Raw genomic sequence first — 56,761 nt, 5'->3', positions numbered from 1 at the left:
ATCAAGATCTCGACGCCGCGTCCGACCGCCATCGTGGTCGAAGGCGTGGACAAGCAGCGGGTTGGTCAGGTTGCGCTGGATATCCGCAGCTTCCGCAAGCCCGAGCCTTACAAGGGCAAGGGCGTCCGCTACGACACCGAGACCATCCGTCGCAAGGAAGGCAAGAAGAAGTAATGAGCACGCAGCAGGATCTGCGGGAGCGTCGGCGTCAGCGTCTGCGCTTCCAGCTTCGCCGCAAGGGCGGCGGGCGTCCGCGCCTGTCGGTGTTCCGGTCAGGCAAGAACATCTACGCCCAGGTCATCGACGATGCCGCCGGACGTACGCTTGCCGCCGCTTCGAGCCTGGACAAGGCGCTGCGCGAGCAGCTGAAGACCGGTGCCGATTCCGACGCGGCGACGGCGGTTGGCAAGCTGGTTGCCGAGCGCGCGGTCGCGGCCGGCGTGACGCAGGTGGTCTTCGACCGCGGTTCGTATCTGTATCATGGGCGTATCAAAGCCCTGGCGGAGGCTGCCCGCGAGGGTGGTCTCGCCTTCTAAGGAAAGGGGCACGCAATGGCACGTGAACCGAGAGAAGGCGGCCGGGGTGGCCGCGAGCGTGAGCGCGAAGGCGACGATCTGGTCGACAAGCTCGTCACGATCAACCGCGTTGCGAAGGTCGTAAAAGGCGGCCGTCGTTTTGCTTTTGCCGCGCTGGTCGTGGTGGGTGACCAGAAGGGTCGTGTCGGCTACGGCGCCGGCAAGGCCCGCGAGGTGCCCGAAGCGATCCGCAAGGCGACCGAGCGCGCCAAGCGCACGATGATCCGCGTTCCGATGAAGGAGGGTCGTACTCTCCATCATGACGTCGCCGGTCATTTCGGCGCTGGTAAGGTGGTGCTTCGTTCGGCTGACGCCGGCACGGGTATCATCGCCGGTGGCCCGATGCGCGCTGTGTTCGAGAGCCTGGGCATCAATGACGTGGTGGCCAAGTCGCTCGGCACCCGGAACCCGCATAACATGGTCAAGGCGACCTTCGATGCGCTGGAGCGTTGCGCCAGCCCGCGTTCGGTAGCTAACCGCCGCGGCAAGAAGGTGTCCGACATCCTGGGGCGCCGCGAGGTGGCTGGTGCGGCGGAGGTGAACGCCGATGTCTGAGGGCAAAACCGTTCGCGTCACGCAGGTGGCGTCGGGTAACGGCCGCAAGCCGGGCCAGCAGGCAACGCTGGTCGGACTCGGCCTCAACAAGATCGGCCGCACGCGGGAACTGGAGGATACACCTTCGGTTCGCGGCATGATCACCAAGGTGGCCCACCTCGTGAAGGTGGAGGATTGAGATGAACCTCAACGAACTGCGCGATAACGAGGGCTCTCGTTATCGCAAGAAGCGTCTGGGTCGCGGCATTGGGTCCGGCAAGGGCAAGACGTCGGGTAAGGGCGTGAAGGGCCAGAAGGCGCGTGAGGGCGTGTCTCTCAACGGCTTCGAGGGCGGTCAGCTTCCGCTGTATCGCCGTCTGCCGAAGCGCGGCTTCAAGAACATCTTCCGCAAGGTCTACGCTCCGGTGAACCTGGGTGCGCTGGACCAGGCAATCGAAGCTGGCAAGATTGATGCCGGTGCGACGGTGACCGAGGATGTGCTGCGCGCGGCCGGCCTGGTCGGCTCGGGCAAGTTTGCCGGCGTCCGCCTGCTGGCGAAGGGCGAGCTGGCCCGTGCCGTGACCATCGAGGTCGCTGGTGCGTCGGCTACCGCGATCGCGGCAGTCGAGAAGGCCGGTGGAACCGTTCGGGTTGCCAAAGCGGCGCAGGACGAGGCCACGGCTTCGGCTTGAGCCGGATTCCGGGACGGCATGCCCGTCAAGCCGTCCCGGATCGGCCCCGGCGTTGTCTCTTGCGTTGGTGCAAGACGACGCCTTACACTCTTTGCTGAAGTGTCATGACAGCGTCCCGTTTCGTGCGGTGACGCTGTTGTTGTTGAAAGGGACGGGCGCATGGCCTCCGCGGCCGAGCAGCTGGCTGCCAATCTGAATTTCAGCTCCTTCGCCAATGCGACGGAGTTGAAGAAACGAATCTGGTTCACCCTCGGGGCGTTGATCGTCTACCGTCTGGGTACCTATATTCCGGTTCCCGGCGTCGACGCGACGGTCATGGGCCAGCTTCTGGCGCAGCACCAGGGCGGTATCCTGGGAATGTTCGACATGTTCACCGGCGGTGCGCTCGGTCGTATGACCGTCTTCGCCCTGAATATCATGCCGTATATCAGCGCCTCGATCATTGTGCAGCTGATGTCCTCGGCGATTCCCGCGCTTGAAAACCTGAAGAAGGAAGGCGAGCAGGGGCGGCGCAAGCTGAACGAATATACCCGCTACCTGACTGTGCTGATCGCGCTGTTCCAGGCCTATGGCATCGCCGTAGGACTCGAGAACATGCACAGCGCAGCAGGGTCGGCGGTGATCGCGCCCGGCATGTTTTTCATCGTGTCGTGCGTGGTGACGCTACTGGGCGGCACGATGTTCCTGATGTGGCTTGGTGAGCAGATCACATCCCGCGGTGTGGGCAATGGCATTTCGCTGATCATCTTCGCCGGTATCGTGGCTAACTTGCCGCATGCGTTGGCCAGCCTGTTCCAGCTTGGCTATACGGGCGCCCTGTCGCCCTTCTTCGTGCTGGTCTTCCTGGTGCTGGCGGCGATAACCATCGCCTTCATCGTCTTCATGGAGCAGGCGCAGCGCCGGGTGGTGATCCAGTATCCCAAGCGGCAGGTCGGTCAGCGCATCTACGGCGGCGACTCCACCCATATGCCGCTGAAGGTGAATACTGCCGGTGTGATTCCGCCGATTTTCGCCTCATCGGTGCTGCTGATTCCGGTGACGATCGCTGGTTTTATGAACAGTGCGTCGATGCCCGGATGGCTTTCGTTCCTCGGGCAGGAACTGGGGCAAGGGCAACCGCTTTATATGCTGTTCTATGCGGCCATGATCGTCTTCTTCTCGTATTTTTATGCGGCGGTGACGTTCAATCCGCAGGAAACGGCCGATAATCTGCGTAAGCAGGGTGGCTTCATTCCGGGCATCAGGCCGGGTGCGAACACGGCGGCTTATTTTGATCGGATTCTGACGCGATTGACGACGATCGGTGCCGCCTACCTGGTGGCGGTGTGTCTGCTGCCGCAGATTCTGATCAGTCATTATAACGTGCCGTTCTATTTCGGCGGGACCAGCTTGATCATCATCGTATCAGTGACCATCGACACCGTGACGCAGATCCAGTCCCACCTGGTGGCTCACCAGTACCAGGGGCTGATGCGGCGGGCGCGTGGGAAAGGCAGGGGTCGGTGAACGTCATATTTCTTGGGCCTCCTGGGGCCGGCAAGGGAACCCAGTCCAAGCGACTGGAAGCGCGCTACGGTATCGCGCAGATCTCGACGGGGGACATGCTGCGCGCCGAGGTGGCAGCAGGAACTCCGATCGGCCAGGAAGCAAAGGCACTGATGGATTCGGGGCAACTCGTCCCCGATGACGTGATCATCGCGATGCTCGAATCGCGCATCGCGCAGCCTGATTGCGCCAAGGGATTCATTCTCGATGGATTCCCCCGGACAGCGGGCCAGGCTGAGGCATTGGATTCGATGCTGAAGCGGCGCGGGGCGCGAATCGACGTCGTGCTGTTTCTTGAGGTCGATGAAAATGCGCTGGCGGACCGGATCGCCGGCCGCTTCACCTGCGGTACCTGCGGGACAGGGTATAACGACCTGTTCAAGAAGCCGAAGGTCGAGGGCACATGTGATGTCTGTGGCGGGCATTATTTTGTCCGCCGCGAGGACGACCGGCGTGAGACCGTTGCCGCCCGTCTGGCCGCCTACCGCGAGCAGACGGCGCCTATCCTGCCGTATTACGAGGCCGAAGGGCGCCTGTACCCGGTGGACGGCATGGCCGATATCGACACGGTGACTGAGCAGGTCTTCAAAATCATGGATGGCATCACGAAAAAGTGATCGTTATTCATTGACTCAAAAGGGCGCGCGGGTATATTGCGCGCCCTCAAGGTATCGGCTCCCGTGCCCGACTGGCGCGGAGAGCAGAGATCACGAATCCGATTGATGATGGGGTTGACCGGCGGTGCCGGCACGTTCACGACGCTCCGGCTTGCCGGTGGTGTGGAAAAGCCCCGGCGACGATCTTAAGGGCCCGAGTAACGCGGGCGGACGAGGAGTAAGTGGCGTGGCGCGTATTGCCGGCGTGAACATCCCAACCAACAAGCGGGTGACGATTGGCCTGCGTTATATTTATGGCATTGGTCCGACCAAGGCCGAGCAGATCTGCCAGCAGCTCGAGATTCCGGCCGAGCGCCGGGTGAACGAGCTGTCGGACGACGAGATCCTGAAGATCCGTGAGCTGATTGACAGCGAATACCGGGTCGAAGGCGATCTTCGTCGCGAAGTGGCGATGAACATCAAGCGCCTGATGGACCTGGGTTGCTACCGTGGCCTGCGTCACCGTCGCGGTCTTCCGGTCCGTGGCCAGCGGACGCACACCAATGCCCGTACCCGCAAGGGTAAGGCGGTGGCGATCGCCGGTAAGAAGAAGGCTACCCGCTAAGCGGCTCCAGCCGCATTCGCGGCCAGCACCGGGTGTCCCTGGTTACAATCTCCAGGGGTATCCGACGCGGCTCGCGTTGATGAACAGACAGGACCAGGAAGACTATGGCGAAGGCTGCAGCTCCGCGTATTCGGAAGAAAGAGCGGAAGAACATTATCTCGGGGGTGGCGCATGTGCTCTCCACCTTCAACAACACGATGATCACGATCTCCGATGCCCAGGGCAACGCGATCGCGTGGTCTTCCGCTGGTGCTCAGGGCTTCAAGGGCTCGCGCAAATCCACCCCGTACGCGGCGCAGGTCGCCGCCGAGGATGCTGGCCGCAAGGCGCGTGAGCACGGCATGGAGACGCTGGAGATCGAAGTGTCGGGTCCGGGTTCGGGGCGTGAGAGCGCATTGCGCGCGTTGCAGGCGGTCGGGTTCTCGATCACCTCGATCCGCGACATGACGCCGGTGCCGCATAACGGTTGCCGTCCGCGCAAGCGTCGTCGCGTCTGATCGTCAGGCTCGGATTCGTTTTCTGCCGGCCTCGTGCTGGCGGGGTTGAGTGTCATCAGGCACCCGGTCGCACGGGTGCCGTCTGCCTTGGTGCAGATCAGTTTTGAAAGGCCATCAACTTGGTCCTCCAGAAAAACTGGCAATCTCTGATCAAGCCGGAGAAGCTGGAAGTCGAGCCGGGCGGCCAGCCGTTGCGCACAGCGACTGTGGTGGCGGAACCGCTCGAGCGTGGCTTCGGCATGACGCTCGGCAATGCTATCCGGCGCGTGCTGCTGTCCTCCCTTCAGGGGGCTGCGGTAACGGCGATCCAGATCGACGGCGTGTTGCATGAGTTCTCGTCGGTGGCCGGCGTCCGCGAGGACGTGACGGACATCGTCCTGAACATCAAGCAGCTTGCCTTGCGGATGCATGGCGAAGGCCCGAAGCGCATGGTGCTGACGGCCACCGGACCGGGAGAAGTGCGCGCGGGCCAGATCCAGACCGGCCACGATATCGAGGTGATGAACCCTGATCTCGTGATCTGCACCCTCGATGAGGGCGTGAAGTTCGGGATGGAGTTCACGGTGAATCTGGGCAAGGGCTACGTTCCCGCGGCGGCCAACCGCCCCGAGGATGCGCCGATTGGCCTGATTCCGGTGGACGCGATCTATTCGCCGGTGCAGCGCGTGTCCTACAAGGTCGAGCCGACCCGCGTGGGGCAGGTGACCGACTATGACCGGCTTCTGCTGACGGTCGAGACGAACGGTGCGGTGACGCCCGAGGATGCGGTGGCTCTGGCCGCCCGGATCCTGCAGGACCAGCTCCAGCTGTTCATCAATTTCGACGAACCGCGCCCGGTCCGGACCGAAGAGCCGCAGGACGACCTGCCGTTCAATCGGAACCTGCTGCGCAAGGTCGACGAACTGGAACTGTCGGTTCGCAGTGCCAACTGCCTGAAGAACGACAATATCGTCTATATCGGCGATCTGGTGCAGAAGACCGAGCAGGAGATGCTGCGGACGCCGAATTTCGGCCGCAAGTCTCTGAACGAGATCAAGGAAGTCCTGACGTCGATGGGGCTCTCCCTTGGTATGAACGTCCCGGCCTGGCCGCCGGAAAATATCGAAGACCTGGCCAAGAGGCTCGACGAGCCCTTCTGACCGGAAAGACAGGAAGACTTTATCATGCGTCACGGTGTTGCCGGCCGGAAGCTCGGCGTTACCTCCACCCATCGCGCCGCCATGTTCCGCAACATGGCTGTCGCGCTGATCAAGCACGAGCAGATCACCACGACTCTGCCCAAGGCGAAGGAGCTTCGTCCTGTGGTCGAGAAGCTGATCACGCTCGGCAAGCGCGGCGACCTGCACGCCCGCCGTCAGGCCTATGCGCAGCTCCGTGACGACGTGATCGTCTCCAAGCTGTTCGCGGCCGTGGCTGATCGCTACAAGGCCCGTAACGGTGGTTATATCCGCGTCCTGCGCGCGGGTATCCGTCACGGCGACGCTGCCGACATGGCGGTGATCGAACTGGTGGATCGCGATGTGTCCGCCAAGGGCCAAGATAGCGGCCCGCGTCCGGAAGTCGTTTCCGACGAGGGGCTGGCAGCGTAAGTTTTACGCTCTGGCTTTATGAAAAGACCCGGCCTTTTGGCCGGGTTTTTTTATCTCTGAACGGCGGGGAGGGGTAGGCGGTTCCACCTCCGGCATGGGGAAAATCTGCTTCGGAGACGATAGAAGCTTCAGTTCATAGCTCCCTGTCGTCTCCGGCACGAAAATAAATTGTTTCAGATAAGATAAAAAGTCGCGCCGTGGCGTTGCCCTCGCATGGCAGGAAAGCACGCAGCATGATGGCCCTGATACGCCAAAGGCTGGCGGAGAGAGGGGGATGGCTTCGACTGGCAGCGACGTGCGCGGTGCCCGGTCTGCTCGCGTTGGCCTTCGTCCTGGCGGCAGGGTGGCTGACGCCGGGCCGGCTTACTTCCGGCACGTTCATGCGGACCTTCCAAATGGTGGATGGGCCGCATCCAGGCTTTCGGCGTAACCATGCCAAGGGCATCTGCGTGACGGGATGGTTCGATGGAAGCGGGGAGGCGGCACAGCTTTCCCGTGCCGCGCTGTTTACCCGGGAACGGTCTCCGGTCGTCGGCCGATTCGCGCTGGCTGGGGGGATGCCATTTCAGGACGACACACCTGAGAAGGTCCGCAGCCTCGCGCTCAGGATCATGCCGACGCATAGCGGCGAATGGCGTATGGGACTCAACAATATTCCCGTCTTTCCCGTGCGGAATGCTGCCGATTTCAACGACTTTCTGCTGGCATCGCGCCCCGATCCACAGACGCACCGGCCTGATGTGGCCCGCATCACGGCCTTTGTGGCACGGCATCCGGAAACGCAGCGCGCACTGGCATTGCTGAAGGCGCGCAAGCTGACTTCGGGTTTCGCGAACGATACTTATAACAGCCTGGACAGTTTCACTTTCGTGAATGCGCGGGGAACATCCATCCCTGTGCGTTGGGCAATGATTCCCGAGCAGCAGGCGTTTCCCGCAGCCGCGCAAGGGGCAGGGCGCGATTATCTGTTTGATGACCTGATCGACGTATTGGCGCGCATGCCGTTGCGTTGGCATCTGGTCGTGACCGTCGGCGGCGCCGGAGATGTCACGGCCGACCCGACGGTGCCGTGGCCGGCCGGTCGGCGACAGGTCGATGCGGGAACGCTGACGCTGGTTCGGGCAGAGAGTGAGGATGGCGGCCCCTGCAAAGGCATCACATACGATCCGTTGATTCTGCCCGGGGGCATCGCCCCGTCAGACGATCCGATCCCTGCGGCACGATCAGTCGTCTATGCCCGTTCCTTCGTCCTGCGTTCAGGTGAGCCGGAAACCACGAGCGCCATCAGCAGGGCCGCTATCCGATCGGGAGACCAGTGATGCGTCCGATCGAGCATTTCCCGCTTTTCGCCCGAATTCTGCATTGGCTGATGGCCGCGATGATCCTGGTAATGCTCTTCATCGGCATCATCATGGTGTCGACGGTGGAGCCAGCCTATCATCGGCTGATTGATCTGCATCGCCCGCTCGGGATATGCATCCTGCTACTGGCTGTGGTCCGGCTGGTCAATCGACTGCTGATGCGCATTCCGCCCCTGCCGGAGACATTGCCGCCGGCCCTGCGCTTGGCTGCGCGAACGTCGCATATCGTACTCTATGCCCTGATGATCGCCATGCCGCTTGTGGGATGGGGCATGCTGTCGGCCGAGGCATATCCGGTGGTGATGTGGTCGGACTTCGCGCTGCCGCCCATCCTGCCGCATGACCCGACCCTGTTTGCGATTTTGCGCGGCCTGCACACATGGCTGGCGCTTACCCTGTTCGGTGCCGTCCTGGTCCATCTCGCGGCGGCGCTGATGCACGGGTTGCTGCTGCGCGACGATGTTCTGCCCAGTATGACGGGCGGTCGGCGCCACAGGGCGGTGGACGACCCAGCCTCCTAGCCCGGCTTGACGGGTGTATAATGTGCGCCGGGCGCGATCGCGGTGACGTAGGGGCCGGTCCAGTCCCGTGTGAAGATCCGGTTCAGGGTCGCGGCCGGGTTGTGACCATGGACGAAGATCGAGGCATCGACTGTGGTGTTGAAATAGCTCCATTCCCAGTTGCCGGTGCCGATGAAGATGGCATCGTCGTCGGCAACGGCATATTTGCAATGCTCGACACGGGCGAAGGGAATGAATCCGCTACTGGCTTGGGGAACAGTGCTGAATTTCACTTCGATATTCGGCATGGCGGCCAGGCTCTTCAGATAGGACTGCATCGGCTCGTTCAGCGCCCAGTTCGACACGATGATCTGCACCGATACGCCACGGGCCGCTGCATCGCGCAGTGCCGTATCCAGTGCAGGCCAATATCCTTTTGGGCCGTAATGTTTCAGAGCATTCAGCGTCAGGACCTGAAGCCGGAAGACATGCCGGGCCGCATGGATCATCGTCACCAGCGACGGTTCTTCCGCCGTCAGCGTGGTCGGCATCATCATCGGCGGGCTGAAGGCGGGGAAGGCGATCACACTTTCCCCGCCTGGCTCGCGCAGCATGGCCGGGGCGAAACCGGTCGCGATCGGCCGCTCGGCCGGCGGCTGCATGCGCATCTGGGGCAGGGTTCGGCCGCCGCCCAATGCCCACAGTGTGTCGAACGCGCTTTCGAAACTGCCGGCGATGGCAGTGTCCTCGATCGCAGCACCGATCTCGTGGATTTCCTCCAGTGCCCGCCAGTCCCAGTTCTGGCTGCCGACGAATACCTGCCGCCCATCGATGATCATGAATTTGGCGTGCAGTACACCGCCCGTCAGGCGCTGGGTCGGCAGGGTTTCGATCTGGATGTTATGGATGGGCTTCAGCCGTTCCAGAACTGGCGCCGTCTCTTTCAGGAAACTGTCATCCACCACCAGGCGAACCTGGATACCGGCGTCGGCGCGTTCGATCAGCGCCTCGATAACGGCGGACATCGCGCGGCCGGGTTTATCGGCAATATAGAACTGCGCCACGTCGATCGTGTGGCGGGCATGACGGATCATGTCCAGCCAGACTGGCTGGGTGCGCGGAACGCCGGGTTCTCCATAGATGCTTTCTTCCGGCACGCTTTCGACGATTCGGAAGGTCGGGGCCGCACTCTCGGCCCATGCTGCGTGGACCGAAAGAGAGAAGGACGCGAGAAGGGCGAGAAGGCCGACCCCATTCCGAAACCGGAAGGTAGAAGATGTCTCGGCCATATCCTGCTCCAATCATGTTCCGGGCAGGGGCGTCACGTCGCGCCGTCTCGCCAGTGGCTGGCATTCTGATCATGGGCGGCCAACCCGGCAAGTCGGGTCGTTACCCGCTCGTATGGAAAATCTGCGGAAAGTCTGGTGATATTGGCTGCTTGCTGATAAAATGCCTAACCCACGCCCGTTCAGTACCGAAACTTGATGACGATCCGGACCTCGCACCTCCGGGACAGGGCTTCATCGCGACAGGGTGTTCGTCACCCTGACATTCGGTACCGAGGGAGCCGTCATGACGGTCGATCTGCTGATCAGGGATGCTTTTCTTTATATTGATCGCGACTGGGAAGTGGCGAATGGCTGGCTGGCGATCAAGGACGGTCGCGTCCATGGTATCGGCGACCGGGTTGAGGACGCGCCGGCTGCACGATCGGTCATTTCGGCGCACGGGCGGTTGGTCACGCCCGGACTCGTCAATGCGCATCACCATATGTATCAGAACCTGACCCGGGCCTACGCCCCGGTGACGAACGGCACGCTGTTCGAATGGCTCAAAGGCCTCTATCCGCTTTGGGCCGATCTGGATGAAGAGTCGGTCTATCTCTCGACCTGCGTGGCTATGGTCGAACTGCTGATGGGCGGCTGTACGACCTCCATGGACCATATGTATGTCCATCCCCGGCCGTTCCTGATCGATGCGCAGTTTCGCGCGGCGCGCGACATCGGGTTTCGCTTCCACGCCACGCGCGGGTCGATGACGCGATCGGTCGAGGATGGCGGGCTACCGCCGGCCTCGGTGGTGCAGGATGAAGATACGATCCTGGCCGACAGCGAACGGCTGGTGGGGGCCTTCCACGATCCGGCACCGGGTGCGATGGGCCGGGTGGCGCTGGCCCCCTGTTCGCTGTTCAGCGTATCGGAACGGATCATGACGGAATCAGCGCGTCTGGCCGAAAAGCACGATCTGCGCCTGCATACCCACTTGGCGGAAGATCCCGATGAAGACGCCTATTGTGCCGAAATCTACGGCTGCACGCCGACCGAATATTTCGAGCGTGTCGGCTGGGCCAGCCCACGTTCGTGGGTAGCGCATTATATCTACCCCACGGGTGACGAGATCGACCGTCTGGCCCATGCCGGCGTCTGTACGGCGCAATGTCCCTGTTCAAACATGATGATCGGCGGCGGCACGGCCGATGCGATGGACATGCGGCGACGTGGCATGCGCGTCGGTCTGGGGTGTGACGGGTCGGCGTCGACCGATCATGCGTCGATGTGGCTGGAAACCCGCATGGCGATGCTGCTGGGTCGGTTCCGGCATGGTCCGCACGCCATGTCTGCGCGCGATGCGCTGGACATGGCGACGCGCGGCGGCGCCGCCTGTCTGGGCTGGGAGGACGAGATCGGGCATCTGCGGCCCGGTGCCTGCGCCGATCTGGTTATCTGGTCGATATCCGAGGTCGCGGCTGCCGGTGCGTTAAGCGATCCGGTCGAGGCGTGGCTGCGCTGTGCGCCGGCCGTGGCGGGCACCACCATCGTCAATGGAAAGGTACTGGTGTCCGATGGCGTACCTGTGCTGGCCAATCTGGGCGACATCCTGCGCGATCATGCGCGGGAGGCGAGGCGGATACAGCGGCTCGGGACGTGAGCAGGGTATCTTCTTTTTTCTGAAGAAAAAGAAGCAAAAAAGCTTCGCCATTCGGGGCCATCGTCTGTTCCCCGGCCGAAGGCTCCAGGGCAGATCAGAACAAACGCCCATGCGTCTGTTAACATCTTACGGTCTCTTGTTCGTTTCGCCCCCGATGGTACCGTGCCCCCAGATAGTGAGGTGACAGATGAACGGAAAAGGACACGGTCCAAAGGTTCTTGCCGCAGTCGGGATGCTGGCGGCGGCCTTGTGGTCCGGTAGCGGGGCGCGCGCCGATACGGTGCCGGTAATGGTCATTCACGGTGGTGCGGGAGTGATCAAGGCCGACATGTCGATCGAGCGTCAGCAGATCGTGAAGGCAGCGCTGGGACGCGCCTTGCAGGCAGGGTATGCGGTCCTGAAGGCCGGTCAACCGGCGAAAGACGCCGTGGTCGCCGCGATCCAGGTGCTGGAGGACGACCCGAACTTCAATGCCGGCAAGGGTGCCGTCTTTACGCATGATGGGCATAACGAGATGGATGCCGCGATCATGGACGGGGCAACGCTGCAGGCCGGCGCGGTTGCCGGCGTGTCGCACGTGCGCAACCCGATCACGCTGGCCCGCGCCGTCATGGAGCAATCGAAGCATGTGCTGCTGATCGGTGCGGGGGCGGAGGCATTCGCCCAAGCCCGGAAGATCCCGCTGGTGGATCCTTCTTATTTCTGGACCCAGTATCGGTGGAACCAGTTGCAGAAGGCGCTGAAGGAAGACGCGGCGCACACCCAGCATGCCGACGAGACGACCGACCGCCATTTCGGTACGGTCGGCGCGGTGGCGCTGGATCACGCGGGACATCTGGCGGCTGGAACGTCGACTGGCGGCATGACCGACAAATTGTGGGGCCGGGTGGGCGATTCGCCGCTGATCGGGGCCGGGACCTATGCCAATGCCGGCTGCGCGATGTCCGGTACCGGATGGGGCGAGTTCTATATCCGCACCGTCGCGGCGCACGAGATCTGCATGCGCGTGACCGCGATGCATGAAACTCTGAATCATGCGGCACAGGATGTCATCAACCGCGAAATTCCGGCGCTGGGCGGCGATGGCGGCGCAATCCTGGTCGATGCGCAGGGAAATATCGCGATGCCGTTCAATACCAGCGGCATGTATCGGGCCTGGGTGGGGCGCGACGGCGTGTCGCATGTCGAGATTTTCGGCAACGGCAAGACGTAGGGGGCGTGCCGGTCATTAAGGCCGGCACGCCCATGGCCGACGCTGCTTACGGTGCCGCGTTGGCCGCGAACAGGGCGGATATGGCGGTCGTCGCCTCGCCCTGAACGCGATGCAGATGGTCCTCGCTGACGAAGCTTTCGGCGTAGATCTTGTAGACTTCCTCGGTGCCCGAGGGACGGGCGGCGAACCAGCCATTCTCCGCCACCACCTTCAGCCCGCCGATTTCGGCGTTGTTGCCGGGCGCGCGGGTCAGGGTGGCGCGGATTGGCTCGCCACCCAGTTCGTGCAGCCCGACCTGCTCGGGCGTCAGCGATTTCAGCAGCGCCTTCTGTGGTGCCGTGGCCGGGGCGTCGATCCGCGCGTAATAGGGCGTGCCGAGTTCGGCGGTCAGCTTGCGATAGGCGACACCGGGATGGTGGCCGGTGCGGGCGGTGATTTCGGCGGCAAGCAGGCCGAGGATGATGCCGTCCTTGTCGGTGGTCCACGCGGTGCCGTCCTTGCGCAGAAACGACGCGCCGGCGCTTTCCTCACCTGCGAAGCCGAAGCCGCCGTCGATCAGTCCCGCGACGAACCATTTGAAGCCCACGGGAACTTCGACCAGCCGACGGCCCAGCCGGGCGGTGACGCGATCGATCAGGCTGCTGCTGACCACCGTCTTGCCCACCGCCGCCTGGGTGCTCCAGCCGGGGCGGTTGGCGAACAGATAGTCGATGGCGGTGGCCAGATAGTGGTTCGGGTTCATCAGCCCGTCGGTGCCAGCGACGATGCCGTGCCGGTCGGCATCGGTATCGTTGGCGAAAGCCACGTCAAAGCGGCTGCCCAGTTCGATCAGGCGCGCCATGGCGTAGGGCGAAGAGCAGTCCATGCGGATCTGCCCGTCCCAGTCGGCCGTCATGAAAGAGAATGTGGGGTCGACCACGGTGCTCACCACCGTGGCGTTGAGGCGATAGCGCTCGATGATCGGCTGCCAATAGGCCACGGCGGCCCCGCCCAGCGGGTCGATTCCGATCGCGACATCGGCGGCGCGGATGGCTTCCATGTCCAGCACCGCCCCCAGATCCTCGATATAGGGGGTCATATAGTCGTGCCGATGCACGCAGGCAGCCCGCAATGCCTGTTCATGCGGAATGCGGCGCACGCCCGCGAGGCCGGCCGCAAGGTAATCGTTGGCCGCGCGTTCGACGATTTTGGTGATATCGGTATCGGCCGGGCCGCCATGGGGCGGGTTGTATTTATAGCCGCCATCTTCCGGCGGATTGTGGGACGGCGTCACGACCACGCCATCGGCCAGACCACTGGTGCGTCCCCGGTTGTAGGTCAGGATGGCGTGAGAGATCACCGGAGTCGGGGTATAGCCACCCTGGGCGTCGATGAAGGTTTCCACCCCGTTGGCGGCGAAGACTTCCAGCGCCGATTCCAGCGCAGGCTTCGAGACCGCATGGGTGTCGATGCCGATGAAAAGCGGCCCGTTGATACCGGCGGAGGCGCGATAGTCGCACACGGCCTGGCTGACGGCGAGGATATGGGCTTCGTTGAAGCTGGTATGGAATGGCGAGCCCCGATGCCCAGAGGTGCCGAACGCGACGCGCTGGGCAGGGATGGCCGGGTCGGGTTTCAGATCGTAGTAGGCCGCAGTCAGTTTCGCGACGTCGATCAGGCGCGCGGGCGGAACCGGTTTGCCGGCCAATGGGCTGATCGTCACCATTCCTGTGTGTCCTTCCTGTATACGAAACCGTTCCGAACGCACCGCTTCCGGGCCAGACGGCCCGAAGGGTTTCCGTTGGGCGCATTCCTGCACGCCGACGAACAGGCTCCAGGGCCTGAACATAGGCGAGCGGACGATGCGCACAGGGCCGGGATGGAAGCGCTGTTTCTGAAACCGTCTCTAAGTGTCGTGCCTCCGTCGCATACTGGCGTGGCATCATTATGGAGCACGATCAAAACGCCTGCCGAAGCGTCGGGATGCGGTGCGTTACGGCAGGCGCTGGAAAAAAACGTGCGATCAGTGGCCGGCGGGGGCGCCGGGCGCGCTGGACGTGCCCGTGCCTTCATGCACGGTAGTCGACGGCGTGATCACGCGGTTCAGCACTTCGAACGACACGGCATCCATCGTCGTCACGTCGACGGTGTCGCCGACCTTCAAGGTGGGCAGCAGGGCCTGCATCGCCTTGGTGTGGACCGTGATCGTCTGGGTTGCGTTGTCGGGGCCGACGGTGGTGACGACGTGATGCGCCGCGTCGACCGCCGCGATCCGCACCCGCTTGCGGCGGAAGGAGACCATCATGCCGTGGGGATGGCGATTGGTCACACCATGCGCCGAGGTCACGGTCGATTCCGGCTGCGGGCTGTCGGCGGGCACGACATCGGCGCCGATGGTCTGGAAGAAGCGGATCTTGATCCGGTCGCCCGGCTGAATATGGGGCAGGTTATGGACGGTGCGGGGGATATCGACCGTGATCAGGCTGCCATCGCCGTCGCGCAGCAGTACTTCGCCCGAAGTGGGATCGATCGTCTCCACCGTCGCCTGGGTCACCTGGTTTCCGGTGATCACCGAAGCCTGGGCGTGGGCGCGCAGCGGCATGGCCAGTGCCAGGGCGACGACGGGCAGCAGCCGTGCCGACCGCGACAGGCGGTTGAGGAGGTGACGTGTGTTTGCGGGTGCCATCATGTCTGTTCCTGCTCTGTCATCCGATTTGGCGCGGCTTTGAAACTGATATTAAGAGACTGTTTTCAAAGTGTCGATGCCGGGCAGCAACCCGGCTCGGTTGCAGCGGGATGAAGAGGGAGGCGACATGGCGCGCTCGGTCACGATTTACGGCATCAAGGCCTGCGATACGATGAAGAAGGCGCGTGCGTGGCTGGACGCGCACGGCGTGGCCTACACGTTTCATGACTATAAGGCTGGCGGCATCGCGCGCCCGGTGCTGGAGGGCTGGGTCCGGCAGGCAGGATGGGAAATCCTGCTGAACCGTTCAGGCACCACGTTTCGCAAGCTGCCCGATTCCGACAAGGCCGACCTGAACGAGGCGCGGGCCGTCGATCTCATGCTGGCCCAGCCTTCGATGATCAAGCGCCCGGTACTGGATGTGGACGGCGCATTGACTGTAGGGTTCAAGCCCGAAATCTACGCCGCCATATTCGCGTGACTGGAACGGCGCGCCGGAGAAAGTCGGACGTGCCATTCCAGTCAGAGGAGCAGGTTAAAGTGTCGCGGCAACCGTCAGGCCGCGATTTCGAACCCGGCATCCTCGATAGCCATGCGCAGGGCGGCGGGCGAGGTGAAGGCGGGGTCGTAGCTGACCGTGGCCCGGCCAGGCTCCAGCGTGACCTCGGCGGCGGAAACGCCGTCGGTCTGCTCCAGCGCTTTCTTGACCGAGTTGACGCAGCCATTGCAGGTCATGCCCGTGACGTTCAGCGAGAGCGTTTCCATCGTTCTGTCTCCTTGAAGGGGTGATGTCGCCACCCTCTTTCAGCTATGCGCTGACTCGGGCTCGCGCAAGGATGGTTTTCTGTGATCGAGCCCAGCGTTCAAGAGGACCGCGACCGAATGGGCGCGACTCGCAACAGAACGTCCTTGGCATGTCGTCGGTCGCCTGTTCGCAAACCTCTCATTCGGCCGGGGCCGTGCGAGACTCGTCCACGAAGGTCTCGGTCGCGTCGTCGATGGCCCGGCTGCGGCGTCCGGCGGGTGTGTGGACATATAGCGCCTTGCGGTCGATCCGGTCCTCGGCTTCGGGCTGCATGGGCATTTCGTAGCGCGGCTTGCGGCGATGATCGGCCAGTTGCAGCTTGGGGTTGAAGACCGAATTGAACTTCCAGATCATGGTCAGGAAGTTGGTCTGCCCGCGCAGCGCCAGACGCAGGGCGAGGCCCAGCGTATCCTTGATCGCGTTCCAGCCCAGATGTTTCTGGTTGAGCACCTGCTGGGTTTTGACCAGTTCTTCGTAGAATTCCTCCAGCGGCAGGGTGGTGGGCAGCACCGCGTGCTGGATGTCGAACAGGCGATAATCCCGCGTCGTCAGGCGCCGGGCCTCGCGGTGCCAGATTTCCGTGCCCGGATAAGGCGTGGTGACCGAGATATTCACGATATCCGGAATCTCCAGGCACCATTGCCGGATGACTTCGAACCGCTGCCGGTCCCATGACGGATCGGCGATGAGGTTGATCGCGACGATCAGACCCAGAGAGCGGGCGAATTCAAGGGCTTCGAAATTCCGGTCCAGCGACACTCGCTTGCGGAAATGCTTCAGCCCTTCTTCGTCGACTGCCTCCATGCCGATGAAGATGTAGCTCAGGCCCAGTTCCTTCCAGAACTGGAAGACCTCCTTGTTCCGCAGCAGCACGTCGGCGCGGGTTTCCAGGTAATATTCCTTGCGGATACCGCGCCGCTTGATCTCCTCGCCGATTGCCATGCCATGTTCGGCGTGGACGAAAGCCACGTCGTCGACGATGAAGATGCCCGGTTCGCGGATCGCCTCCAGTTCGTCGGCGATCACGGCCGGGCTGGCGGTGCGGTAGGAGCGCCCGTAGAAGGTCCACGCGCTACAGAATGTGCAGTCCCACGGGCAGCCGCGCGCGAATTCAATCGACGCCGCCGGGTCGAGCGTGCCGATGAAGTATTTGCGGCGATGGCGCAGCAGGTCGCGTGCCGGGCGGATCGTGTCCAGCGACGGCACAAAGATCGGCGGCGGCCCTTCGCCCGTCAACGTCACCACGCCCGGTACGGTGGTGATGTCACCGCCCTCCTGGCGGGTGTCGAGCAACCGCCCCACAGTGGCGTCGCCTTCACCCTTCAGGACGCAGTCGATCGCCCCCTCGGCCAGTTCCAGGATGTCACGGGCGATGAACGAAACCGAGTGGCCGCCGACGAACAGGAACACGGTGGGCATCCGCGCGCGGGTCTCACGGCACAGATCGACGATCTCCGGCACGTTGGCCAGGTAGTTTCCGGAAAAACAGACGGCGTGGGGGCGGAAATTCTCGATCATGCGCCAGTAGTCGCGGTGAGTTTCCACCTGCAGGTCGATGATCTTCACGTCATGTCCGGCCTGGCGGGCCGCACCCGCAACCAGTTCCAGCCCCAGCGGCTCCAGCCGCAGGAAGACCTTGGTGTACATCAGGGCGCTGGGATGGACGGCGGGTATTCTCATTCTGACACCTCGTTTTTCGCCACCGAAGCGTGACGGAATGAAGTGATGGCCATATCGAAAGGATATGGCGGTGCGCAGGATCGGTTGTTTGTCGTGAACCGGAATATTTTTTTCCGATGGATCGCGTTTCGTCACCCTGATTGTGGGTGATGACACCTATGCATGAGAGGAATGAAGCCCTAATCAGAGCCGGTCCGTCTTTGATTATTGTCGTATTCGCTCAGGAGAACGGTTGTATATTATTGCGTTATCAATGGATCATCGGCGAATTCATGAGGGCGTGAACGAAGCATGCCGTTCTGTCATGCGCCCGGCGCCCTATCGCGGGCGGACGATCCATGGCAAGCTTATTTGGAACGAGGTGTCCCGATATGCGGTCCAGTCAGGCCGTGACGGACGCGACTCACGGTTATGGACGGTTCCGAAAGGAACAGCGGCGGTCGGAATGAAGCATAAGAACGGAACAGGTCTTGGTTGGGTTGCCGGTGCCGCGATCCTGCTGGCAGGATGTTCGTCGGAAATCGGGCGCCGCCCGATGGATTCCGATATCTCCTGCCTGCGGGCCCAGATGGGTGCCGAACTGAAGCTGAGTTTCCCGCTGGCGGCGAATACCTGCCAACGCATGACGGACCATAATTTCGTCATCGGCACGAAGAATCCCAAGCCGATCCCGCTGAACTTGCACGGTGCCCCGGACCTTCAGACCCTGGCAGACCAGTACGGCTATAGCTACACCCGCTGACGGCCGGCAACTCCGGCGCTCCTGCGCAGATTGAGAGAGCGGCAGGACATTCAGCTACCCGGTGAGGTTGCCGGTTGGAGTGCGACATCTGCCGGCAGAAGCGCCGGCGTGGCGTGGCGCAGCCGGTCGATCATCCCGCGGGCAATTTCACGCTCTCCCATAATGACGGTGTCGGCACCCAGCCGCGCAAGATGTTCGACTTCCGCGTCGGAGTGGGCACGTCCGACGATCAGGATCGACGGATTCAGCGCCCGGGCCTGTTCCACGACCTGCCCGGCTTCGAACGCTCCCGGAATGGCGACGACAATGCTCCGGGCTTGCGGGAGATTCGCAAGGCCAAGCACGTCGGGCGACGCGGCATTGCCGACGATAACCTCAATTCCCTGGGCCTCCAGTTGCGCAATACTCTGGTCTGCGTCCTCGATGACCAAAAAGGGCGTGCGCGATGCCAGCAGCGCGGAGACGACGATCCCGCCCACCCGCCCGTATCCTACTACCACCACATGACCCGTCAGGGCGGTCGGCAAGACGTCGCCTTCCCTAAGCGATCCCGTCTTCTCTGGTTCGAAGAGCGCTGTTTCGACAGGGAGAACTGATGCGGGCGAGAGCGGCCCGGTCGCGGCCCGAATGAGTCGGGCTTCAAACGCAGGTTTGAGGATACGCTCGCAGAAAGCAAAGCTCAGCGGGTTCAGGATGATGGAAATGATGGCGGCCGCCAGCACCAGGCTACGCCCCTCTTCCGGCAGTAGCTTCAGCGTGACACCCATGTCGGTGAGGATAAAGGAAAACTCCCCGATCTGTGCCAGGCTGGCCGATATGGTAAGCGCGATCAGCACTCCGCGTCGAAAGGCGATGACGATCAGAAACGCGGTGATCGATTTTGCGACCAGAATGATCGTAAGCGTCCCCAGCAGGGGCAGCGGGCTTTCGATGAGTGCCCTTGGGTCGAACAGCATGCCGACCGATACGAAGAACAGGACAGAGAACGCATCGCGCAGCGGCAGGCTCTCCTCCGCCGCACGCTGGCTGAGTTCGCTCTCCGACAGGATCGTGCCGGCGAAAAAGGCACCGAGCGCCAGCGAGACCCCGAACACTTTCGCCGCGCCGTAAGCCGTGCCGAGCGCGATGGCCAACACGCCGAGACGAAACAACTCGCGGGATCCGGTATACGCAATCCGATGCAGCAACCATGGAATAAACCGGCGGCCGATCAGCAGCATCACTGCCACGAAAGCCCCCAGTTTCAGCACCGTCAATGCGAGCACGCCGCCCAGTCCGGGATCGAAGCCCAGAAGACGCTCCATGAGCAGCACCAGCGGATCACGGACGACGCCCCCATGCCCGGCGGTGCTTGCAAGGGCAGGGATCAGCACCAGAGCAAGGACCGTCACCAAGTCCTCGACGATCAACCAGCCGACGGCAATCTGACCCCGTTCCGTGTCGATCAGGCGCCGCTCCTGTAGCGCCTTCAACAGTACGACGGTGGAAGCGACCGAGATGGCCAGCCCGAAGACGATGCCGCCAGCGGTCGACCACCCCATGGCAATGCCCAGCACCCAGCCGAGCACCGTGGCAACACCGATCTGCGCCAGCGCGCCCGGAATGGCGATAAAACGCACCGCCAGCAATTCTCTCATGGAGAAATGCAGGCCGACACCGAACATCAGCAGGATCACGCCGAGTTCAGCCAGTTCCGGCGCCAGGGATTGATTGGCCACGAAACCGGGCGTATGCGGCCCGACCAGAACCCCCGCGACCAGATAGCCGACAAGCGGCGGCATGCGCAGGCGGTTGGCGATAGCACCGAAAATGAATGCAAGAACGAGCCCCGCCACGATCGTGGAAATCAGGGGGGTGTCGTGCGGCATGGCTGATTTCTCCTGACGGGTGTCGGAACAACGGCCCGCCCCCTACCGGGGGTCGGGAAGAGAGAGTTTTTATTTTGAATGATTACTGCCGCGGTCAGAGCCGGCAGGCGGCCACGGTCATGACGCGCTGGAAGGCGCAATCGGTACGGCGCAGGAAGGTGGCTCTGCCGGGCAGAGGAGGCGCCGCGCCGTGAAACCGTCGCGCACTGGCAGGTTTGTCTCGGCCGGAACTGGCCCGTGGGCGAAGAAGACCCGGAACCTGTGATGTCAGGCCGGTGACCAGAATCGTGATCAGGGGGCTGACATGCGGCATGGGCCGGGAACTCCTCTTTCAAGGCGTGACAATGGCTTGTCCGCGCGTCGGGAGCACTCAATTTTTTAAGATGTTTTCGAGATGTTCGGTCTCCTGCTCGGGCGGTATCTGTCGGACGAACTGCCAAAAATATCAAATTGTTACAATGCGTTGCCTTACGGATGATATGCGAAAGACACAAAAACGGGCGTGCCGCACACGATGCGACACGCCGGTAGCGGCGAATGGGACGAAGAAAAGAAAAACGACGTTACAATAATAATCTTCAAAAACCGATTTTGGAATCGCGCTCATCGACACAATGATGCCCTTACGGGAAAGAGCGCGACCCACAGCCCGGCCGCGCATGGTCGCGGCAGCCGTCGTTTCAAAACATGTCAACGGCCACGGGATTTTCAGGTTTATCCGGCCATGTCAAAAAGTACTTTCGAGGCGTGTCGCCGGTCGATGGATGTCGTGAACGCCTCGTCGAATGCCGACAGCCCGAACCGATGGGTCACCAGCCCCTCCGCGATCCAGGGGGCGGTCGCCAGCAGGGTGAGCGCGGTGCCGAATTCCGCGTCGAAGCGAAATGACCCGCGATAATCCAGTTCCCGCGCGATGATCTGGCCGAGCGGGATGCCGACATCGCCGGGCGGAAACATACCGACCTGTACCAGAATGCCGCCCTTGGCGGTGCAGGCGATCGCCGTCGGCAACGCGCTGGCGGCTCCGGAGGCTTCGAACACAATGTCATGATCCGCCCGATAGGGCGTCGCAGCGGTATTGATGACGGATGTGGCGCCCATCCGGCGGGCGATCGACAGCGGAAAATCCTGAAGATCGGTGGCGACGATCGTCTCCGCGCCGGCGATCTTCAGCCCGGCCACGATCAGGGCTCCGATGGGGCCGGCGCCCTGAACCAGTATGGTCCTGCCACGGACCTCTCCCGCACGGGCAATGGCATGCAGCGCAACCGACAGTGGCTCGGCGAGGCAGGCGCTGCGAACGTCCAGGCCCGGCGGCAGCGGGTAGACCTGACTGGCCGCCACGGTCATCAGGCGCCGGAAGCCGCCATCCGTGTGGGGCAACATGGCGGCGCTGCCCAGAAAGCGCGTATCGCCGCACAGATGCCGCAGGCCACGCCGGCATTCGGGGCAGTCTCCACAGGGGCGGGCCGGATGAATTGCAACCGGCGCGCCCTGCACCAAGCCGCTTACGCCCGGACCCGTCCGTTCGACGAAGCCCGAGATTTCGTGGCCGAGAATCATGGGCTCGCGCAAAACGGAGGCACCTACTCCGCCATGTTTGAGATAATGCATGTCGGAGCCGCAGATCCCACCCCATGCGACCCGCACCGTCACCTCGCCGGTTCCAGGCGCGGTGACGGCTACCCTGTCCAGCCGCAGATCCTCCTTGGCATGGATCACCAGTGCTTCAGTTGTATATGCAGTGTCGGACATCGCGGCTGTACCCTGTTGTAAGAAAGGATTGCATCCCTGTGCAGGAATGAGAAGGGTCGGGAAGTTCGAGGCAGGTCGGCCGGATCGGGTGAATGATTTGCGGCCGATCCGCCTGATTGCTAACGCCCGAACGGCTTGCCGGATGCCATGCATCGGACCCCGCCTGGTCGTCCATGCGGAGGCGCGGGTGAAGCAGACCGTTCTGCCGGACAGCCCCGCGATCTGCCGCGTCTGCATCGTCGGTGGCGCGGCGGCATCGAAGGTCGTGAGAGAGTGCCTGTGCGAAATACGCAGGGGGTTGATCCGAAAGGTGTTTCCGGACGGACACAGAGCGGCAGATTCGCCTCCGGGTCGCGACGTGGTGACGCGCGGGGCGTTCATTTCGTCATAAATAGGCGCTTCGTGCGAATCTGCCGGGAAGCAGGGAAGGGGATAGGATTGTCGTCGAGGTTCGTTGTCTTTCTGTTCATGGCCGCTACGGCGCTTTCTACCGGTGAGGCCTCGCGCGCCTGGGCCCAGGCGGCGATAGGGCAGGCCCAGCCTGCGACCCACCCGGTGGCGGCAGCTTCACGTCCAAAGACGGAGAGCATTACCGTCACCGGCAGCAACCCGGTGGAAAGCGCCGATGGCGTGACAGGCCGGGCACCGGGCGGCGGGATGATGAGCGAGCAGACCGAAGCCAAGGCGATCACAACCGTGGGCCGTGACTTCATCGCCAAGCTGGCACCGATCACCTCGGCTGCGCAGATGATCCAGTTCGCGCCGGGCACCAATATCGCTTCGTCGGACCCGTTCGGCCTGTCGGACCAGACGTCGATCAATGTTCGCGGCATGAACCAGTCGGAACTCGGCTATCTGTATGACGGTGCGCCGATCGCCGACATCTCGGCTTACGACCCCTATACGTCGCAATGGGGCGATACCGAGAATTACCAGGAAGTGCAGCTCTCGCAGGGAACGTCGGACATCAACGCGCCACTGGTCAGCGCCACCGGCGGCCAGATGAATATCAGGACGGTCGATCCGTCGCATTCATTCGGCGGTCTGGTCGATTATTCCTACGGATCGCACAAGACCAATCGTGGCTTCATCCGTGTGAACACGGGCGATATCCTCAATACCGGCGTGCGCGGCTATATCTCGTATTCCAATGCGACCTTTGGCACCTGGCGCGGCCCCGGACGGGGGCAGCGGCGGCATATTGATTCCAAATTCATGAAGGAATGGGGGCAGGGAAACTCGATTTCTTTTGTCGAGGCTTATAACGAGAACAACCAGCCGACCTACGCCCCCGTCACCGCCCAGCAATGGCGGCAATCGGGCAACAGTTTCAATTACGCGGCAAATCCGTTCGAAACGAACGAGGCCGGCAGCTATTGGCCGACCGAACTGGGTGCTTGGCGCAGCCTGATCCTGGTCGCGCCGATGCATTTCACGCTGACGCGCGACCTGTCGCTGCACATCACGCCTTATCTGTATTGGGGCAGTGGCGGCAGCGGCATGGGCCAATGGGACATGCCGGTCAATCAATATAATCCTTCGACCGGCCAGAATGAGACTCTGGTCCTGCCCTATCCCGGTCTCGCCTATGACAATTCGGGCACACAATCTTTCCATGGCGATGGTTATTACCTGATGCGGGAATATCATCCCGGCATCACCGGCCATCTGGACTACAAGGCAGGTCGGCATGAGACGATCAGCCTCGGGGCATTCTACGATTATTATGACGATGCCGAAGTCACCAATATCAGCCAGTTGGGGCCGAATGGCGATCCGCCCAACATATGGGGTTCCTACGGGCTGAAATTTCCCAACGGGTATGAATATAACCTGCTCCTGAACTACCACATGATCACGCAATCCATCGGATTATATGTCAGCGATTCCACGTCGTGGCTGAACGACCGGCTGAAGCTGAACGCGGGCTTCAAATATGTCATGATGAATCGCGCGGGTACCAATAATTACGACAACGCGGTGCCTTATGCCGTGGGTACGAACTACGCCACGCCGCTGCCGCGCCTTTCGGGCAGTTATCGGATCGACGATCATAATCAGGTCTTTTTCGACGTCGCGACGAATTTTCGCATGCCGACGACCAATTCCTATTTTTCGGGCGTTCCGGGGAACAGTATGGGCATCGGCGGGTCGGTCAAGCCGGAATTCGCGATTTCCGAGGAACTCGGCTACCGGCATTTGGGTCTGTACAATCTGACGATCAATCTGTTCAACTACAATTTCACCAATCGCAACATCACCACCAATACGATCGTCAACGGCAGTTCTTTCAGCGGGGTTTCGATGAATGCCGGCGGCCAGACGGTGCGGGGCGCCGATCTCGAGTTCGGCCTGCGCCCGTGGCATCATTTCAGCCCTTATGTGTCGGGCGAATATCTCTATGCCCGCACCGACAACAACCTGCCGGCGATGGCGGATAACGGTGCGCTCGATTATCTGCCCTCCGCCGGCAAGCGGGCGCCGATGGCCCCTGAATGGACGACCAGCGCCGCCCTGAGCTATGATGACAGCCATATCTTCGGCAATTTCATGTATCGGTGGATCGGCCGTCAATATTCCGACTTCATGGATCAGGAAACGCTCCCTGCCCATGGCCAGATCGACATGACGCTGGGCTATCGCCTGCCGGACATGTGGCATCTGAAGCACCCGCAGATCCAGCTTAACATGTATAACCTGGCGAGCTGGCATTACCGTTCTGGTATTCAGAGCCTGTCGAACAATACCAACCCGACCGTGGGCGTGCGTGGCAACATGATCGATTCCTCCGGCGCCCCAGCCTATCTGATCGCCAGCACGTTCGCGATGATGGTAACGGCCACGACCGGATTTTAGGAAAGCGGGACATACGCGCCGGATTGCCACCGCGCGCATGTCCTCGTCGCTTCTCAGAATCCTGCGATGGGATGCGGGATATAGGGTTCCTCCAACGCTGCGATCTCACCATGATCCAGTATCAGGTCCAGCGCCGCGAGCGCGTCGTCCAGATGGCCGGGCTTCGAGGCTCCGACGATAGGGGCGGTGATGCCGGGCTTTTGCAACAGCCATGCCAGCGCCACCTGGGCACGCGGCACGCCGCGCGCCTGCGCGATGCGGCCGACCGCATCAATTACCGAGCGGTCGGCGGACTGTGTCTGGTCATACAGATTATGCAGTACGTTGTCGGTTTCCTGCCTGGTGGTGTGCTCGCGCCAGTCGCGGGCCAGCAGGCCGCGCGCCAGCGGGCTCCAGGGCAGGATGCCGATCCCCTGGTCGTGGCAGAAAGGCAGCATTTCGCGCTCTTCCTCGCGGTTGAGCAGATTCAGGTGGTCCTGCATGCTCACGAATTCGGTCCAGCCATGCTGGCGGGCGGTGTAGATCGCCTTGGCGAACTGCCAGGCGAACATCGACGATGCGCCGATATAGCGTGCTTTTCCGGCCTTCACGATGTCATGCAGGGCTTCCAGCGTTTCCTCGATGGGCGTGTGCGGGTCCCAGCGATGGATCTGGTACAGATCGACGTAATCGGTGCCCAGGCGGCGTAGGCTGTTGTCGATCTCGGCCAGGATGGCGCGGCGCGAGAGGCCCGAGCCGTTCGGCCCCGGACGGGTGCGGAAAAACACCTTGGTCGCCAGAACCACATCTTCGCGGCGTGAAAAATCGCGGATCGCGCGGCCGACGATTTCCTCGGACGAGCCGTCGGAATAGATGTTGGCGGTGTCGAGGAAATTGATCCCGGCTTCCAGCGCCTGCCGGATCAGGGGGCGGCTGTGCTCCTCGTCCAGGGTCCAGGAATGGTTGCCGCGATCGGGCTGGCCGTAGGTCATGCAGCCCAGACAGAGGCGCGAGACCTGGAGGCCGGTGCGGCCCAGTCGGATATAGTCCATGGAATGATCTCTTTCTGTCAGGCGGCCGAAAGGTCCTGTGCAGCGTCCAGCAGGGTGCGGGTAAAGGGATGGCGGGGGGCAGTCAGAATCTCCGCCGCTGGACCGGCCTCGACGATCCGGCCGGACTGCATCACCAGAACATCGTCACACATCCGCCGGATGACGCCCAGATCGTGCGAGATGAACAGATAGGCCATGTTCAGTTCGCGCTGCAATTCCTCCAGCAGGTCCAGCACCTGGGCCTGCACGGAAACATCCAGCGCCGAAACCGGTTCGTCGCACACGATCAGCGCCGGCCGGACCGCGACCGCGCGCGCGATCGCCACCCGCTGCCGCTGGCCGCCTGAGAGACTGGCCGGTCGTCGCGCGGCGATCGACGCAGGCAGGCGCACGCGGTCCAGCAGGGTGGCGATGGCGTGGTCGCGATTACCGGCGGCCGACAGTGCGTCCGCCAGAATGTCCCGCACCGTCCAGCGCGGATCGAATGAGCCCAGGGGGTCCTGGTAGATCATCGCCATTGCCCTGCGCCGCGGGCGGCGATCCCCTTCCGGCACTCCCTGCCGCCCGCCTCGCACCCATCGTTCGCCCAGGAAGGTTACCTCGCCTGTATCGGGCTGCGTCAGGCCCATGACGATGCGCGCGGTGGTGGTCTTTCCCGAGCCCGATTCCCCGATCAGGCCGAGCGTGCGGCCGGGATGGAGGCTGAATCCGACATCGGACAGGATGGGCCGGGCGACCCCGTCGGGGCCGCGCCGGTCGAGCGACAGGCCGTCGGCGGTCAGCAGCGGAGCCGTTTCGGTGCCATGGTGCGCGGTGGCGCGTGGCGGGTGGCGCACCGGGTCGGCGTCGCGCAGCGTCCGTGTATAGGCATGGACGGGCCGGCCGAGAACCTGCGCGGTCGCGCCCTGTTCCACCACCGCGCCGTGATGCAGGACGATCACATGGTCTGCCAGGCGGGCAACGAAGCCGAGATCGTGGCTGATCAGCAGCAGGCCGGTGCCATTGTCGCGCAGCCGCCCCAGCAGGCGCAGGATCTGGGCCTGCACAGAGGGGTCCAGCGCCGTGGTCGGCTCGTCCGCGATCAACAGCGGGGGAGACAGCGCGATGGCGCTGGCGATCAGCGCGCGCTGGCGCAGGCCGCCGGAGAGTTCGTCGGGACGCTGGCGGGCGCGGAGGGCCGGGTCGGGAATACCGACCTGTTCCAGCAGGTTATGCACGCGCTCGTTTCGCTCGGCCCGCGTGCCCCATTTGTGGGCGGACAGGGATTCGGCGATTTCCCGCCCTACGGGGCGCAGCGGGTCCAATGCCACGAGGGCATCCTGCAGGACCATGCCGATGTCGCGCCCGCGCAGCGCGCGCCAGTCGCGCGGCGACAGGGTGCGGAGATCCTGCCCGCCCAGTGAGAGGCGGCGGGCGGAGACGCGGGCCTGTGCCCCTGCGAGGCCGATCAGGCTGCGGGCGGTAACGCTCTTGCCCGATCCGGATTCCCCGACCAGCGCCACCACCCGGCCCGGTTGCAGGGTGAAGGACAGGTCATGGACAGCCACATGCTCGCCCGTCGGCGTGGGGAAGGAAACCGAGAGATTTTCAACCTCCAGAATCATGATCCACGTCCCTCGATCGCACGTTGCAGGGCGCGGCCGGCGATCGTGGTGGACAGCATGGTCACGACGATGGCGAGGCCGGGGAAGAAGGTCATCCACCATGCCTCGGCGATGAAATCGCGGCCCATCGACAGCATCGTGCCCCATTCCGCCGCCGGTGGCGGGGCGCCCAGGCCGAGGAAAGAGAGCGCGGCCGACCATACGACGGTCTGCCCCACGCCCATGGTGGCGGTGACGACCAGCGGCCGGAAGGCATTGGGCAGGATGTGCCGGACGACGATGCGCGCCGGGCTGTGACCGAGAGCCCGCGCGGCCTCGACATAGCCCGCGCCACGCACCGACAGCACCTGGCCGAACACCATGCGGGTATAGCCGGCGGCGCTGCTGACCCCGATCGCGACGATCAGCGGGCCGATGCCGCTTCCGAGTGTCGCGGTGCATAGCAGCGCCAGCACCAGCACGGGAAAGGCGAACAGGATGTCGATCAGCCACCGCACGCCCTGTTCGGCGATGCGGCCGCCCAGACCGCCGATCAGCGCCAGAATGGTGGCGATGCTCAGCGACAGCGTGATGGCGCCGCAGCCCAGCGCCAGTGATTGCCGGGCGCCGTAGATGACCCGTGCCAGGATGTCGCGGCCGGATTGGTCGGTGCCGAACGGATGGGCCATCGACGGGGCGTGGAAGGCCTCACGCGGGGCGATGGCCAGCGGGTCGGTGTGGATGAGCAGGTGCGGGGCCAGTGCGGCGATGCTCAGCAGGGCCAGGAACAGGACTGCCGCCGCTGGGCCGAGATGGCCTGGGCGCGGCAGGCGGCGCCGGGAGGGCAGGCGGCCCACGGAGGGGGCGAGGGACAGGCTGGTCATGGGCGCGTTCCCTTCAGTCTGGGATCGACGAGGACGATGAGTGTGTCGGCGGCGAGGCCGGCCAGGATGTAGGTCAGCGCGATGAACAGGACGATGCCGGAGACCAGCGGCATGTCATGCGTGGCGACGGACAGGAACAGTTCGCGCCCCAGCCCCTGTCGCGAGAAGATGATTTCGATGGCCACCGCATTGCCGACCAGCGCGCCGACCGCCCATGTCGAGAGGCCGATGCAGGGCAGGAGCGCGTGTCGCAGGGCATGGCGCAGCCGGACCGCGCCATCGCTCAGGCCGCGTGCGCGGGCGGTGAGGATAAAGGGCTGGTCCAGCGCCAGATCGAAGGATTCGCGCATCACCTGGGCGATGAAGCCGGCCAGTGGAATGGCCAGCGACAGGGTGGGCAGCACCAGGGCCTGCAGGCCGTGATTGCCGGCCGGTGGCAGCAGGCGCCATTCAAACGCCAGGCCCCACAGCAGCAGGATGCCGAGCCAGAATTGCGGCAGCCCGGCACTGATCGTCTCCAGCGTTGAGGCAATGGCTCCGGCCATGCCGCGCCGGGCGGTCGGGACGACTGAGAGCAATGCCAGCAGCCATGCCACCGCCAGAGATGCGGCCATCAACGCCAGCGTCGGCGGGGCCTGCGCGCGCAGCACCGCGATGACCGGCATGTGCTGCGAGAAGGACTGGCCGAGATCGCCGCGTGCGATGCGGGCGATATAGAGGCCGTATTGCACCGCAAGCGGGCGATCGAGCCCGTATTCGTGGCGGGCGGCGGCGATGGCCTCTGGCGTGGGGTTGGCCGCGGCACCGCCGAGAATGGCGGTGACCGGATCGCCCGGTGTGAGGTGCAGGGCGGCGAAGGTGAGGCTGGCGGCTGCCAGCAGCACCAGCAGGCCACCCAGCAGGCGCCATGCGGCGCGGTGGAGAAGGTGGGTCATCGCGTTACCCATGCATCGTAGAGGCTGGTGACGTTCAGCGAGGGTTCGAGCCGCACGTCATGCACCGCGCGCGACAGGGCGAGGCGGGTGCTCTGCGGATAGGTCGTGATTTGCAGGAAGTTCCGCGCCGCAATCGTCTGGGCTTGCAGATACAGCGCGCGCCGTTTGTCCGGGTCGGTGGTCAGCAGGGCGTCGTTTACGATCTGGTCGAAGGTGGGATCGCTGAAACCCGCCTCGTTCTGGTGGTGGCCGCCGACGCCGGCGGCGCCGAGAAAGGCGGAGGAAAAGACGATGCGCAGCACGTCGGCGGTGTTGGTGTTCCAGTAGCCGATGCGGACATCGTAATCCCAATGGCCCTCACGTTCGAGGATCGACGTGTCGTCACCATTTTCCAGCCGAACGTCGAAACCGGTGGCGCGCGCGGTGGCCTGAACCTGTTCCCACAGCGTGCGTTCGGCGGCGGAAAGGGAGGCCTTGAGCGGGATGTGGACAATCAGTGCGTGCCCGTTGCGGGTGCGGATGCCGTCCTCCGTGCGGCCGGTCCAGCCGGCCTGGTCCAGCAGGGCGCGTGCCCGGTCGGGGTCGTAATCGGCGTGGTGTTCGAAGGTTGGGCTATAGAATGGGGTGGTTGGGCTGAGCGGGCCGCCGGCGCGGCGGTAGTGGTGGAAAAAGACGCTGGCCAGCGCGCCGTCGATGTCGGCGGAGCGGATGAAAGCCTCGCGCACCCGGATATCGTCGAAGGGCGCGCGCTTGATGTTCAGCGTGCCGTTCGTGGGGTTGCCGGGACGGTCGGCCATCAGCAGCCATAGGTCGGGATTGCGCCGGGCCGGGGTTTCGGCCTCGGGCGGCAGGGAGTCGATGGCATCGACCTCGCCGGCTTGCAGGGCCGCGAAGCGTACCGATGCCTCGGGGATGATGCGCCATTCTATGCGGTCCAGGTAGGCCGGGCCGGTGTGGTGCGCCGTGGGCGAGCCCCAGCGATAGGCCGGATTGCGCTCCAGGACGATCTGGCTCTGGTGGTCCCAGCGCACGATGCGGAACGGGCCTGATCCGACCGGATTCTGGCAGTTTTCGTCGCGCGGGCGGGCCAGGGCGCGGGGGGATTCGATGCCGAGGAAGCCCTGGGCCAGCACTTCGAGGAAGGCGGCATAGGGCGTTTTGAGATGAACGGCGGCCGTGTAGGCGTCGATGATGTCGGTGCCGGCATATTGCTTGATGTAGCCGCCGGCGGTGCTGGATTGGGTGTGGGGATCGACCATGTGATCCAGGTTCGCCCGCACGGCCTCGGCGGTGAATGGCGTGCCGTCGGTGAAGGTGACGTCGTGGCGCAGGTGGAAGATGTAGGTCCGTCCGTCTTCCGAGACCGTCCAGTCGGTGGCCAGCCAGGGCAGGATGCGGCCCGAACTGTCCATCGCCACCAGCGAATCGAGATATTGCTCGGCCAGGAAGACCTGCGGCATGTCGCCCTGCACATGCGGGTCCAGGCAGATCGGTTCGCGGTCGGTCGCGTAGATCAGGGTGCCGCCCTGGACCGGTTCGTGCGCCGTGGCGTGGGAATCGTGGCGGCGGCACCCCGTCGTGGCCAGTAGCAGCGCGGCCGCGCCCAGCCATAACGCCTGGCTGGAGGTGCGGTGGAGGGGAGGAGGCATCGACATGCTTTCGGGAATGAACCGCTAAAAAAAATCGTTAATTTCGGCCGGGATGTGACGATCGTTAGCGTGTTATTTTTCAATATCAAGGAAAAATATATCATTTGGTGTTGTGCAATGTTCGGGTGCGGTCCTCCTGCGGGTTGGGAGTCGTATCCGGCGATGGGGGCGTGTGTGGCGCCGCCGCGCATGCGTCGGGCGGATGCGGCGTGGTGCTGGGGTTGGTCAGAAAGGAGGCTAAAAATTTTTTATATATAATTCAATATGTTGAAAGGATTTTCACGCCTGAATTTTGTAGATTTAGTGATATCTGCATTGACTCAATTCGAATCGTTTATAATGCTCTGGATAACGGAGATTAAGTACGTTTATTTTTGTTGTTTATGGCGGAGGCATCGGAAGACGATGGACGCATTGACGCAGGATGCGCCGGCCCCAGCCCCTCTGACGGAGGGAGGTCTGCGAGGGGTGTTCGAGCGGATCGCCGAGGGTGCGGTGGCGCGCGAACAGGGGCGGACCCTGCCCTATGAGGCGGTATCGTGGTTGCGTGAGGTGGGGTTCGGGAGGTTGCGCGTGCCGCGCGAGGCCGGGGGCGCGGGCGTGGGGCTGGTGGAGACGTTCCGCCTGCTGACCGAACTGGCCGCCGCGGATTCCAACCTGCCGCAGATCGTGCGCGCGCATTTTGCCTTCATCGAAGGACGGCGGCGGGACACCGACCGGGCGCGGTCGGCTGTCTGGTATGCCCGCATCGTGGATGGCGCGCTGTTTGGCGCGGCGATGGCCGAACTGACCGACAGCACCGGTACCAGCACCACGCTGACGCGGCAGGGCGACGGCTGGCGGCTGGACGGGACCAAATATTATTCGACCGGCACGCTCTATGCCGACTGGATCATCGTCGTGGCCGACGCGAACGGCGAGCGTGTGCATCTGGCGGTGCCGGCGGCCGCGCCCGGCGTGACCCGGCAGGACGATTGGGACGGGTTCGGCCAACGGCTGACCGGCAGCGGGACGACGCGCTTTGACGGCGTGGCGGTTGCGGAAGAGCAGATTCTGGCGCGGTCGTCCTTCGACCATGTGCCGAGCAGCAGTTTTCTGACCGCCTATTATCAATTGTTCCATCTGGCGACGCTGGCGGGGATTACGCGTGCCGCCCTGCGCGATGCGGTGGCGTTCGTGCGGCCGCGTACCCGGACCTTCGGCGTGCCGGGCAAGGTGAGCCAGCGCCATGATCCGCTGGTGCAGCAGGTGGTGGGGCGGCTGTCGGCGCTGGCTTATTCGACATCCGCGCTGGTCGACGATGTGGCGCGGGCGCTGGAGCGTGCATCCGAGGCATGGGATGCGGGCGTGCTGGAACATCCGCTTTATGACGAGGCCGAGCGTATTGCCTTCCAGGCCCAGCAGATTGTGCTGGAGCAGGCGCTGGAGGCGACGACGCGGCTGTTCGAGGTCGGCGGGGCTTCGGCCACGTCGTCCGCGCTGGGGCTGGACCGGCACTGGCGCAATGCGCGTGTGCTGGCCTCGCACAATCCGGCGGTGCAGCGGGCGCGGGCGCTGGGGGACCAGGAGTTGAACGGTACGGCGCTGGATGCGATCTGGCGGTCTGCCGCCGCCGCCGCCACGCCGGGTAAGGAGCCTTCGGCATGAGCAGCTACGAGACCGCGCCGCGACAGTTGCACGTCAATCTGTTCGAGATGGCGTGCGTGGGCCACATCGTGCATGGCATGTGGCGGGCACCCGGCAATAACCGTCATCGGTTTTCCGAACTGTCCTACTGGACGGAGGTGGCGCAGCTTGCCGAGCGCGGGCTGTTCGATGCCGTGTTCCTGGCCGATGTCGTGGGGACCTATGACCGGTTTGGCGACGGCACGGCGGCGGCGTTGCGGCAGGCGGTGCAGATTCCGAATCTGGACCCGCTGATGCTGGTGCCAGCGATGGCGGCAGTGACGAAACATGTCGGTTTCGGCGTGACCTTTTCGACCACCTACGAGCCGCCCTTTGCCTTCGCGCGGCGCATGGCGACGCTGGATGTGCTGACGAACGGTCGGGTGGGATGGAATGTCGTGACCTCGTACCTGCAATCCGCCGCGCGGAATTTCGGGCTGGAAGACGAGATTCCGCATGACGAACGCTATGTGATCGCCGATGAATATATCGATGTTCTCTACAAGCTCTGGGAAGGAAGCTGGGACGACGACGCGATTGTCGCCGATCGGGCGGCGGGTATCTTTACCGATCCGGCGCGGGTGCGGGCCATCGACCATCACGGCGCGCATTTCAAGGTTGCCGGGCCGCATCTGGTGCAGCCGACGCGGCAGCGCACGCCGGTGCTCTTTCAGGCGACCGGGTCGGCGGCGGGGCTGGAATATGCGGCCCGCCATGCCGAAGTGGTGTTTATCGGCGGGCAGACGACCGAGGACGTGCGCCGCAATATCGCCGCGACCCGCCGCCGGGCACAGGCTTTCGGCCGTCGGCCTGACGATATCCGCTTTATTGTCCAGGCGGGCATCATCACCGGGCCGACCGAGCAGGCGGCGCAGGAAAAGCTGAAGGCTTACCGCGCATTTTATAGTCTGGAAGGCGCGCTGATCCATGCGCAGTCGGAAGTGGATCTGCGCCGCTACGACCCGAACGATACGATCGCCAGCGTGCTGAAGCGTGAAGGTGCGCGCTTTGGCAATATGGGGCGGCGGTTCCGGCCCGAGCAGACGGTGGGCAGCGCGTTGGAGCAGATCGGCCGTTTCGACGAAGGACGCTATTTCATCGCCGGTGCGCCGGGGCGGGTGGCCGATGCGATCGAAGCGTGGCTGGATGTGGATGGCATCGACGGCATCAATCTGCGCCAATACCATTCCTTTGATACCGCGCGGGACTTCATCGACCTGATCGTGCCGGAGTTGCAGGCGCGGGGGCGGTATCGCACCGCCTATGCGCCGGATGAAACCCTGCGCGAGCGGCTGTTCGGCGCCGGCCATGCCCGGCTGCCCGACCGGCATGCCGCCGCGCGCTATCGCGACCCGGCGGCGCTGGCCACGCCGACGCCGCCGCTTTTTCCTGACCTGATCCAGAACAAGGCGTCCTGACATGCGTGTCGCGATCCCCGAGAAAATCAATGTGCTGTGGTTTCTGCCGACCCATGGCGATTCCCGTTACCTGGGCACGCAGAAAGGCGGTCGGCCGGTCGATCTGCCGTATTTGCAGCAGGTGGCGCGGGCGGCGGATGCTCTGGGCTATTACGGGGTACTGATCCCGACCGGGCGGAGCTGCGAGGATAGCTGGGTGGTGGCGTCGGCGCTGGCGCCGAGCACGGAGCGGCTGAAATTCCTGATCGCGGTGCGGCCGGGCCTGCAATCGCCCACGCTCTCCGCACGGATGACGGCGACGCTGGACCGGATTTCGCACGGGCGGCTGCTGATCAATATCGTGACCGGCGGCGACCCGAAGGAGAATGCCGGCGACGGGTTCTTTGCCGACCATGCCGAGCGTTATGCGATAACCGATGAATTCCTGGAGATCTATCGCGCCCTGCTGCGTGGCGAGACCGTGAACCATGAGGGGCCGCATTTCCGCATTGAGGACGGACGCCTGCTGTTCCCGACTTTTCAGGAAAACGGGCCGCCGCTCTATTTTGGCGGGTCGTCGCCGGCTGCGGTGGATGTCGCGGCTACGCATATCGATAAATATCTGACCTGGGGCGAGCCGCCGGCCCAGGTGGCCGAGAAGATCGCCAATGTGCGGCGCAAGGCCGAGGCACAGGGGCGCGAGGTGTCGTTCGGTATCCGTCTGCATGTGATCGTGCGCGAGACCAACGAGGCGGCGTGGGCGGAGGCGGACCGGCTGATCTCGTATCTGGACGATTCGACCATTGCCGAGGCGCAGAAGGTGTTTGCGCGGATGGATTCCGTGGGGCAGGCGCGGATGAGCGCGCTGCATGGCGGGCGGCGCGACAAGCTGGAAATCAGCCCCAATCTGTGGGCCGGTGTCGGGCTGGTGCGTGGCGGCGCGGGCACCGCGCTGGTGGGCGACCCGGCGACCGTGGCCGAGCGGATCGACGAATATCGCAGGTTGGGGATCGATAGTTTCATTTTCTCCGGCTATCCGCATCTGGAGGAAGCCTATCAGTTCGGTGAACTGGTGCTGCCGCTGCTGCCGACGGCGCATCCGGTGCGTGGGGCGGCCTCGATCAGCAATATGGGGCCGTTCGGCGAGACGATTGCGGGCGACCATCGGCCCGGTGCGTCCGGCCATCGTGCCGCCTGATAAACGACCGGAAGGATCGGCCGACATGAATGTTTCCGTAAAAGCCCCTGTGCCCGACGCGCTTGCAGCCGAAGCCGGGCAGCGTTTTCGCGATGGCATGGCCCTGCTGGCGGGTGCCGTGACCATCGTGACCACCGATGGCGAGAAGGGCCGGCACGGCTTTACCGCGACCGCCGTGTGCAGCGTGTCCGATACGCCGCCGACCCTGCTGGTCTGCATCAATCGGACCACCAGCGCGCATCCGCATGTTCTCGATCATGGGGTGTTGGCGGTGAATGTGCTTGGGGGGGCGCAGCAGGGGTTGTCCTCGGCTTTCGGTAGCCGGTCGAAGACGATGGAGGAGCGTTTCGCGGGGGCGCGCTGGCGGCGGGGCGTGACCGGGGCGCCGCTGCTGGATGGGGCGCTGGCGACCTTCGAATGCCGGGTCGAGCGCGTTGTGGAGGCCGGCACCCATACGGTGGTGTTCGCGCAGGTGCTGGATGTGCATCTGGCCGGGGCGCAGACGGACGGGCTGGTGTGGTTCGCGCGGCGCTACGCTGTGGTGCCGACATCCTGTTGACGGGAGCGAAGGCACGTCTTTGGTGTGCCGGTAATTCACGATAAAAATTGCAAATATAAAATGAAACAAAGCGGGATTGTGCTTTCTGCTGCGCGGGGAATAACGACGACCTGAATTGCTGAAATTGGATCGTCGCTGCTTGTTTCATCAGAATCTGGAAATCGTGTGTCATGCCCCGTTCTTTTTCGCGTCGTCTTGCCCTGCCCAGGCGGGTGGGGTCGTTTTCGCAATCCGCCCGGCTGCTTCTTGGTCCGTCGGCGCTGGCCCTGATGCAGGCGGGGCCGTTGGCGGCCAATGCCTGGGCCGATGATGCGGCCGTGCGCCGGCCTGCCGAACATGTGGCCCATGCGGCATCCGCGCCGAAGAAGCCTTCCGCCGTGGCGGCGCCGCGTGTGAAGGGCGAGGATATCGTGGTGGCGACCCATCGGCTGTCGCCGGCCGATCTGGCCCGCGCGCAACTGGACAGCCTGCCGGGGGCGGCGACGGTGATCGACGCCAGGCAGGTATTGCGCGGGCGTAACCTGACCAATGCCGATGCGCTGGCGTTTCAGCCTGGTGTGTTTGCGCAATCCTCTGGTGGGGGGGACGGGTTGCGGCTGTCGATCCGTGGGTCGGGGATTCAGGTCGGGACCAATTATTTCCGCTCCGGCATCCTGATGATGTTCGACGGGTTGCCGGTGACGACGCCGGCCGGGACGCCCTATGAATTGTTCGAGCCGCTGGGGCTGCGCTACACGGAAGTTCTGCGGGGCGCGAATGCCTTCGATTATGGCGGGCTGCAACTGGGCGGCGGCATCAATTACGTGACCCAGACCGGCTATGATGCCCAGACCTATCAGGCGCGCGTGGAAGCCGGCAGCTTCGGCTACACCAAGGAGCAGCTCAGTTCGGGCAAGGTGATCGGCAAGGCGGATTACTATCTCAGCGTGACCAACTCCTATCGCGGCGGCTACCAGACCGAGACGCAGGCGAACAGTTTCGGCGTGAATGGAAATTTCGGCTATCGCTTCAATGACCGGGTTTCGACGCGCTTCTTCTTCCGCTATCGCCAGACGCGCAACGGGTATCCGGGGTATCTGACCCGGGACCAGATTCTGACGAACCCGAAGCAGGCGCAGTCGCCCTATCGGGCGTGGCATTCCGTGCGCATCCAGCCGGGTACGAAGTTTTACGGGAACACGACGTCGATCCGGATCGACGACCAGTCGAAGCTGGATCTGGGGTTCGATTACCAGGATGCGCCGATCGATATCCAGAACACCAGTTTCAGCCAGATCTGGGGCTACAAGACGGTTGCCGCGACGCTGAACTATACGCGCCATGACGTGTTGGCCGGGCACAAGAGTGACACCCAGTTCGGCTTCATGGATACGTCGGACCTTGAAGCGTGGCAGACCAACCGGGTGCGGGTGCGGACCGGGCATCTGGCCGGGTTGCCGATGGGGCAGATCCTGCGCCATGTGACCTATGGCGGGACGGAAAATTATTTCCATCTTCGGAATAATACCGAACTGTTCCATGATTTCTGGCTGACGACGGCGGCGGCGGTGGCGTTTATCCAGAAATCGTCCGGCGTGCCGTATCCGTACACGGCGGCCGGGGCGAACTTCAAACAGTCTTCGGTCAATTTCGTGCCGCGCGGCGGATTTCGCTATGTCGTCAGCCCGCATGTGGAACTGTATGGCAATGTGAGCCGCAGCATCCAGCCGCCCAACGACTGGAACCTGAATTATGCCGGACCTTATTTTACCGGCAATATTCCGCAATCGGGCATGAATTCTGGCGCGGGGAGGCTGCGCAACCAGACGGCGACCACATATGAAATCGGCACCACCGGGCAGGCGTGGCGGAACAAGTGGAGCCTGACCTATTATTATTCCAACGTACGGAACGAATTGCTGTCGGTGATGACGCCGCAATCGCAGGCGGTCGGGGCCTCGATCTATGGCAATGCGTCGCCGACCACGCATCAGGGCGTGGAAGCGTCGCTGGAGACCACGCTGTATGAATGGGCGGGGAACCGGCTGTCGCTACGGCAGGCCTATACCTGGCAGAATTTCCGCTTTCGCCATGATGCGGTGTTCGGCGGCAACCGGCTGCCGGGGATTCCGGAGCATTTCTATCAGGGCGAGATTCATCTGGACACCAAGGCCGGGTTCTATGCCGGGTTCAATGCCCAGGTGTCGTCGAAGGTCGGGGCCGCGTATGACGAAACCTATTTCGCGCCGTCCTATCACATCTATAATCTGAATGTCGGTTATGAATGGCCGGGCAAGCATCGGCAGGTGTTCCTGAGCGTCAATAATCTGGCCAACACGCATTATGCCGCCATCGTGGTGCCGGGTTATATCGCGGCGGGCAAGCAACTGGCGGTGATGCAGCCGGGCGATGGGCTGGGCGTGTTCGCCGGCGTGTCGCTGGGCTTCAACTGAGGGGCCGGGCGATGTCCGAGATCCGGCTGAATGCCTTTGACATGAATTGCGTGTCGCATCAGGCCAGCGGCCTGTGGCGGCATCCGCGCGACCGGTCGGGGACTTACAACACCATCCGCTACTGGACCGATCTGGCGCGGTTGCTGGAGCGTGGCCTGTTCGACGGGCTGTTCCTGGCCGATGTGCTGGGCGTGTATGACGTGTATGGCGGCAATGCGGATGCCGCCCTGCGCAATGCGTCGCAGGTGCCTGTCAACGATCCGGCGATGCTGATTTCGGCCATGGCGGCGGTGACGGAGAATCTGGGATTTGGCCTGACCTCCACTTTGTCTTTCGAGCCGCCCTATCCGTTCGCGCGGCGGATGTCGACGCTGGATCATCTGACGGGCGGGCGGATCGGCTGGAATATCGTGACCGGTTATCTGGACAGCGCGGCGCGGGGTACCGGGCACGCGCGACAGGTGGCGCATGACACGCGCTACGACATTGCCGACGAGTATCTGCATCTGGTCTATCGGCTGTGGGAAGAAAGCTGGCAGGACGATGCGGTTCTGCGCGATGCGGCGCGGGGGATCTTTACCGACCCTGGGAAGGTGCGGCGGATCGTGCATGAGGGTGCATATTTCAAGCTGGATGCGATCCATCTCTGCGAGCCTTCGGCGCAGCGGACGCCGGTTCTCTATCAGGCCGGGGCGTCTTCCCGTGGGCGGGCGTTCGCCGCGCGGCATGCGGAGTGTGTGTTCGTGGCCGGGCCATCGGCGGCGGTGGTGGCGAACGCGGTCGCGGACCTGCGGGCGCGGGCGCGGCAGGAAGGGCGGCACGCGGGAGATCCGCTGATCTTCTCGCTGCTGACCATCATGACCGGAGCGGATGACGAGGCCGCGCAGGCGAAATGGCAGGAATATCGGCGGTATGTGAGCCTGGAGGGGGCGCTGACGCTGCTGTCGGGGTGGACGGGGATTGATTTTTCGCGGTACGCGCCGGACGATCCGGTGCGGCATATCCGCAATGACGCGATCCATTCCGCTGTCGATGCGCTGACGGTGGAGGACCCTGGCCGGGTGTGGACGGTGCGGGAACTGGCGGAACATGCCGCGATCGGCGGCATGGGCACCACTCTTGTCGGCGGGCCGGAGCGGGTTGCCGACCTGTTGGAGGAATGGGTGGTGCGGACCGGTGTGGACGGGTTCAATCTGGCATATGCCGTGACGCCGGAAAGCTTTGCCGATGTAGTGGCGTATGTGGTGCCGGAGCTACAACGGCGTGGCATCTACAAGCGGGAGTATCGGCCCGGTACCCTGCGTGAGAAATTGTTCGGGCGCGGAGACCGGCTGGGTGCGGACCATCCGGCCAGCCGCGTGCGCCATACGGAGACGGCATGACGGATTCAGTGCCCAGGATTGCCATTATCGGCGGCGGTTTCAGCGGGGCCGCGATTGCGTGGCATCTGACGAACGGGGACGCTTTGCTGCCGCCCGTGACGGTGTTCGAGCCGCGTGAGGCTTTGGGGCAGGGGGTGGCGTATGGGGCGCGCGATCCGCGCCACCGGATCAATGTGCCGGCGGCGCGGATGAGCCTGACCACGGCGGCGCTGGACGATTTCGACCGTTGGTTGCGGGCGGATGGTGCGCTGGAGGCTGACCCCGAGGCCGTGTTGCCCAACGGGGCGGCCTATCCCGCGCGGTCGGTGTTCGGGCGGTATGTGGCGGCGCGGCTGGCGCCGCGTCTGGCCAGCGGGCAGGTGGTGCATCGGCGCGCGCGCGTGACGGAGGTGACGCCCCGGCCGGGAGGTGGGTGGTGGATCGCGACCGATGACGGCGAACGGACTGAGGCCGGGATCGTGGTGATTGCGACCTCGCACCCCGCCCCGGCACCGCCGGCGGCGCTGGCCGGGCTGGCTGGGGACGGGGGGCGGCTGGTTGTCGACCCGTGGGCTGTCGGGGCGCTGGAGGCGATCGGGCCGGAGGATCGGGTGCTGGTCGTGGGCACCGGGTTGAGCATGGCGGATGTGGTGGCGTCGCTGGACGCTGGCGGGCATCGGGGGGAGATCGTGGCGCTGTCGCGGCGGGGGCAGGTGTCGCAGGCGGATCTGAGCGACGTGACCGAGGCGTGGGGGGATTTTTCCACCGATCCGGCCGTGACGGCGCGCGGCGTGCTGCGGCGTGTGCGGCGGGCGTTGCGCGCGGACCCGGAGCGACCGTGGCAGACCGTTTTCAACGCCGTGCGGCGGCAGGCCGGGGCGATCTGGGCGGCGTTGCCGGTGGTGGAGCGGCGGCGGCTGGTGCGGCATGTGCGGCCGTTCTGGGATACGCGGCGCTTTCGCATCGCGCCGCAGGTGGAGCGGGTGCTGCGGCGACGGATCGCGGAGGGCACGCTGCATGTGCTGGCCGGGCGGATCGACGATGCTGCGCGGCAGGGGGATGGGTTTGCCGTGACGCTGCGCCGGCGGGGTGGCGAGCGGGAGGTTGCCTCGTTCGATGCGGTGGTGACGACGACCGGGCCGGATCATGCGCGTATCCTGTCTTCCCAGCCCTTTCTGGCCGGGCTGGCTCGGCAGGGGTTGCTACGGGCCGACCCGGTGGGGCTGGGAGTGGAGACCGACCGGGAGGGCCATGCGCTGTCGGTGGACGGTGTGGCCGAGGCGAGCCTGTTCGTCGCCGGGCCGCTGTCGCGCGGGACGTTTGGCGAGTTGATGGGGCTGCCGGAAGTGACGGCGAATGCGGAGAGGGTTGCCGGGACCATTCTGCGCGGGGTGGGTATCGGCGGTTCTGCAAGTCACTGATACATCGTCGTTGAAGCATGTTTCTTGTTCTGGATGCCGTGGTAAGACGGGCGACCGAATGGTGCGCTCTTTTGGGAGAGCTGGAGCGCGAGACGATCGATACGACGACGCTGCGCCTGATGTATCATCGGATGAAGGATCTAGGGATACAGAATCTCGGGCCGAAGCTGACCAAGGAAGGCGAGTCCGGTCAGCCGCAGACAAGCTTCAACTCGCGCAGATTATCGAGGCGATCAACGATCTGTACGATGGGAGCGCATAAGAAGACGAGCAAACGGATGCTCAACGACAGCGGCATGCTCCGTGCCGGGTTGACGGCTCGCTGTCGGTGAATCGCGCCTGTTCGTCGCGGCGTTGCCTTCGCGCGCGGCGTTCGGCGAATTGACGGCGTTGCCGGACGTGACGGCGAATGCGAAGACTGGACCCCGGCGTGGTCCCTGAGTGGGGGCAGGGTGGCGAGGGCCTCCGCACGCGGTCATGCCACGACGAAAGGGTCGCGGGCGTGGAGTCAGCGGCTGTTCTGTTTCTGCTGCGTCGTCTGCATCTTCAGCTTCTTTTCCCATGCCGCGCGGACCTGTGCGGCTGATGTGCTGGTAGCGGGGTGGGTTGCCTTGCTCCGGCTGGCCTCGGTGCGGCCGGCTTTGGCTGCGGGGGAGGGGTGGGGGCCGGTGGTGGCGCCGGGCGCGATGCCGGCGGCGGGGTTGGCGTTGGCCTGTTCGACCGCCTGTTCGCAGGCCGAGCCCTTGCCGACGCCGAACTGGATGGTGGGGATGATGGCGGCGGGGGGGAATACCGCCGCCAGCGCGCCCGTCGCGGCCAGGCGGCCGGCGATTTCCGCGCCCGGCAGGATGGTCGGGCTGCGTAGCGGGCCGGTGATGTGGACCGCGCCGGGGAACGAGGCGATGGTGAAGTGGATGGCGCGGGTGGTGATGGCGTAATTCAGCGTGTTGGTGCGGAAGTTTATCGTGCCGTCGCCTGTCGTGCGGGTGTCGCCGGTCTGGAGCAGGAAGGCGTTTGTGGACAGGATGCCGTCCTTGAGCGGCATGTCGGCGATGAAGCATCGGAGCGGCGTCCGGTCGGGGAGGCCCAGCGCCGAGAGGAGGGCGTTGCCCAGTTGCAGCCCCAGCAGGTCCGGCAGGATGGCGGACAGGTGACCGCCCTGATCGAGCACGAGCGTGATGCCGCCTGTGCCGTTGGCGACCAGGTTGGCGACCGAATGGCCGGTGGAGGACAGTGTGACATGGCCGCCGATGGTGCCCTGGCCTTCGAGGGAGCCGGCGCCCTTCATCAGACGTGCCACGGGGACGCGCGAGACATCCAGCTTGAAGCGCGTGCTGAAATCGTTGTTCGCGGCGGGGTTGAGGGTGGCGGTGGAGGCGAGGGTGCCGGTGCCGACGGCGAAGTTCAGCTTGCGGACGTTGATCGCGCCGTCCTGGACCGTGGCGTCGACGTCGATATTGTCCAGCGGGATGCGTTTGTTATCGATATGATCGCCATGATACACGATATGGGCGTTGACGGCGTTCAGCTTGGGCACATTGATGCGCTGGTCGGGCAGGACGTTGGTGTCGGCCGTATCGGCGGTCGTGTCGTGGCCCGGTTCGGCGCCGACGAAGCCGGCGAGGTCGGCCAGGTCCACCCGGTGGGAGCGCAGGGTGGCCTCGACGAACGGGACCTTGCGGTGCGGATCGACGATGATGTCGCCGCCGATATCCGAGCCGCCAAGGTGGCCGTCGAAACCGGTGAAGCGGATCTTTGCTTCTGTGTAGTCGAGTTTTCCCGCGATGGAATAACGCGGCGTCTGCGGGATGGGGATGCCGATCAGCGGGTAGAGCAGCGACATGTCCGGGCCGGCGAGCTTGAGGTTGAGCTGCGCCCCGGCGAAATGGAGCGGGTCGTCGACCGTGCCGCGCAGGGTGACCGATGTGGGGCCGTTGGCGATGGATAGATCGACCGGGTAGGGGTTCTGCGCATTGGCCAGCGTCAGGAGCGCGCCGCCGACGAAATGGCCGGTGATCGGCTGGGCGGCGTAGCGGCCCTTGGCATCGGCGACGATGGTGCCCGGTTTGCCCTCCGCCGGGGGCGTGGTGTGGACCGCCAGGCGGAAATCGCTGCGCAGCCGCGCCAGCGCGATACGGATATCGCCGTCGGTGATGCGCAGTTCGCCGATATCGGGCAGGGTGGTGGGCGATCCGTCGTCCGGGGCCGGCTTGCCGTCTGCCGTGAAGGTGTAGTTGTTGCGGCCGTCCTTCAGGGCCACGATGTCGCCGCGTGGGCTGTCGAGAGCGACCAGCGGGAGCGTGAGGCCGTGGCCGACGAGAGAGGGCCATGGCTTGATCGCGATGGTCAGGGATTTTGCGCTGGCGAATTCTTCCTTCTCCGCCGTGAAGCCTTCGGGCTGGGCGATATGCAGATCGTCCAGCGTGATCGTGGTCGTCCAGCCGAGGCGGACATGCAGGTGGGCGACCGTGACCGGACGATGCAGGGACGCCGAGGCCCGGCGGTTGAGCATGGGTACGAACCAGTCCCAGTTCCACAGCGCGATCAGCAGGATGATGGTCAGCGCGAACACGCCGGCCAGGATGGCCAGGGTTCTGCGGATCGGGGAGGGGCGAGGGGGTGTGCCGGGCTGTGGGGTCAAGAAGGGATCTCCGTGCTGGGCCGTGGCGGGCGGGTGGAGAGCCGGAAGCGGGAAACCGGCCGTAACGTGATGATGTTCCATCTTTTACGGTTGACGGCGGGTGGGGTTCCCCCCGGTCGGGTCTGCCGGGGCGGCGGGGGGCGGCTGTGCATTGTGATTGCGTGGGGCCGGCCCGCCATGGGAGAGGACGGGAAGGGCGCGGATGGTGCGCGCCTGCCGGAGGTGCATGATGGCAGACCAGGTTCCGCTTCATTTCGTGACCCTGCTGGGGAGCCTGCGCAGGGCTTCGCTCAATGCCGCCGTGGCCAAGGCGCTGCCCGCGCTGGCGCCCGAGGGGGTGAGCATCGGCGCGCTGGGCTCGGTCGGGGCGTTTCCGCTCTATGATGCCGACGTGCAGGAGCAGGGATTTCCGGCGCCCGTTCTGCTGATGGCGGAGCAGATCCGTGCGGCCGATGGGGTGATTATCGTGACGCCCGAATATAATTACTCGGTGCCCGGTGTGCTGAAGAATGCCATCGACTGGCTCTCACGCGTGACGCCGCAGCCGCTGGCGGGAAAGCCGGTGGCGATCCAGACGGCTTCGCCGGGTATGATCGGCGGGGCGCGGGCGCAGTATCATCTGCGTCAGAGCCTGGTCTTTCTCGATGCCATGGTGCTCAACCGGCCTGAGGCGATGATCGGGCAGGCCGGGCAGAAGATCGATGCCGAGGCGCAGGAACTGACCGATGGCGCGACACGCGATTTTCTGGCGCGGCAATTGGTGGCGCTGGCGGCGCTGGCACGGAAGCTGAAGGCGTAAGAGCCTGACCAGGGCGGTTGTGCCCTGGTCGGGTGTGACCGGTGGCGTGGTGGCGTGGTGGCGTGGTGGCGTCAGGCGGCGGGCAGGGTGCTGGTGGCGCCGTAGCGGACCTGTTTCTGCTTCAGCCAGCGGCGGTAGGTGACCGAGAGGGAATCCGCGCGGGTCGGGATTTCGGCGCGGGCGTCCAGCGGCAGCAGGCGGGGGCGCTGGTTTTCGAGAATGATCCGGTCCTGGAGGAAAATCTTCTGCTGGAACTGGATCAGGTCGGCCTGGGTCGAGAAATCGTCGATCAGGAACATGACCGGGTGGGCGCGGCAGCGCTCGGGTTCGGTCGGCTGGACGAACAGGGCGATGACGTCGGGGCGCAGCGCGTCGTTGGGGCAGGTCTTGTACAGCAGGGTCACGAAGGGCGAGGCGACGCGGTAGATATAGCCCGTGTCCTGCCCGCCCACCGCCGACAGCGCGGCCTGCGGCTGGTGGAAACGGCAGTCGGTGGCCCAGATTTCATCGACGTCGCGCCGCCATTCGGTGTGGTAGCGCAGGACTTCTGTCTGGGGTTCGGCGCCCAGGATGTTGGTGTGGACGAAGGGGAAATGCGCCATGTCGAGGAAGTTCTCGACCACGCGCAGGCCCGAGGCGTGGACGTCGATCGAGCCGCAGCAGACCAGGCGGCGGTCGGGCTCGTCGGCTTCGGGGATCGCGAGCGGGGTCGCGGGTGGCGTGCCGAGGCTGGTCCAGAGGCAGCCATAGCGTTCGGCGACCGGCAGGGGGGTGTCGTGTCCCTGGGCGTGGACGGTTATCGCGGCGTCCGCGTCGCGCTGGATGGTCAGGTCGACGCCCAGCAGGCGGGTCGTGGCGGGGGCTGTGCCCAGTGTTTCGAGAAAGCCGACCGCGTGCCAGGAATCCAGCACGGCGCGGTCGTTCTGGTCTGCGCGATGGGTCATGGGATTCTCCTTACCGGACGTCGCGGTGATAGGGGACGCCGAGTGCCGCCGGGGCGGCCATGATGCGGCGCATGCGGTGCCAGACGACCACCGGCACGATGATGAACGCGATCGTGCCCAGATAGGGTAGCATGTTCAGGAAAGCGGGGGCGATCGGCCAGTTGCGGGCCTGCCCGACGAAGGAAAGCGCGGTGATGAGCCCGAACAGCAGGCCCGACAGCGTGGCGCCGAAGGGCCGGTAGCCGGCGAAGATGACCAGGGCCAGCGCGATCCAGCCCCGGCCCGCCACCAGCCCCTCCGACCAGACGGGGACGTAGGTGAGGGTGAGGTAGCCGCCGGCGGCTCCGGCGAGGCCGGCGCCCAGCGTGACGTACCAGAAGCGCAGGGCGGTGACCGGCAGGCCGGCGGCGTCGGCCGCCGCCGGATTTTCGCCGACCGCGCGCATCGCCAGACCGTGGCGGGTGTGGAACATCACCCAGTGCGCCAGGGCGGGCAGCAGCAGATAGATGAGGTAGATCGGCAGGTTCTGCCCGAAGAAGGCGGGGCCGATGATCGGCAGGGAGGACAGGCCGGGGACGGGCACGCGGCCGAACGTGGCGGGCGAGGGCACGCCCGCGTAATCGTGGCCGATGCTGGCCGACAGGCCGAGGCCGAGAAAGGTGATGGCCAGGCCGCACAGTACCTGATTGGCGCGGACGATGACGGTGGCGAAGGCGAAGACCATGCCGCCGGCCGCCCCCGCCATGGTCGCGGCCAGCAGGCCCAGCCAGGGGTTGGGGGTGGCGACCACGGTGATGATGGCGATGACGGCACCCAGCGACATCAGCCCCTCGACGCCGAGATTGGTGACGCCCACGCGCTCGGCCAGGACTTCGCCCAGGGCGGCCAGGGCCAGGACGCCGCCGGCGAGGACGGCGGTGGAGAGCATGCCGGTCAGGAGTGCGATCATGGCCGGGCCTCCTTGCCGACGGTAACGGGGGCGACGGTAGCGGGGCGGACCGTCACGGGTTGGTAGTGCGCCAGTTCGTCGGCGATGGCGATCATGAACAGCACCAGTCCGGTGATGGCCAGCACGGCCGAGCCGGTCAGTTGTTGGGTTTGCAGGACGATGCCGGCATTGAGGATGAAGGCCATCAGCAGGGCGGCGGGTAGCACGTTGAGGCAGGACCCGCGTGCCAGAACCGCGACCACGATGCCGAAATAGCCGAAATTGTTGGCCAGTCCGCCTTGCAGCCGGTGCACGGTGCCGGCGACTTCGAACACGCCCGCCAGGGCGGCCAGCCCGCCGGACAGCAGCATGACGCCCAGGATGCGGGCGCGCACCGGGATGCCGGCGTAGCGGGCGGCCTGTTCGTTCGCGCCGCCGATGGTGATCTGGTAGCCCCAGCGTGTGCGGGTGGTCAGCCAGGCCAGAGCGAGCACGATGACCAGCGCGATCGGGAAACCCCAATGGACCACGCCCCAGATTTCGGGAATGCGTACCGGCAGGCGGCCGGTCGAGGCCAGTGCGCCGGTGACGCGGTCGTGCCATGGGCCGACCGCCAGGTAGGTGGTGAGCAGGCCCGCGACGAAATTGAGCAGCAGGGTGGTGATGATCTCGTTGACGCCGGCATAGGCGCGGGCCAGGGCGGGGACCAGAATCCAGCCCATGCCGCAGGCGATGCCGCTGGCCGCCATCAGCGGCAGCACCAGCCACGCGGGGCCGGGCAGGAACAGGCCGATGGCCGTGGCGCCGATGGCGCCGGCGTAGAACTGGCCCTCGGCGCCGATATTCCATACGCCGATCCGCCCGGTGACGGTGACGGCCGCGCCGGTCAGCAGCAGGGGGGTGAGGAACAGGGCTAGGTCTTCCAGCCCGAAGCGCGAGCCCACGGTGGAACGGACCACCAGGTCGGCCAGCAGGCGGGGGTCGCGGCCCGACAGCGCGAGGAACAGGGTGGTGATCGCCAGCGCGGTGACGACGGCACCCGCGCGCCACGCCAGCCTGCGGGCCGGTGTGACGGTGGGTTGGCGTTGCAGCGAGCCGGCCATCAGGCTTGTCCTCCGTCCTGTGTCGGGCCGTCCGGTATCGAGCCGCCATGTGGGGTGCCGTTATGGGCCGAGCGGCCGCCCATCAGCAGGCCGATCGTTTCCATGTCCGCCGTCGCGGCGTCGATCGTGGCCATCAGCCGGCCGTGGAACAGTACGCCGATGCGGTCGGCGACGTTCAGGAGTTCCTCCAGGTCCTCTGAGACCAGGACCACTGCGACGCCCTGGTCGCGCAGTTCGGTCAGGTAGCGCAGGACGGTGGCGATGGCGCCGATATCGAGCCCACGGCTGGGGTAGGCGGCGACCAGCACCCGGCTGGCGATGCGGATCTCGCGCCTTGCCACCAGCCTTTGCTGGTTGCCGCCGGACAGGTTGCGAATGGGGGTGGCGAGGTCGGGCACCCTGACCTCGGCGGCTTCGACGATGGTCTGGGCCAGGTGGTTGGCGGCGGTACGGTCGTAGAGGCCGTGGCGGCCGATCGGCGGGCGGTCATATTCGCGCAGCGCCATGTTGTCGGTGATGTCCAGCGCGGGGGCCAGGCCGCTGCGCAGGCGGTCTTCGGGGATGTGGCCGATGCCGGCGCGGGCGAAGGCGGCGGGGTCGGCCAGTGGGGCCGGGGTGCCGTCGAGCAGGATTTCGCCCGCCGACAGGGGCATCATGCCGGTGAGGACCTGCGTGAGTTCGCGCTGGCCGTTGCCGGCGACGCCGGCGATGCCGAGGATTTCGCCGCCATGCAGGTCGAGCGTGACGTCGCGCAGGGTTTCCACGCCGCGCGGGTCGCGGCAGGTGGCGCCGCGCAGGCTGAGGACCGGGGTGGGGGCGATGGGGGTGGCGCCGGGGGCGCGGGCGCGCAGGTCGCGGCGGACGATCTCGCGCCCGACCATGGTGGTGGCGAGGCCGGCGGCGGTGCAGTCCGCCGTGCGGTAGGTGCCGACATTGCGGCCGGCGCGCAGGATGCTGATGCGGTCGGAGATGTCGATGACCTCGTCCAGCTTGTGGCTGATCAGGATCACCGCGTTGCCCTGGGCGCGGAAGGCGCGCAGGGCGCGGAACAGGTCGCGCGTTTCGGCCGGGGTGAGCACGGCCGTCGGCTCGTCGAGGATCAGCAGGCGGGCCTGCCGGGCGAGGACGCGGAGGATTTCCACCCGCTGCTGCTCGCCGGCCGACAGGTCGGCCACGATGGCGTCGGGGCGGACGGAGAAGCCGAACCGCTCCGACAGCGCACGGGTGCGGGCTTCCAGCACCTTCGACGAGGCCAGGAAAGGGGTGTCGCGCCAGCCCAGATGGATGTTCTCGGCCACCGTGAAGGCCGGGACCAGCTTGAAGTGCTGGTGGACCATGCCGATGCCGGCGCGGATGGCATCCTGCGGAGCCGCGAAAACCTGGCCGTAGCCATCGAGGATGATCTCGCCGCCGTCGGGCTGGTAGATGCCGGTCACCACGTTCATCAGCGTGGACTTGCCGGCGCCGTTTTCGCCCAGCAGGGCGTGGATCTCGCCCGGTGCGATGTCCAGGCTGACATCCTGGTTGGCGATCACGCCGGGGAAGTATTTGCAGATGCCCTGCAATTGCAGGATCGGGGGGGTGCCGGGGGGGATCGGCGGCGGGACGTCGTTTCGGGCGTGCGGCAGGTCAGTCAAGGCCGGTGACTCCTTCGACCGCCCAATCCCATTGATAGATCCGGGCGTCCTCCATGACTTCGCCCGCCGGAACGCGCAGGCGGCCGGCGGCGTCGCGGATCGGGCCGCGAAACGGGTTGTAGCCGGCCATGATCCGCGTGCGCATCGCATCGGCCTGGGCTGCGACCTCCGGCGGCACGGTGCGGCCCCACGGATCGCGGTCCACGCCGTGGCCCAATGTGAGGAAGTGGCCCTGGGGTTGCCAGGTGCCGGCCAGGCGGGCGCGGACCTGCGAGACGTAATAATCGCGGAAATCGAGCGTGACGGAGCTGACATAGGCCTCGGGGCCGTACTGGCGCATGTCGGTGTTCCACATCGCGGCCTTGATGCCGCGCTGTTCGGCCACGCGCAGGTAGGCCGGTTCGTCCATGATGCCGCACAGGAAGTCGCAGCCGTTTTCGGCCAGCGCGGTGCCGGCCTGGGTGGCGGCCTGCGGGTCGAACCACGCGTTGATCGAAATCGCCTGCATCGTGACCGCCGGGTTGACCGAACGCGCGCCCAGCAGCACCGCGTTGGTGCCGGCATAGACCGACGGGATGGGGAACGAGCCGATGAAGCCGATCTTGTTGGTGCGCGTCATCAGTCCGGCGGCGATGCCGATGATGTAGCTGGCATACCAGTGGGTGATGTAATACCAGCCCAGATTGCCGCTGACGGCGTGGCCGTCGCATTCCGTGAAGGCGACGTCGGGCGCGCGGTCGGAGACGTCGCGGATGAAATCGCCGTAGTTGGAGGTGGCGATGACCATCTGTGCGCCCTCGGCCACGAACTGGCGGAAGATGCGCGTGGCGTCGGCCGAGTAGGGCACGCTTTCGACATAGATCGTGCGCAGGTTGGGGAAGGCCCGGCGCACGGCCTCGACGCCCTGATTGTGCATCATCGTCCAGCCGCCGTCCGTGATCGGGCTGGTATGGCCGAAGGCGACCAGTGCGTCGGCCTCGGCGATCGGGGGCAGGAGGCGGGGGTGTGCCCGCAGGCCGGGGGGACGCAGGAGTCCGCTGCTGGCCGCTCCGGCGGCCAGGCCCAGCATATGTCGTCGGGATGTCAGAAGCCGTCTGTTCGGCGCGTGCGTGGTCATACCTGACCCGGAATGGTCATGGTTCCGCTTTCCCCTCTCGATGCTCGCCCGCACCGGTCCCACCCGATGCCGGCGTTTCCCCCCGGAAACGGGTCGCCTCCTGTTCTACAGGCCGGCGAGTTCGCTGGCGTGGGCGCGGGTGATGCCGTGCCGGGCCAGGTCCTGCCATGTCGCCTGCGGATCGGAGCCGACCGCGCGGCATGCATCTTCGACCACGATCGTCTCGAAACCAAGGGCCTTTGCGTCGATGGCGGTGAAGCGCACGCAATAATCCAGGGCCAGTCCGGCGATGAAGACGCGGTTTATGCCCAGTCCCGTCAGCCACGAATCCAGGCCGGTGCGGGTGGCGCGGTCGTTGTCCATGAAGGCCGAATAGCTGTCGATATCCGGGTCGCGGCCCTTGCGGATCACCATGCCGATTCGCGACTGGTGCAGGGCGGCCGCCAGTGCCGCGCCGTGGGTGCCTGCCACGCAATGGTCGGGCCAGTGATCGGTCGTGGCTTTCCGCCCATGGGTGCTGGCGAAGGAGACGTGGCCGTGCGGATGCCAGTCCTGACTGGCGGCCTGCTGGCCGAAGGGCAGGAGGGTCAGGTGATTGATGACCGGGATGACCGCGTCGCCCTGCTGGACCGCCAGCGCGCCGCCGGGCAGGAAATCGTTCTGGAGGTCGATGACCAGCAGCGCATCGTGGGATGTGACATGGATCATGGCGGCTCTCCGTTCGGTACGGTTTCGGAACAGGGATGGCACGTTTCGGGCGGTCGGGCTATCGGGGATTCGGGGACGGAACGGGGGTGGCATGAGCCGGTGGGAGCGGATGCGCCTGGAACTGGATGGATGCGCCGCGGTGGCGGCCATCGTGGGCTTTGCCCATGAGCGCGCGGCGCTGATGGCGCTGGCGTGCGTGGTGGTGGAGACCGGGCCGGCGCGGGTGGTGTTCGACGTGGCGGGGCCGGAGCCGCTGGTCGGCGCTTTCGAGATGGCGTGCCGTCTGGGGCCGGCGGAGTGCCTGGTGCCGGTGGTGCGCTGCCTGCCGGTGGCGGGGGATGATGGGGTTCAGGGGGGAGACGGAGTATGAGCGTGACGGGTGAGGGCGGATGGTATCCGCTGATGTTGTCGGCGGATCTGGCGCCCGACACGACGGCCGGCAGCACCATGCTGGGGCGCGACCTGGCGGTGTGGCGCGACGGGCAGGGGCAGGCGCATGTGTGGGACGATCGGTGCCCGCATCGGGGGATGCGGTTGAGCCTGGGGTTCGTGCGTGAGGGGGCGCTCGCCTGCCTGTATCATGGCTGGCGCTTCGGGGCGGATGGGCGTTGCGTGCATATTCCGGCGCATCCCGACCTGTCGCCTCCGGGGACGATCCGGGCGGCGCCGCTGCGGGTTGCGGAGCGTTGGGGGCTGATCTGGGCCGCCGCTGCTGATGAAGGCGGGGCGTTGCCGGAGGATGATCCGGCGCTGGCTGCCGTGTCCTGGGTGCCGGTGCGGTCGCTGCGGATCGAGGCGCCGTGGCAGGGTGTGGCAGGTGCGATCGGGCTGCCGGAGGGAGAACTGGCTGCCGTGCTGGACCGTGATGTGGACGGCCGGGTGCTGGCGGCGCTGCTGCCGGTTGGCGAGGGCGCGTGCATGCTGCACCTGTTGGCGGCGGAACTGGCGGAGGTGGCGCGTCTGCATGATCTGGCCGATTGGGGGCAGGATGTGCGGGCGCGGGCGGAGGAGCGGGCCGGGCAGGTCTTTCTGGCGGGAGCCGTGGCATGAGCGCGCTGGTGCTGTACGACGACGAACTGGACGAGGATTGCTATCGGGTCCGGCTGTTTCTGTCCCTGCTGGGGGTGGAGGCGCGCCGAGTGGTGGTCGATGTCGTGCCCGGTGGCGAGCAGGACAGCGCGGCTTTTCGCGCGGTTTCGCCGGCCGGGGTGTTGCCGGTGCTGCGCATGGACGGGCAGGCGGTCTGTGGTGCGCAGGCCGTGTTGCTGGCGCTGGCGCATGGACGGGCGGAATGGTTGCCTGAGGGGGCCGCGGATTTTGCGCGGGTTGTCCACTGGGTGCAGTTTGCCGGTGGGCCGTTGCGCGCGGCGTTGCTGATGCGGCGGGCCAGTCTGTTCGCAGGGGTGGGAGACGAACAGTCCGCCCGGCGGCGGGCGGCGGTGGCGGCGTTGCGGATCGTGGAAGACCATCTGGCCCATCGGTGGCTGGATGGGGGACAGTGGGTGGTGGGTGAGGGGCCGACGGTGGCCGATATCGCATTGTTCCCCACCGTTGCGCTGTGTCGCGACTGGGGGGAGGAGCATTCCGCCTATCCGGCGCTGCGGCGCTGGGTGCGGGCGGTGCGGGCGCTGCCGGGTTTCGTGACCATGCCCGGTATTCCCGATTACGGCTGATCGGTTTCCGGGCGGCGGGGGCGGCGCGTGACCAGGAGCTGGTTGATGCGGAAGCCTTCGACGTCCACGACCTCGAACAGGAAATTGGCGGCTTCGACCTTGTCGGCCTTGCGCGCCATGCGGCGGAGGCGGTGCATGACGAAGCCGCCGATCGTATCGAAATTGTGGCTGTCGGGCAGGTCGGGGACGCCGAGTTCGCGGATCACGTCGCCGATCGGGGCGGCGCCGTCGATCAGCCAGGAATTCTCGTCGCGGCGGACGATGGCCTGTTCCTCGAACGGGTTGGCCAGGCCGTCCATCAGCGCGCCCATGATGTCCTTGAAGGTGATCAGGCCGACGACCAGGCCGTATTCGTTGACGATCAGGGCGAAGCCGGCGCCGTGGGTGTCGAACTGGGCCAGCGTATCCCACAGGTTGAGCGTGTCGGGGAGCGAGAGCACGTCGCGCCGCATGCGGGTGATCTGCTTGGCCACCGGCAGGATCGTCGCCGTGGGGTCCACGTCCTCGGGCTTTTCCACCACGGCGGCCAGCACGTCCTCGGCGCGGATCGAGCCGATGACGTTGTCCAACCCGCCATTGCAGAGCGGGTAGCGGGAATAGGGCTTGGCCCGCACCTTGTCGCGCTGGCTTTCCGCACTTTCCTGCATGTCGAGGAACACGATCTCGTCGCGCGGGGTCATGGCCGAGGTGACCGAACGGTCCTGCAGGCCGAGGACGTTCTGGATCATCTGGTGTTCCTGCTCCAGCAGGACGCCCGAGGCGGTGCCGGCGGCGAGGATGGCGCGCAAATCTTCCGGTGTGACCGGCTCGACGGCCGAGGCGGCGGGGATTTTGAGTGCGCGTAGGATGACATCCGACATCTTGGAGAAGATCCAGACGAACGGGTACAGCACCTTCAGCGCGATGGCGGGGAACCAGCCGATGCTGAGCGCCACGCGGTCGGGCGCGTTCATGGCGATGCGCTTGGGCAGCAGGTCGGCGAACAGCACGAACAGGCCCGTGATCAGCACGAACGACAGGGTGGAGGCGACATGGCCGGCGACAGCCTCTTCCAGCCCGGCATGGCGCAGGATGTCGGCCAGCGGCGGGGTGACCATGTCGCTGCTGATCACGCCGCCCAGCACGCCGACGGCGTTGAGGCAGATCTGGAGCACCGTGACCACCTGGCCGCTGTTGCGGCGCAGGCGGAGGAAATTGACCGCCCGGCTGTCGCCGGCCTCGGCCCGCGTGCGCAGCCGCACTTCGCGCGCCGCCGCGAACGAGATCTCGGACAGGGCGATCAGGATGCTGAACCCGATCAGGATGACGACCGCGACCAGTCCGGCCAGCAGCATCATGGCCGTGCCTCCGTCCGCGCGGCGAGGGCGGGGCAGGGTGCGGGGAGGGCTGCGGGACGGCGGATGGGGGCCGTGTGGCCCTGGGCGGGATGGGTCATGAGGTGGGTAATCTAGCGCAGCCGCGCCCCTTTCGGCCAGTCGGATGAATATTGGGGGGTATTTGCGGGGTGAAGATCACGAATTTGACAAGTCGGCGTTCACTGCGATGCTGTCGCGCTTCCTCAACTTGGAGTGTCGATGTTGATGACGCGGGTGGTGGCGGTTCGGATTGTTCGGGTCTGTTCGGCGGTGATCGGCCTGATGGCCTGCGGTGTGGCGGGGGCCGCCTGGGCCGGGGCGCCCGATGCCGTGTCTTCGATCGAGGTCGATGCGTCCGCGGGCGGAACGCCGTTCCGCCATAGCTGGGAGCAGGCGTTCGGTTCGGATCGTGCCGACATGGCGCTGACGGAGAGCTATCTGCGGAATGCGGACCGGACGCGGGAGGCGACCGGCTTTCGGTATGTGCGGTTCCACGGCATCTTCGACGACACGATGGCCATCATGGCACCGGACGGTGCGGGCCATATGCATTACAATTTCCGCAAGGTCGATGCCGTGTATGACGGCCTGCTGGCGCATCATATCCGGCCGCTGGTCGAGCTTTCGTTCATGCCCAGCGCCATCGGCAGCGACGTGCTGCGTCGCGACGGGGGGCTGGAGCCGCTGGTGACGGGGAAGGCGGGCGATCCGGCGAAACCCATTACGGACTATAGCGGCGGGACGCTGTGGTATCGGGCCAATGTGACGCCTCCGGCGCATATGGCGGACTGGAACGCGCTGATCCGCGCCTTCGTGGAGCATCTGGAACAGCGTTACGGGGCGGAGGAAGTTCGGCAATGGCCTTTCGAAGTCTGGAACGAGCCCGATCAGGCAACCTGGGTGGGGCAGCCCCGGATGGCGAGCTATTTCGCGCTTTATGACAATACCGCCCGGACCATCAAGGCGGTCGATCCGGCGTTGCGGGTCGGTGGGCCTGCGACGGGGGCCATTCACTGGGTCGGGGATTTCGTCGAGCATGTGATGCGCGAACATGTGCCGGTCGATTTCGTCTCGACGCATATCTATGCCAACGATCCGCCCGATCTGCTCCGGTTGCCGAAATCGCCGGACAATACGGGGAACATTGTCTGCGACGCGACGCGGACGGCGCGGCAGGTGATCGATCGGTCGGGGCGTCGGGACCTGCCGCTGTATATCACCGAATTCGGGGCGGATTGGGATATTCATAATGGCAGTGCGGACCGTCCATGGATCGCGCCGTGGATTGCGCAGACGGTGCATGATTGCGACGGGCTGGCGCCGATCATGTCCTACTGGACGTTCTCGGACGATTTCGAGGAACAGGGGGTGATCGCCAACGAGTTGCCGGGTGCATATGGCCTGTTGACGACCCATGGCATTGCCAAGCCGGCGTTCAATGCCTTTGCGCTGCTGCATCGTCTGGGAGCGCGGCGGTTGCCGACCGGGTCGGGGAGTGACGATATTCTTGCGACGCGCCGGGAGGACGGGGCGATTGCTGTCGCGCTGTGGAACGGCGATCGGGAGCGAGGGCGGGAGCGGCACCTGGCCTTCAAGGGTGTGGGGTCGGTCAAAGGGGCGACGGTGGTCGTGATCGATCGCAGCCATGGTACGCCTGCCGCGTTGTTCGCAGCCATGGGGCGGCCGGTTTCGCCTACGCGCCAGCAGGCCGCGGCGTTGATTGCCGCCGCCCGACTGCCCGCGCCGCAGCCGGCGGTTTGTGCGCGGGCGAACCGGTGTGACATCAGGCTGCCGCCTGAAAGTCTGGCTTTGTTGGTGGTGCCGGGTTCGCCCTGATGACATGGTGCTGGTGCCGTGAGACAGGATGGTGTCGATGCGTTCTTTTCTTTTTCCGCTTTTCCTGAGCGTTCCCGTGGCCGCATTGGGGGCACCGCCTCCGGTGGCGGTGATTGCCGATCCGCCGGCTGACAGGCTGCATCCGGCGGCGATGGCGGCGTTTGTGATCCCCGCGCAGGATGGCGCGCTGAATGCCGTGATGTATCGCGCGGCCGGGGTGGGGCCGCATCCGACGCTTCTGCTGCTTCATGGTTTTCCGGGGAACGAGCAGAATCTCGATCTGGCGCAGGCGGCGCGGCGGGCGGGGTGGAATGTGCTGACATTCCATTATCGTGGTTCGTGGGGAAGCCCGGGCCGTTTTTCGTTCGCCAATTGCTTGCAGGATGGGGCGACTGCGCTGGCTTATCTGCGCCGGCCGGACGTGGTGGCCCGGTTCGGGATCGATCCGTCCCGTATCGCGGTGGCCGGACATAGCATGGGCGGCATGGTGGCGGCGCGGGTCGGTGCGGATGATGCGGGTGTGATCGGGGTCTTTCTGATCGATCCGGCGGATTTTGCCGCCATCGGGCGCGGGTTTGTCGATCCGAAGAAGCGGGCGGCGTTTCTGCTGGACGAGGTGCGCGGCGACATGCCGCCGCTGGCCGGGACCAGCGAGGAGGCGATCATGACCGAGACGGCGCATGCCGGCCGGTCGCTGGACCTGGTCGCCGCCATGCCGGCGCTGGCGGGGCGGCCGCTGGCGTTGATCGGGACGACACGGGGGTTCGGGACGATGGCCGAGGCGGCCGCGCGGCGGGCACGGGAGGCCGGTGCCCGGCACCTGGATGCCGAGACGTTCGAGACCGACCATGTTTTTTCCGATGCGCGGATTGCTCTGGC

Annotated in this window: 52 protein-coding genes (2 of these 52 only partly in view); 32 read left to right on the top strand and 20 right to left on the bottom strand. The window is 65.1% G+C overall.

The window, feature by feature from the left end; translation table 11 throughout:
* From rplF to HLH25_RS06845, 13 genes are all read left to right on the top strand, one after another.
* Positions 1-174 carry the end of a 50S ribosomal protein L6 gene (gene rplF, locus HLH25_RS06905; protein ID WP_114727502.1) on the top strand. Its footprint begins 360 nt before the window's first position, so the window shows 174 of its 534 coding nt (coding positions 361-534); its start codon lies off the left edge, out of view; the stop codon is at positions 172-174.
* Positions 174-536 carry a 50S ribosomal protein L18 gene (gene rplR / locus HLH25_RS06900; RefSeq protein ID WP_114727503.1) on the top strand — a complete coding sequence of 121 codons (363 nt, stop codon included), beginning with the start codon at positions 174-176 and terminating at the stop codon, positions 534-536. Before rplF ends, rplR begins: the two co-directional genes overlap by 1 nt.
* A gap of 15 nt (positions 537-551) precedes the next feature.
* On the top strand, positions 552-1,130 hold the full coding sequence (rpsE, locus tag HLH25_RS06895) for a 30S ribosomal protein S5 (RefSeq protein WP_182973372.1): 579 nt from the start codon (positions 552-554) through the stop codon (positions 1,128-1,130).
* Positions 1,123-1,308 (top strand): 50S ribosomal protein L30, encoded by a 186-nt coding sequence (rpmD, locus tag HLH25_RS06890; RefSeq protein ID WP_114727505.1) that lies wholly within the window; start codon positions 1,123-1,125, stop codon positions 1,306-1,308. The genes rpsE and rpmD overlap by 8 nt, the downstream gene beginning before the upstream one ends.
* Before the next feature lies 1 nt (position 1,309).
* Positions 1,310-1,801 carry a 50S ribosomal protein L15 gene (gene rplO, locus HLH25_RS06885; RefSeq protein ID WP_182973371.1) on the top strand — a complete coding sequence of 164 codons (492 nt, stop codon included), beginning with the start codon at positions 1,310-1,312 and terminating at the stop codon, positions 1,799-1,801.
* Positions 1,802-1,960: 159 nt separating this feature from the next.
* Positions 1,961-3,307: a preprotein translocase subunit SecY gene (gene secY, locus HLH25_RS06880; protein ID WP_114727507.1), complete on the top strand. Its 1,347-nt coding sequence runs from the start codon at positions 1,961-1,963 to the stop codon at positions 3,305-3,307.
* Complete coding sequence (locus HLH25_RS06875) at positions 3,304-3,963, top strand: adenylate kinase (RefSeq protein WP_182973370.1); 660 nt, start codon at positions 3,304-3,306, stop codon at positions 3,961-3,963. Before secY ends, HLH25_RS06875 begins: the two co-directional genes overlap by 4 nt.
* Before the next feature lie 226 nt (positions 3,964-4,189).
* Complete coding sequence (rpsM, locus tag HLH25_RS06870; protein WP_114727509.1) at positions 4,190-4,567, top strand: 30S ribosomal protein S13; 378 nt, start codon at positions 4,190-4,192, stop codon at positions 4,565-4,567.
* 104 nt (positions 4,568-4,671) lie between these two features.
* On the top strand, positions 4,672-5,064 hold the full coding sequence (rpsK, locus tag HLH25_RS06865) for a 30S ribosomal protein S11 (RefSeq protein WP_012227919.1): 393 nt from the start codon (positions 4,672-4,674) through the stop codon (positions 5,062-5,064).
* A 119-nt stretch (positions 5,065-5,183) separates the two neighbouring features.
* Positions 5,184-6,203 (top strand): DNA-directed RNA polymerase subunit alpha, encoded by a 1,020-nt coding sequence (locus HLH25_RS06860; protein ID WP_114727510.1) that lies wholly within the window; start codon positions 5,184-5,186, stop codon positions 6,201-6,203.
* 24 nt (positions 6,204-6,227) lie between these two features.
* Positions 6,228-6,653: a 50S ribosomal protein L17 gene (gene rplQ, locus HLH25_RS06855; RefSeq protein WP_182966078.1), complete on the top strand. Its 426-nt coding sequence runs from the start codon at positions 6,228-6,230 to the stop codon at positions 6,651-6,653.
* 233 nt (positions 6,654-6,886) lie between these two features.
* Positions 6,887-7,972, top strand: coding sequence for a catalase family peroxidase (locus HLH25_RS06850; protein ID WP_182973369.1), 1,086 nt, complete (start codon positions 6,887-6,889; stop codon positions 7,970-7,972).
* Positions 7,972-8,535 carry a cytochrome b gene (locus HLH25_RS06845; RefSeq protein WP_182973368.1) on the top strand — a complete coding sequence of 188 codons (564 nt, stop codon included), beginning with the start codon at positions 7,972-7,974 and terminating at the stop codon, positions 8,533-8,535. The genes HLH25_RS06850 and HLH25_RS06845 overlap by 1 nt, the downstream gene beginning before the upstream one ends.
* Here the strand turns inward: HLH25_RS06845 and HLH25_RS06840 are convergent.
* Entirely contained in the window at positions 8,532-9,803 is a 1,272-nt protein-coding gene (locus HLH25_RS06840; RefSeq protein WP_182973367.1) for a phospholipase D-like domain-containing protein, read from the bottom strand. The genes HLH25_RS06845 and HLH25_RS06840 overlap by 4 nt on opposite strands.
* A gap of 283 nt (positions 9,804-10,086) precedes the next feature.
* On the opposite strand from HLH25_RS06840, the gene HLH25_RS06835 reads away from it, so the two are divergent.
* Both HLH25_RS06835 and HLH25_RS06830 read left to right on the top strand, forming a co-directional pair.
* On the top strand, positions 10,087-11,442 hold the full coding sequence (locus HLH25_RS06835; protein ID WP_182973366.1) for an 8-oxoguanine deaminase: 1,356 nt from the start codon (positions 10,087-10,089) through the stop codon (positions 11,440-11,442).
* Positions 11,443-11,629: 187 nt separating this feature from the next.
* Complete coding sequence (locus HLH25_RS06830; protein ID WP_220791711.1) at positions 11,630-12,655, top strand: isoaspartyl peptidase/L-asparaginase family protein; 1,026 nt, start codon at positions 11,630-11,632, stop codon at positions 12,653-12,655.
* 46 nt (positions 12,656-12,701) lie between these two features.
* Here the strand turns inward: HLH25_RS06830 and pgm are convergent, their stop codons facing one another.
* The gene (pgm, locus tag HLH25_RS06825; RefSeq protein ID WP_182973365.1) at positions 12,702-14,360 is read right to left on the bottom strand and encodes a phosphoglucomutase (alpha-D-glucose-1,6-bisphosphate-dependent); all 1,659 of its coding nucleotides are present in this window, start codon (positions 14,358-14,360) and stop codon (positions 12,702-12,704) included.
* A 297-nt stretch (positions 14,361-14,657) separates the two neighbouring features.
* Positions 14,658-15,323 (bottom strand): preprotein translocase subunit YajC, encoded by a 666-nt coding sequence (locus tag HLH25_RS06820; RefSeq protein WP_246401552.1) that lies wholly within the window; start codon positions 15,321-15,323, stop codon positions 14,658-14,660.
* Positions 15,324-15,447: 124 nt separating this feature from the next.
* On the opposite strand from HLH25_RS06820, the gene HLH25_RS06815 reads away from it, so the two are divergent.
* Entirely contained in the window at positions 15,448-15,801 is a 354-nt protein-coding gene (locus tag HLH25_RS06815; RefSeq protein WP_182973364.1) for an ArsC family reductase, read from the top strand.
* Positions 15,802-15,875: 74 nt separating this feature from the next.
* Here HLH25_RS06815 and HLH25_RS06810 read toward each other — a convergent pair whose 3' ends face one another.
* Positions 15,876-16,085: a heavy-metal-associated domain-containing protein gene (locus HLH25_RS06810; protein WP_114727516.1), complete on the bottom strand. Its 210-nt coding sequence runs from the start codon at positions 16,083-16,085 to the stop codon at positions 15,876-15,878.
* 178 nt (positions 16,086-16,263) lie between these two features.
* Positions 16,264-17,805: a hopanoid C-3 methylase HpnR gene (gene hpnR, locus HLH25_RS06805; RefSeq protein ID WP_182973363.1), complete on the bottom strand. Its 1,542-nt coding sequence runs from the start codon at positions 17,803-17,805 to the stop codon at positions 16,264-16,266.
* A gap of 445 nt (positions 17,806-18,250) precedes the next feature.
* Between hpnR and HLH25_RS06800 the strand changes: the two genes are divergently transcribed.
* Positions 18,251-18,547: a hypothetical protein gene (locus HLH25_RS06800; protein WP_182973362.1), complete on the top strand. Its 297-nt coding sequence runs from the start codon at positions 18,251-18,253 to the stop codon at positions 18,545-18,547.
* Positions 18,548-18,597: 50 nt separating this feature from the next.
* Here HLH25_RS06800 and HLH25_RS06795 read toward each other — a convergent pair whose 3' ends face one another.
* On the bottom strand, positions 18,598-20,415 hold the full coding sequence (locus HLH25_RS06795; RefSeq protein ID WP_182973361.1) for a cation:proton antiporter domain-containing protein: 1,818 nt from the start codon (positions 20,413-20,415) through the stop codon (positions 18,598-18,600).
* A 714-nt stretch (positions 20,416-21,129) separates the two neighbouring features.
* A complete protein-coding gene (locus HLH25_RS06790; RefSeq protein WP_182973360.1) occupies positions 21,130-22,170 on the bottom strand; it encodes an L-idonate 5-dehydrogenase in 1,041 nt (346 codons plus the stop codon).
* 438 nt (positions 22,171-22,608) lie between these two features.
* Between HLH25_RS06790 and HLH25_RS06785 the strand changes: the two genes are divergently transcribed.
* Positions 22,609-25,026, top strand: coding sequence for a TonB-dependent receptor (locus HLH25_RS06785; protein ID WP_182973359.1), 2,418 nt, complete (start codon positions 22,609-22,611; stop codon positions 25,024-25,026).
* Positions 25,027-25,079: 53 nt separating this feature from the next.
* Here HLH25_RS06785 and HLH25_RS06780 read toward each other — a convergent pair whose 3' ends face one another.
* From HLH25_RS06780 to HLH25_RS06760, 5 genes are read right to left on the bottom strand one after another with little or no spacing between them, the layout of a single operon-like run.
* Entirely contained in the window at positions 25,080-26,057 is a 978-nt protein-coding gene (locus tag HLH25_RS06780) for an aldo/keto reductase (RefSeq protein ID WP_182973358.1), read from the bottom strand.
* Positions 26,058-26,074: 17 nt separating this feature from the next.
* A complete protein-coding gene (locus tag HLH25_RS06775) occupies positions 26,075-27,661 on the bottom strand; it encodes a dipeptide ABC transporter ATP-binding protein (RefSeq protein WP_182973357.1) in 1,587 nt (528 codons plus the stop codon).
* Entirely contained in the window at positions 27,658-28,524 is an 867-nt protein-coding gene (locus HLH25_RS06770) for an ABC transporter permease (RefSeq protein WP_182973356.1), read from the bottom strand. Before HLH25_RS06770 ends, HLH25_RS06775 begins: the two co-directional genes overlap by 4 nt.
* The gene (locus tag HLH25_RS06765; protein WP_220791710.1) at positions 28,521-29,459 is read right to left on the bottom strand and encodes an ABC transporter permease; all 939 of its coding nucleotides are present in this window, start codon (positions 29,457-29,459) and stop codon (positions 28,521-28,523) included. Before HLH25_RS06765 ends, HLH25_RS06770 begins: the two co-directional genes overlap by 4 nt.
* A complete protein-coding gene (locus HLH25_RS06760) occupies positions 29,456-31,108 on the bottom strand; it encodes an ABC transporter substrate-binding protein (RefSeq protein WP_182973354.1) in 1,653 nt (550 codons plus the stop codon). Before HLH25_RS06760 ends, HLH25_RS06765 begins: the two co-directional genes overlap by 4 nt.
* Before the next feature lie 405 nt (positions 31,109-31,513).
* On the opposite strand from HLH25_RS06760, the gene HLH25_RS06755 reads away from it, so the two are divergent.
* From HLH25_RS06755 to HLH25_RS06720, 8 genes are all read left to right on the top strand, one after another.
* Entirely contained in the window at positions 31,514-32,755 is a 1,242-nt protein-coding gene (locus HLH25_RS06755) for an acyl-CoA dehydrogenase family protein (RefSeq protein WP_182973353.1), read from the top strand.
* On the top strand, positions 32,752-34,191 hold the full coding sequence (locus HLH25_RS06750; protein WP_246401549.1) for an LLM class flavin-dependent oxidoreductase: 1,440 nt from the start codon (positions 32,752-32,754) through the stop codon (positions 34,189-34,191). Before HLH25_RS06755 ends, HLH25_RS06750 begins: the two co-directional genes overlap by 4 nt.
* Before the next feature lies 1 nt (position 34,192).
* Positions 34,193-35,368 (top strand): FMNH2-dependent alkanesulfonate monooxygenase, encoded by a 1,176-nt coding sequence (ssuD, locus tag HLH25_RS06745; protein ID WP_182973352.1) that lies wholly within the window; start codon positions 34,193-34,195, stop codon positions 35,366-35,368.
* A gap of 25 nt (positions 35,369-35,393) precedes the next feature.
* Positions 35,394-35,927, top strand: coding sequence for a flavin reductase (locus HLH25_RS06740; RefSeq protein WP_182973351.1), 534 nt, complete (start codon positions 35,394-35,396; stop codon positions 35,925-35,927).
* Positions 35,928-36,196: 269 nt separating this feature from the next.
* Positions 36,197-38,359, top strand: coding sequence for a TonB-dependent receptor family protein (locus HLH25_RS06735; RefSeq protein WP_246401574.1), 2,163 nt, complete (start codon positions 36,197-36,199; stop codon positions 38,357-38,359).
* 11 nt (positions 38,360-38,370) lie between these two features.
* Complete coding sequence (locus HLH25_RS06730; protein WP_182973349.1) at positions 38,371-39,741, top strand: LLM class flavin-dependent oxidoreductase; 1,371 nt, start codon at positions 38,371-38,373, stop codon at positions 39,739-39,741.
* On the top strand, positions 39,738-41,141 hold the full coding sequence (locus HLH25_RS06725) for an FAD/NAD(P)-binding protein (RefSeq protein ID WP_182973348.1): 1,404 nt from the start codon (positions 39,738-39,740) through the stop codon (positions 41,139-41,141). Before HLH25_RS06730 ends, HLH25_RS06725 begins: the two co-directional genes overlap by 4 nt.
* Positions 41,142-41,158: 17 nt before the next feature.
* Entirely contained in the window at positions 41,159-41,473 is a 315-nt protein-coding gene (locus HLH25_RS06720) for a hypothetical protein (RefSeq protein ID WP_182973347.1), read from the top strand.
* Positions 41,474-41,649: 176 nt separating this feature from the next.
* On the opposite strand, the gene HLH25_RS06715 is transcribed toward HLH25_RS06720, so the two are convergent.
* Positions 41,650-43,782, bottom strand: a complete 2,133-nt coding sequence (locus tag HLH25_RS06715; protein WP_456305502.1) for an AsmA family protein — start codon at positions 43,780-43,782, stop codon at positions 41,650-41,652.
* 229 nt (positions 43,783-44,011) lie between these two features.
* On the opposite strand from HLH25_RS06715, the gene HLH25_RS06710 reads away from it, so the two are divergent.
* Complete coding sequence (locus tag HLH25_RS06710; RefSeq protein ID WP_182973345.1) at positions 44,012-44,581, top strand: NADPH-dependent FMN reductase; 570 nt, start codon at positions 44,012-44,014, stop codon at positions 44,579-44,581.
* A gap of 71 nt (positions 44,582-44,652) precedes the next feature.
* On the opposite strand, the gene HLH25_RS06705 is transcribed toward HLH25_RS06710, so the two are convergent.
* The 6 genes from HLH25_RS06705 to pncA all read right to left on the bottom strand — a co-directional run bounded on the left by HLH25_RS06705 (position 44,653) and on the right by pncA (position 51,018).
* Complete coding sequence (locus tag HLH25_RS06705; protein ID WP_182973344.1) at positions 44,653-45,525, bottom strand: aromatic ring-hydroxylating oxygenase subunit alpha; 873 nt, start codon at positions 45,523-45,525, stop codon at positions 44,653-44,655.
* A gap of 10 nt (positions 45,526-45,535) precedes the next feature.
* Positions 45,536-46,474 (bottom strand): ABC transporter permease, encoded by a 939-nt coding sequence (locus tag HLH25_RS06700; protein ID WP_182973343.1) that lies wholly within the window; start codon positions 46,472-46,474, stop codon positions 45,536-45,538.
* A complete protein-coding gene (locus tag HLH25_RS06695; protein WP_375288962.1) occupies positions 46,471-47,559 on the bottom strand; it encodes an ABC transporter permease in 1,089 nt (362 codons plus the stop codon). Before HLH25_RS06695 ends, HLH25_RS06700 begins: the two co-directional genes overlap by 4 nt.
* A complete protein-coding gene (locus HLH25_RS06690; RefSeq protein ID WP_375288960.1) occupies positions 47,556-49,193 on the bottom strand; it encodes an ABC transporter ATP-binding protein in 1,638 nt (545 codons plus the stop codon). Before HLH25_RS06690 ends, HLH25_RS06695 begins: the two co-directional genes overlap by 4 nt.
* Positions 49,186-50,310, bottom strand: a complete 1,125-nt coding sequence (locus HLH25_RS06685; protein WP_182973341.1) for a BMP family ABC transporter substrate-binding protein — start codon at positions 50,308-50,310, stop codon at positions 49,186-49,188. The genes HLH25_RS06690 and HLH25_RS06685 overlap by 8 nt, the downstream gene beginning before the upstream one ends.
* Positions 50,311-50,415: 105 nt before the next feature.
* Positions 50,416-51,018, bottom strand: a complete 603-nt coding sequence (gene pncA, locus HLH25_RS06680) for a bifunctional nicotinamidase/pyrazinamidase (protein WP_182973340.1) — start codon at positions 51,016-51,018, stop codon at positions 50,416-50,418.
* Between the two features lie 91 nt (positions 51,019-51,109).
* On the opposite strand from pncA, the gene HLH25_RS06675 reads away from it, so the two are divergent.
* The 3 genes from HLH25_RS06675 to HLH25_RS20490 are packed head-to-tail and all read left to right on the top strand — an operon-like array spanning position 51,110 to position 52,691.
* The gene (locus HLH25_RS06675; protein ID WP_182973339.1) at positions 51,110-51,388 is read left to right on the top strand and encodes a hypothetical protein; all 279 of its coding nucleotides are present in this window, start codon (positions 51,110-51,112) and stop codon (positions 51,386-51,388) included.
* Positions 51,385-52,068, top strand: a complete 684-nt coding sequence (locus HLH25_RS06670; protein ID WP_182973338.1) for a Rieske (2Fe-2S) protein — start codon at positions 51,385-51,387, stop codon at positions 52,066-52,068. The genes HLH25_RS06675 and HLH25_RS06670 overlap by 4 nt, the downstream gene beginning before the upstream one ends.
* A complete protein-coding gene (locus HLH25_RS20490; protein WP_182973337.1) occupies positions 52,065-52,691 on the top strand; it encodes a glutathione S-transferase family protein in 627 nt (208 codons plus the stop codon). Before HLH25_RS06670 ends, HLH25_RS20490 begins: the two co-directional genes overlap by 4 nt.
* Here the strand turns inward: HLH25_RS20490 and HLH25_RS06660 are convergent.
* Complete coding sequence (locus HLH25_RS06660; protein ID WP_114727546.1) at positions 52,682-54,028, bottom strand: hemolysin family protein; 1,347 nt, start codon at positions 54,026-54,028, stop codon at positions 52,682-52,684. The two genes, HLH25_RS20490 and HLH25_RS06660, sit on opposite strands and share 10 nt — an antisense overlap.
* Before the next feature lie 237 nt (positions 54,029-54,265).
* On the opposite strand from HLH25_RS06660, the gene HLH25_RS06655 reads away from it, so the two are divergent.
* Both HLH25_RS06655 and HLH25_RS06650 read left to right on the top strand, forming a co-directional pair.
* Positions 54,266-55,882 (top strand): GH39 family glycosyl hydrolase, encoded by a 1,617-nt coding sequence (locus tag HLH25_RS06655; RefSeq protein ID WP_182973336.1) that lies wholly within the window; start codon positions 54,266-54,268, stop codon positions 55,880-55,882.
* A 37-nt stretch (positions 55,883-55,919) separates the two neighbouring features.
* Positions 55,920-56,761: the 5' portion of an alpha/beta hydrolase family protein gene (locus HLH25_RS06650; protein WP_182973335.1), read on the top strand. 40 nt of this gene lie beyond the right edge of the window; only the first 842 of its 882 coding nucleotides appear in the window; it begins with the start codon at positions 55,920-55,922; its stop codon lies off the right edge, out of view.

The sequence above is a fragment of the Gluconacetobacter dulcium genome (assembly GCF_014174165.1).
Taxonomy (GTDB): Bacteria; Pseudomonadota; Alphaproteobacteria; order Acetobacterales; family Acetobacteraceae; genus Gluconacetobacter; species Gluconacetobacter dulcium.
This window is presented reverse-complemented; position numbering and strand designations above follow the sequence as displayed.

Bases quoted from the DNA above. Each gene is read 5' to 3' on its own strand.
- rplR (WP_114727503.1), top strand. From the start codon at position 174: ATGAGCACGCAGCAGGATCTGCGGGAGCGTCGGCGTCAGCGTCTGCGC.
- rpsE (WP_182973372.1), top strand. From the start codon at position 552: ATGGCACGTGAACCGAGAGAAGGCGGCCGGGGTGGCCGCGAGCGTGAG.
- rpmD (WP_114727505.1), top strand. From the start codon at position 1,123: ATGTCTGAGGGCAAAACCGTTCGCGTCACGCAGGTGGCGTCGGGTAAC.
- rplO (WP_182973371.1), top strand. From the start codon at position 1,310: ATGAACCTCAACGAACTGCGCGATAACGAGGGCTCTCGTTATCGCAAG.
- secY (WP_114727507.1), top strand. From the start codon at position 1,961: ATGGCCTCCGCGGCCGAGCAGCTGGCTGCCAATCTGAATTTCAGCTCC.
- rpsK (WP_012227919.1), top strand. From the start codon at position 4,672: ATGGCGAAGGCTGCAGCTCCGCGTATTCGGAAGAAAGAGCGGAAGAAC.
- rplQ (WP_182966078.1), top strand. From the start codon at position 6,228: ATGCGTCACGGTGTTGCCGGCCGGAAGCTCGGCGTTACCTCCACCCAT.
- HLH25_RS06850 (WP_182973369.1), top strand. From the start codon at position 6,887: ATGATGGCCCTGATACGCCAAAGGCTGGCGGAGAGAGGGGGATGGCTT.
- HLH25_RS06845 (WP_182973368.1), top strand. From the start codon at position 7,972: ATGCGTCCGATCGAGCATTTCCCGCTTTTCGCCCGAATTCTGCATTGG.
- HLH25_RS06840 (WP_182973367.1), bottom strand. From the start codon at position 9,803: ATGGCCGAGACATCTTCTACCTTCCGGTTTCGGAATGGGGTCGGCCTT.
- HLH25_RS06835 (WP_182973366.1), top strand. From the start codon at position 10,087: ATGACGGTCGATCTGCTGATCAGGGATGCTTTTCTTTATATTGATCGC.
- HLH25_RS06830 (WP_220791711.1), top strand. From the start codon at position 11,630: ATGAACGGAAAAGGACACGGTCCAAAGGTTCTTGCCGCAGTCGGGATG.
- pgm (WP_182973365.1), bottom strand. From the start codon at position 14,360: ATGGTGACGATCAGCCCATTGGCCGGCAAACCGGTTCCGCCCGCGCGC.
- HLH25_RS06820 (WP_246401552.1), bottom strand. From the start codon at position 15,323: ATGATGGCACCCGCAAACACACGTCACCTCCTCAACCGCCTGTCGCGG.
- HLH25_RS06815 (WP_182973364.1), top strand. From the start codon at position 15,448: ATGGCGCGCTCGGTCACGATTTACGGCATCAAGGCCTGCGATACGATG.
- HLH25_RS06810 (WP_114727516.1), bottom strand. From the start codon at position 16,085: ATGGAAACGCTCTCGCTGAACGTCACGGGCATGACCTGCAATGGCTGC.
- hpnR (WP_182973363.1), bottom strand. From the start codon at position 17,805: ATGAGAATACCCGCCGTCCATCCCAGCGCCCTGATGTACACCAAGGTC.
- HLH25_RS06800 (WP_182973362.1), top strand. From the start codon at position 18,251: ATGAAGCATAAGAACGGAACAGGTCTTGGTTGGGTTGCCGGTGCCGCG.
- HLH25_RS06795 (WP_182973361.1), bottom strand. From the start codon at position 20,415: ATGCCGCACGACACCCCCCTGATTTCCACGATCGTGGCGGGGCTCGTT.
- HLH25_RS06790 (WP_182973360.1), bottom strand. From the start codon at position 22,170: ATGTCCGACACTGCATATACAACTGAAGCACTGGTGATCCATGCCAAG.
- HLH25_RS06780 (WP_182973358.1), bottom strand. From the start codon at position 26,057: ATGGACTATATCCGACTGGGCCGCACCGGCCTCCAGGTCTCGCGCCTC.
- HLH25_RS06775 (WP_182973357.1), bottom strand. From the start codon at position 27,661: ATGATTCTGGAGGTTGAAAATCTCTCGGTTTCCTTCCCCACGCCGACG.
- HLH25_RS06770 (WP_182973356.1), bottom strand. From the start codon at position 28,524: ATGACCAGCCTGTCCCTCGCCCCCTCCGTGGGCCGCCTGCCCTCCCGG.
- HLH25_RS06765 (WP_220791710.1), bottom strand. From the start codon at position 29,459: ATGACCCACCTTCTCCACCGCGCCGCATGGCGCCTGCTGGGTGGCCTG.
- HLH25_RS06760 (WP_182973354.1), bottom strand. From the start codon at position 31,108: ATGCCTCCTCCCCTCCACCGCACCTCCAGCCAGGCGTTATGGCTGGGC.
- HLH25_RS06755 (WP_182973353.1), top strand. From the start codon at position 31,514: ATGGACGCATTGACGCAGGATGCGCCGGCCCCAGCCCCTCTGACGGAG.
- HLH25_RS06750 (WP_246401549.1), top strand. From the start codon at position 32,752: ATGAGCAGCTACGAGACCGCGCCGCGACAGTTGCACGTCAATCTGTTC.
- ssuD (WP_182973352.1), top strand. From the start codon at position 34,193: ATGCGTGTCGCGATCCCCGAGAAAATCAATGTGCTGTGGTTTCTGCCG.
- HLH25_RS06740 (WP_182973351.1), top strand. From the start codon at position 35,394: ATGAATGTTTCCGTAAAAGCCCCTGTGCCCGACGCGCTTGCAGCCGAA.
- HLH25_RS06735 (WP_246401574.1), top strand. From the start codon at position 36,197: ATGCAGGCGGGGCCGTTGGCGGCCAATGCCTGGGCCGATGATGCGGCC.
- HLH25_RS06730 (WP_182973349.1), top strand. From the start codon at position 38,371: ATGTCCGAGATCCGGCTGAATGCCTTTGACATGAATTGCGTGTCGCAT.
- HLH25_RS06725 (WP_182973348.1), top strand. From the start codon at position 39,738: ATGACGGATTCAGTGCCCAGGATTGCCATTATCGGCGGCGGTTTCAGC.
- HLH25_RS06720 (WP_182973347.1), top strand. From the start codon at position 41,159: ATGTTTCTTGTTCTGGATGCCGTGGTAAGACGGGCGACCGAATGGTGC.
- HLH25_RS06710 (WP_182973345.1), top strand. From the start codon at position 44,012: ATGGCAGACCAGGTTCCGCTTCATTTCGTGACCCTGCTGGGGAGCCTG.
- HLH25_RS06705 (WP_182973344.1), bottom strand. From the start codon at position 45,525: ATGACCCATCGCGCAGACCAGAACGACCGCGCCGTGCTGGATTCCTGG.
- HLH25_RS06700 (WP_182973343.1), bottom strand. From the start codon at position 46,474: ATGATCGCACTCCTGACCGGCATGCTCTCCACCGCCGTCCTCGCCGGC.
- HLH25_RS06685 (WP_182973341.1), bottom strand. From the start codon at position 50,310: ATGACCACGCACGCGCCGAACAGACGGCTTCTGACATCCCGACGACAT.
- pncA (WP_182973340.1), bottom strand. From the start codon at position 51,018: ATGATCCATGTCACATCCCACGATGCGCTGCTGGTCATCGACCTCCAG.
- HLH25_RS06675 (WP_182973339.1), top strand. From the start codon at position 51,110: ATGAGCCGGTGGGAGCGGATGCGCCTGGAACTGGATGGATGCGCCGCG.
- HLH25_RS06670 (WP_182973338.1), top strand. From the start codon at position 51,385: ATGAGCGTGACGGGTGAGGGCGGATGGTATCCGCTGATGTTGTCGGCG.
- HLH25_RS20490 (WP_182973337.1), top strand. From the start codon at position 52,065: ATGAGCGCGCTGGTGCTGTACGACGACGAACTGGACGAGGATTGCTAT.
- HLH25_RS06660 (WP_114727546.1), bottom strand. From the start codon at position 54,028: ATGATGCTGCTGGCCGGACTGGTCGCGGTCGTCATCCTGATCGGGTTC.
- HLH25_RS06655 (WP_182973336.1), top strand. From the start codon at position 54,266: ATGTTGATGACGCGGGTGGTGGCGGTTCGGATTGTTCGGGTCTGTTCG.